Source organism: Pseudomonas sp. MPB23, assembly GCF_046605395.1.
Taxonomy (GTDB): Bacteria; Pseudomonadota; Gammaproteobacteria; order Pseudomonadales; family Pseudomonadaceae; genus Aquipseudomonas.
In genome coordinates this window covers 5,084,879-5,142,206 of the sequence record NZ_CP176771.1, presented here as the reverse complement: position 1 = coordinate 5,142,206, position 57,328 = coordinate 5,084,879, and the positions used below count along the sequence as shown (strand labels likewise).

Here is a 57,328-nt window from a genome sequence, read left to right as displayed (position 1 = left end):
GCCACGCTGCGTGTTTTGGCGTGTGTGCCCCTGGCCAGATGAAACCGGCGGCTGTTCCTGGCCGCCGGTTCGCTTGCCTGCCCAAGAACAAAAAACCTGAGAGGCTTCATGCTGAATCTTAGAAAATGGCGCATCACTACCCGTATTGGCGCGCTGGTGGTGGGCTTGGGCGTGTTGATCATTTGCCTGGCCGCCTGGCTGGGCCTGCTCCTGCAGCGCTCATTGCTCGAAGAAAAAATGGCCGGCGTCGACACCGCGCTGAACACCGCCAACTCGATCCTTGCCTACTACGCCGGGCAAGTGGACAGCGGGCACATGAGCCTGGAATTGGCCCAGCGCCAAGCCGCCGAGGTGGTCGGGACCCTGCGCTATCTGGGCGATAACTACCTGCTGATCCTCGACCTGGACTATCGGATGATCATGCATCCGACGGCGCCGGCGTTGGTGGGCAAGGTGCTGGGCGACTTCAAGGACCAGAACGGCAAGCCGTTTTCCCGCCAGTTCGTGGACGGCGCGCGCCAGCAGGGGCGGGTGTTGGTGGACTACTACTTCCCCCGTGCCAATGGCGCGCCGGCCGAATACAAACTGTCCGAGGCGCGCCTGTTCAAGCCCTGGGGCTGGGTGGTGGCGAGCGGCATCTACCCCAGCGATGTGCAGCGGGTCGTCAACCGCGTACTGGTGGCGCCGGCCTGGATCAGTGGCGTGGTGCTGCTCGGGTTGATGCTGTTTGCCTGGATGATCATCCGCAGCATTACCCGACCGCTGCGTGAGACGGTCGATGCCCTGGGCGCAGCCGTCAGCGGGCAGACCGATCTCACCCTGCGGCTGCCTGCGGTTGGCAATGACGAGCTCACGCAACTGTCACGCAGTGTCAACAGCTTGATTCACGCCGCCCATGACGTCAGTCAAGGCACGGCCGTGGCCAGCGGGCAAGTGCTGCGCCTCAGTGATGACCTCGGCGAAGTCACGGCAGCGACCCAGAGCAGCCTCGACCACCAACTGTTGGAAACCGACAGTCTGGTCACCGCCATGAATGAAATGGTCGCGACCGTGCAGGATGTCGCGCGCAACGCTGCCGTGGCGGCGGATGCCACGCGCCTGGCCGAAGAGCAGGCCAGCGATGGGCAGCACATCGTCCAGTCCACCATCGACGCGATCCAGCAATTGGTCGAAGCGCTGTTTGTCACCCATGCCATGGTCAAGCAACTGGAGGCCGACGCCAGCCGCGTGGGCAGTGTGCTCGATGTGATCAGCGCGATTGCCGAACAGACCAACCTGCTGGCGCTCAATGCGGCGATCGAAGCCGCGCGGGCGGGCGAGTATGGGCGCGGGTTCGCGGTGGTCGCCGACGAGGTGCGGACCTTGGCTCAGCGTACCCAGACCTCCACCGTCGAGATCAAGCAGATCATCGAGCAGGTGCAGTCAGGTGCCAGTGGCGCGCTGGAACGTATCGTCGCCAACGTCGAAACCGCACGCGTGCCGGTCGAGATCTCGGCGAAGGCGGGCGATGCCTTGAAGCGCATCACCCAGTCGGCCGCGACCGTCAGCGACATGACCTTGCAGATCGCCAGTGCCGCCGAGGAGCAGGCGGTGACGGCGGATGAAATCAGCCGCACCCTGGCGCGCATCCACACGCTGGTGACGGTCAGCGGCGCGTCCAGCGTCAGCACGCGTGATTCCAGCGAGGCGCTGCGGCGGTTGGCGCGGGTGCTGGAAGGGCAGGTTGAGCAACTGAGGCTTTGAATCCGTGAGGTGACATTGGTCGAGCTTCAACCGAGCGGCGATTCGGTGTTAGAGTCGCCGCCATGAAACTGACCCGCCCAGACCGCTCGCTCATTGCCTGGATGCTGTATTTTTGCGTCCTGTTCAATGTGTTCGCCTGCGGTTTGGCTCACGGACAGGTGACGGGCCTGGCGCTCAATGGCGTCGGCGGGCAGTTCTGCTCGACCCAGGGCAGTTCCGCACCGACCTCGAAAACGGACCTCGCCGATCTGGCCGCCAGTGACTGGGCCGGAAGTTTTGCCTGTCCGATCTGCTCATCCGTGACCTTGAGCATCGCCTTGCTGTTCTGCCTGGGCTGGTTGTTGCGGATCGGGCCGGTACGCCGGCCTGACCGCGAACAGCGCTGCAAGGCCCCCCCTCGCTATTCCTGGCCCTCGGCCAACCCCAGAGCCTCCCCCGCACTGTGCGCATGACCGCGTTTGTATAAGCCCCCTTGTCCCTGTTGACCCCGGTCAGCCAGGCGGCGCGGGGGTTCCACGGTTAAAGGTGACACGGGAAGGAGCACACAATGGCTCATGTATTTACACGCCTCAATCGCCGGCTACGGCCAGGATTGTCTGCGGCCGGTTACGCAAGAACACACGCAAAGTCCGCAACCGCACCGATCGGTCGGAGGTCGCCATGCGCGCACTAGCCGTGCCCTCGGGGGCGTCGCGATTGGTCAGCAAAGCCTCGCGCCTGCGTAATCAAGGCGATTTCCTGCTGCCGTTTCCGGACTACCCCGGTAATGCACGCAGCTTCGTGCATCTGGATGCCCGGCTGCTGCCTTACTGGCACACCTTGTTCGATGTGTGCCCGGGGTTGCTCAAACTCGATCCGCCCGATGGCCTGAATATCTTTCGCGGCTTCATGACCTGGGCCTATCGCAATCATCCGCCGTTGAACTGGACCTATTACCTGAGCGTCTGCCGCTGGCTGCTGGGCTCCAAGTATCAGGCGCGGATCAACGAAGAGCACATCGAGTCCTTTATGTGCGCGGCGGCCGCCCGCTGGATCAACACGGACGACAGCCAGGCCCGCGGGCTGGTGCTGGCCTGGCAGGGCGCGGCGCAAATGGTGTTCGATTGGAAGCAGGCGCCTCGGCTTGTGCCTGGGCTTGAAGCGGACCTGGAGGAGTTCCCGCCCGTGCCCTGGGACTTTGCCTGGTGCCCGCTGACCGGCAAGGGCGGAGTGGGCTTTCGCCGCTGGTTGCCGATTCCCTGAGCGGGATTTGCCCCTGTGTGGCGTCAGTGACCTGCGACAGAACGCCACGCTTGATCGGCGTTCGTCACTGGCGCCGCCCGGCCCGTGGACCGGACCGAACAGAGCACACGCTGTGGCCGATTGTCGCAGTTGTTACCCTGGGACGGCGCTCATACAGTGGGCAGGCTTCGAGCGGAGGCAGACACTTCCACGGTTGCTCGGGGTGCGGCATTTGAACCCGTGCACATGCGGGCGCCAGGCCCTCTTCCCAGAGGGCTTTTTTTTGGTTTTACGGCGTTCAGACCCAGCGCGGCACACAATGCCCTGCGGGCAAGTCGAGGTAAGCGGGCATTATTTAAGCAAACCAGATTTTCCGATCAGGGCAAGCAACGTCATAGCGCTTAACAAGCCGATTACACTCCATTGTATTAATGCCAGCTTTCGCTTAAGTGGCGCCGGAAAATTGTTTAAGTCCTCAGCACTCAACCCACCTCTTTTGAGATAGAAACCGGGAAATGTCACGATCCCGGAGATACCACCAATCAATAAGAGTTTTCCCCAAGGGCCGCCATGCCTGAGTGGAGCCCGATTCATGATGGCCGAGCAGTTTTTAAAATGCTCCAGCATTAAGTCCATCTTGGTATAGGCCATATGCAGTGCAATGCCAATCCAGACAAACATGCAGACGATCACCAGGGCGCTTAGATAGCCAACGACAAACTCAGCGGTGTTCATTTCGTATTCTCGTAGATCACATCACCCGCCATTTCTCCGATCAATCCTCCGACAGCACCGCCTGCAAAAGATCCAGCCCCGACGGCCACAACACCACACGCCAAAGTCAATAAACCACCTGTCGGCACCCCCAACCCGATACATAGCCCAGTGACCATAGAGCCGGTCAACAATGCGCCCGCCGTTGCACCCCCTGCGACACCCCCGGCAAAGCTACCCACTTCTGTAAATTTGACTTTCTTGCAAGCCTCGGCGTTACCCGCCGTGCAAACGTCCTGGACCTTTAAGTACGAAGCGCCACCGCCAAGGGCGATTCCAATCCAGCCGCCGTATCGAACAGCTTTGGCAGCCTGGGACACACCTTCGATGTGCGTGGCATATCCGGGGATTTGCCCCGCAGCACCGGCCTTCGTCCAACGGTGAACCACGCTGCGACTGGAAATTCCCAGCGCACTTTTCAAGTTCGGATGATCAGGGAAGCCAATGCCTTTTCGGGTCATTGCAGTCAGGTTCGTATTGAGCTGCGCGAGCAGACGCTTACGTTCAGCAAAAAACGCTGGCGAGCGTAGATGTCCATCGGCTTGGAATGTGCGTTTGTGCAGTGCTTCGATTTCAGTCAACACGGTTTTCACGCTCTCAAGATTCCTGGAAAACATCGCTTCACCGATGCCGATACCCGCCGAGCCCGCAGACAAAAAGGTTTCAATTTCGTCGCGGTGCCGAACCATGAAATCGGCCTCTTCCGGGCTGAGCGGTTTGAGGGCCTCATTCGCCGTGGCCGCTGCTTCCATCAACAGCGCTTCTTCGTGGGTGCATTGCAGGTTATCTGGATCGCCGAGCACGATCATCGTGCCCGCTTTAACGTCGTTCAGATTGGGGTTTAACGACTTGAATTTTTGGATCACGGCGGGGTTCTTCGAAGAGAACAGCGTCGACTCCAGTTTTTCGGCTGTCGTGCTTTTCGGTACGACGTAAAAGCCTGGCTCTTGTGGTTGCGGTTTGACTACCGGTTCAGCGTCAGGCAGCGATGGTTTCTCTTGAACGGCAGGTTTACGAAAACCACCGGCTGTCCAGCCCTTGCCGGTGATGTGCGAATACTTGCCGAACGTGTCATTGCTTAACGGGCTGAAGGGGTTGCTCGACACCAACAACAGCTCCCCCTTTTCAACCGCTTCGAGAATTTCTTCCTGGCTCCAAGCACGACCATACGAACGGACGTCCAGCCCCTCGATCCGTGAGAATGCACCGCCATAAAAAGCTTCCTGAACTTTGGATCTAGCAAAAAAAGGCGACTCGATTTTGCTGATGCTGATACCTCGACGCTCACGATCTTGCCAATGAATAAGGCGCATAACGTAGTGTCCTGAATTGAGAGAGCCGATCAGGCAGCAGTCTGCGCAGCTCAATTGATGGCTGGCGAAGCGTAACCGGCGTTAGGCAGCACTAAAATACCGGCTTATTGCCATTAAGCTGGAGGGGAGGCGTTGAGCGCGCCGTGTTGCGAGGGAAGAAAAAACTTCGCGTAAGGGACGTCATGGATAAATGCTCGCGGCCGAGTGCGACGAGGCGTGGAGGCCCCTCGTGCGACAGCCCGCCACACTCAGGCAGGGAGAGCGCTCAGGTGTGGATCTTGATGGTGCAATGAGGTTCCGCCTGTGGTGGTTTGTCGCAGGTCAGGTGGTGTGCACGGGCATGTTAGATTCTGCGTCGACACGGCATTTTCCCTTGGCAGGGTTTTGGTCGCGTTACTGAGCGCCAGGAATCGCAAGGTTCCTGGCGCTCCTTTGATGTGTGTTCGAGCCTCAACCGACGGTTGCGGGCGCTGCAGATTTACGGTTGAAGCACGGAACATGTCCTGTCCAGGACATTGCTGACGACATCACAATGGCAGGGATTCTTGCATGCTCTCCAACAGGCACCCGCGGCACGCTCGGCTCCCCCTCGGCCTTCTGGTCTGCCTGTTTGCGTGCCTGCTCCAAGCCCTGGCCTGGGCGAGCATGCCTCTGCCAATCCCCGCCTCAACGGGCGAGCGGGTGGTCATTTGCACGGCCAATGGCATGCAGAGCCTGTCCCTTGCCGACTTCAAGGCCCGTGCCGGCCAGCGTCAGGATGACCAGGACGCCCCGGACGCCTCGCCCGGCTGCGCGCTGTGTCCCTTTGTCGGCGCACTGGCCCTGACGCCTGCGGTTCCCGTTCTGCCGGCGCTCGTTCTCGGGCATTACCCTTATGCCGCGATCGCGAACACCAACCCCGTTGTTGTCCCCACCTTCGAGATCTCGCAGGCCAGGGCCCCTCCCGGCATCGCGTGATGTGCATTCTCCACGCCGACTCTGAATGTTCGGGGGCTCGGCGCTTTTCCTGATTAGCTTTGGAAGTCCTGTCATGCCTGCTATGACCCAGGTCGCGGCCGCCTTGTGCGTTGCCGAACCTTATACTGCGCGCCGTTTTCCTCAGACTCTGCCTGGCCTCAAGGGCACGGCGGACGTCGACCGCTTCACCCTGTCGCTATTGGCCGCTGCGTGCGCGTTGTCTGTCACCGGGGCCTATGCGCAGCCCGTCACCGATGATGACGCGCCGTTGTCCTACGAGCTGGAAAGCACGACGATCACCGCGACCCGCACCCCCAACAACCGCTTTGCTTTACCGGCGTCTGTATCCACCGTCGATCGCCAGCAACTGGAGGATGCCCAAGCCAATACGCTGTCCACGGTGTTGCGAACCCTGCCCAACGTGAATTACGGCGGTGGTCCCCGGGCTGCGTCGCAAAGCCCGGCGATCCGTGGCCTGCAGGGGCCAAGGATCATCCTCACGGTCGATGGCGCACGGCGTAACAATGATGGCGGCGTGAATACGCCCTTGCTGATCGACCCGGACTTGATCAAGCAGATCGACGTGGTGCGCGGCCCGATGTCTGCCGCCTACGGCAGTGGCGGGCTGGGCGGGGTGATGGCAATCCAGACGCTGGACGTCGAGGACATTCTGGACCCGGGCAAAACCCTGGGCGGCCGGATCAAGGCTGGCTATCACAGTGCCAACGAAGAACTGTCCAGTAACCTGACCGTGGCCGCCCGCGGCGAGCGCGCCGATGTGCTCGCCAGTGTCACGTACCGCGACTACGGGACGATTCATACCGGGGCGAGCGGCGATGACGCGAAGTATCCCAACGACGGGCAACTCAAGAGCGGCCTGTTCAAAACCAGCTTTTCGCCGAATGAGTTGAACCGTTTCGAACTGGGCTACCAGCGCTTTTCGGACGAGATGGTCGGCCCCACCAACCCAGGTGGCAACCTGCTGTTTCCGTTTTCGCAGAAGCTCCAGCGCGAGCAGGAGCAGTACAACGCCAGTTGGGCGTTCCAGGACGCCGAGCAGCAACTGCTGGACGGCAAACTGGCGCTCTACCAGACCCGCTTCACCCTCGATGGCGACAGCCGTTCGGTGCCACGTCAACCCACCACTTCGACCCAGACCAAGACCCTGGGGGCGAGCCTGCAGAACAGCAGCCGTTTTGACGCCGGGACCTGGTCGTCCCATCGTTTGACCTACGGGGTGGACGGCTACCGCGACACCAACGAGAACGCCTCCGACGGTCAGTCCAACAGTGTCCTGCCCAATGGGCAGATGCGCGCCCTGGGCGGCTTTGTGCAGGACGAAATGGCGTTTCTGGACGACTGGACCCTGATCGCGGCGCTGCGCCACGACGACTACCGCCTGACATCTCCCGGCCAGGAAGACTCCAGCCACAACCGGCTCTCGCCCAAAGTCGCCTTGAAGTACCAGCCCTGGGCGTTCCTCGGGGTATTTGTCAGTTATGGCGAGGCCTTCCGGGCGCCGACCATGACCGAGATGTTCGGCAACCTGAACACCCGCCGGGCGCTGTTCAACTTCCGCCCGAACCCCGCGCTCAAGCCGGAAACCAGTAAGACGAAGGAAGTGGGCGCGACGTTGGCCTTCGACGACCTCGTGGCCGGTGGCGATAGCCTGCGGGCGAAGGTCACCTACTTTACCGAGGACGTCGACGACCTGATCGACCAGCAAGTGGTGGGCGTCTACAGCCGTCAGGCGCCGTTCGCCGGAACCGGCATGGTCTTTCAGCGAGTCAACGTGGCCCGGGCCGAGCGCCATGGCGGTGAGCTCGAATTGACCTATCGCTGGCAGCGCCTGTCGTTGGCCGCCGGCTACTCGCGGTTGCGCTCCCGGAACGCCGAGACCGGTGCCCAGCTGTATGCGCCGCCGGATAAGTTCGTGTTGGGCAGCCAGTACCGGTTGGATGACAACTGGTCGCTGAGCTACCAGGGGCAATACGTGTGGGCCCAGGACTACGACGCCACCGAACTGCGGCGGCGCCAGGGCTATGTGATCCACGACATCGGCGCGGCCTATGAGTACAAGCAATACCGCGTCGATCTGGGGGTGAGCAACCTGTTCGACAAGGTCTACAGCACCTACCAGCAGTCCCTGGCCACGACCTTCACCTATGAAGAAGGCCGCAGCGTGAACCTCGCCTTGAGTGCACGTTTCTGATCCCCTGGAGCCCCATCATGCGTTCATTATCCGTAAGCCTGACCCTGACCGCCGTGGCGTGCCTGGCGGGCTGTGTGACTCAATCGCCCGCGGAACAACCGGTGAGCCTGAGCTTTGCGCTGGTGGCCGGTGAGCAGCCGGTGCGCTGTGGCAGCGCCTTTGGGCCTTTGGGGCGCGACCCTAAACGCGTGTCGCTGCGCGATGCGCGGTTCTATGTGCAGGACGTCGCCTTGATCGACGACAGCGGCAAGCCCGTGCCCGTGCGTTTGCAGGTCAACGACTGGCAGGACGCCAAGGTCGCGTTGCTCGACTTCGAGGACGGCAGCGGCCATTGCGTCGGCGGTACGCCAGCGACCAACACCCAGGTCATCGGCAGCGTACCGGCCGGACACTACCGCGGCGTGAGCTTGACCCTGGGCGTACCGGAGTCCTTGAATCACACCAGCCCCGAACTGCAAGCAGCGCCGCTGGACCTGGCGGCCATGGGCTGGAGCTGGCAGGCCGGGCGCAAGTTCATCAAGCTTGAAGTCGACCCCGAAGGCGGCGTCAGCAAAGCCGATGGCTCAAGGGCCAACACCTGGTACCTGCACCTGGGCTCGACCGGCTGTAGCGGCAACCCGGTGACCGGCGAGACGGTGGCGTGTCAGCGGGCCAACCGTATCCCTTTGCGCTTCGACGGGTTTGACCCGGCGACGCAAGCGGTGGTGCTGAATGTGGCCGCATTGTTGCGCGACAGCCGCCTGGCGGTGGACGAGGGCGCCGCAGTGGGTTGCATGAGCGGGCCGACCGACCCTGAGTGCGTCGCGGTGTTCAAGCGCCTGGGTGTGTCGTTGAACAGCGGCTTACCCCTTGAACCCGGCTATTCCCCGGCGTTTTCGGCGCGTCAAAAGCCATGAATCGAGACTGCTTGCGGTTGGCCGGCGGGCTGCTTTTGGGCCTGGCGCTGGCCTGGCCCGTGTCGGCCCAGGACTGGACATGGGAACTGCCGTCCCATGTACCGGCGCCCCGGGTGCCTGCGGATAACCCCATGTCGGCCGTTAAAGTCGAACTGGGCCGGCGCTTGTTTTATGACCCGCGCTTGTCCGCCGGCGGCAACCGTTCCTGCGCCTCCTGTCACCAGCAGGCGCGGGCCTTCACCGACGCCAAAGCGCTGTCCGAGGGCGGTACCGGGCAGTTGACCCACCGCAATGCGCCCGGTCTGGCCAACAGCGCCTGGAATGCGACCTACAACTGGGCAGCGCCGGCAGTCGTGACGCTGGAGCGCCAGATGGAGATCCCGCTGTTCGGTGATGACCCGATCGAAATGGGTGTTAACGATGGCAATCGCCAACAGATCCTCGAACGCTTGCGGGCCGAGCCGTTGTACCCGCCGCTGTTCCAGGAAGCTTTCGCGGATCAGGCGCAGCCGCTGAACATGGCCTCGGTGATCAAGGCCATCGCGGCCTTCCAGCGTTCCATCGTGTCGGTGGACAGTCGTTATGACCGCTACTTGCAGGGCAAGGTCGCGTTGAATGCCGCCGAGCAACGCGGCATGAGCCTGTTCTTTGGCGAGCGGGCCGAGTGTCATCACTGTCACGGCAGTTTCAACTTCAACGACCAGGTGGTGCATGCCAGGAGCCGGGTGGTGCAAACCCCGTTTCACAACACCGGGCTCTACAACATCGACGGGGCCGGCGGTTTTCCCTTCCCCAATCGCGGGCTCTACGAGAGCACCGGCACGCCCGAGGACATGGGCGCGTTTCGCGCGCCCAGCCTGCGCAATGTGGCGGTCACCGGGCCTTATATGCACGACGGCAGCATCGCCACCCTGGAACAGGTGATCGACGTGTACGCCGACGGTGGTCGCGTCATTGAGAACGGCCCGAACCGGGGGGATGGGCGACTGAACCCGTACAAGAGCGGGCTGATTGCCCGGATCGAGCTCAGCCCGCAGGAAAAGCAGGACTTGCTGGCTTTCCTCAAATCCTTGACCGATGAATCGCTGCTCAACGACCCGCGTTTCAGCGATCCCTGGAAGCACAAACACTGACCTGACCCCAACCATGACCGTTCCCGTCGGGAGCAAGGAGGCTGCCAGCCGTCAAACCGTCGTTGTCTGCTGCACCTACACGGCGAATTCGCCAAACCGCGGACATCCGTGCCTGGCACCGATGCCGCTCACTGAAAAAGGAGTGACACCCGATGAGCATCAAAATCGCGAAGAAATACACCCTGCAAATCGCCGGTCGTGCCGGTGCCTGTTGCGCGTCGTGCTGCGCCCCGCTGGGCGTGAACTGAAGCATACCCTCCACGGCGGCTAACGCGCCCGTGGAGGGTCTAGACCAAGGAGGTGCAGGACCATGCTGATCGGCTTCAACTACACCCTGGGCGACACCGCACCGTTGGTGCGCAAACTCTTGGCCGGCCGGCACATCGACTATGTCGAGCTGCTGATCGACAATTTTCTGGCCGTCCCCCTCGAAGAACTCATGGACGGTTTTGCCGCCCCCGTGGGCTTTCACATCATGTTTTCCAAGTTCATCGAAAACGACACGCCCGCGCTTGAGCGCCTGGCCTATCGCTTGCGTGAACTGATCGACCGACTACGGCCGTTGTACGTCTCCGACCATGTGGCGCGCTTCAGCCACGAGGGGCGCCAGCTCTACCACCTGGCAGAGATCGACTACCTCAACGATTACGCGCGGGTGCGCGAACGGGTCGACTGGTGGCAACAGGCACTGGGGTGCCAGCTGTTGTTGGAGAACTACCCCTCGATCATGGACGGTGGCCACGATGCGCCGGCCTTTCATGAACGGCTTTACCGCGATACCGGTGCCGGGGTGCTGTTCGATGCGTCCAACGCGGTCTGCGCACACCTCAACTGCGGGGTACCGCTGGAGGCCTGGGAGGGCATCATCGAATCGTCATCGCATTTCCATACGGCAGGCTACAACCTGTCGATTCTGCAACCCCATCTGATCCTCGACACCCACGATCAGGCCCTGTCCGATGCCACCCTGGACTTTCTCCAGCGTTACCGCACGCAGTTCGACACGCCGCACGCGACCATGACCTACGAGCGGGACGACCGCTTCGACGAGCACGAGATCGTCGCCGATCTGCAACGCTTGCGCGGCGTCTTTATGCCGCCGTCACAGGCGCTTCAGTCATGAGCGTACGGGGGTTATCCCCTCGAACCGACGCTGACCTGCTGGATGCGTTGAGCGTGCCCGAGCGCCAGGGCGACTACCCTCGCGACTCGCGGGCGTTCGTGCGTATCGACAGCAGCCTGCGGGTCTATTGGCACACGTTGTTCGACATTTGTCCGGGGCTATTGACGCTGTCGGGGCCGGATGGGCTGGCGATATTCCGGCCGTTCATGGGCTGGGCCGCCGAGCATCGCTTGTCGCTCAACTGGACGTATTACCTGTGGGTCGATGTCTGGCTGCAACAGTCGCAGTTCCGGCAGCAATTGACCCCGGCATTGCGCTACAGCCTGATGGGCGCCTCGGCCGCGCGTTGGGCCACCGGTGATCGCTCCGAGTCGAACGGCATCATTGTGTCTGCTGCGGATCTGCCCGACCTGGTCTGCGCCTGGAAAACCCAGTCCCTGGAAGGTGCCCGGGAGGTCGAGCAGATTGAATTGTCCGAACCGCTGCCGACGCCGGCGGCGGCTTTCGGGTTTTTCACGGTGGCCAGTCGGAACCTGGAAGAGGGATTTCCCGGCTGGACCGATGTGCCTCGTTGAAGAGGGGCGCGCTTCGCCGGTCTGAGTGATTGGGCTCAGGGCCCAACCGCGAGGCGCGATCAGTTGCCGACCGTGAAACCGTAGGCACCGTCGCTTTTATGGGTATCGACCGAGACCGCATGCCATTCAACTTTGTACGTGCCGGCGGTCAACGGTTTTTCAGGTGTGACGATCAGGGTTTTCTTGTCGCCCGGTGCTGTCACGATGCTTTTGATCGCCACGGCTGCCGTGCCGTTGCTGACCTTGACCTGGGTGAACTGGGCTTCGACGCCTTCGGAGAATACCAGGCGCAGTTCCTTGGGGGCGCTGACGGTGGCGTCTGCCGCCGGCAGTTCGCTTTTCAAATGGGCGTGGGCGAACGCCGAGCTGGCGGTGGCGAAGGATGCAAGCAACGCCACGGTCGTCAGGACTTTCTTCGCAAAATGAGCAGACATCGGTAGTACCTCGAGTGGGTGATGGTGTTGCGGTATGAGCCTGATCGCCGGGGCTCTTTGAGCCCCAGCGGTGTTTTCAATCAGAAATCCAGGGTGACGCCGGTATACAAGGCACGCCCGTCGCCGGGTGAGTGCAGCGAGGCCTGGGCGCCGTCCGGGTCGTACCAGACGTATTCATAGTAGCGGTTGGTGAGGTTTTTCAATTGCACGTCGACACTCACCGATTCAGTCACCTGGTAGGTGGCACCGAGGTTCATCAGGACGTAGCCGCCGTAGGTGCCCTTGGTGTTTTCGCGCTCCAGGTAGTAGTTGGTCTGGCCGTTCATCCAGGCCGTCAATTGCAGGTCGCGGGTGGCCTTGTAGCTGACGCCGGCGTTGTACAGGTGATGGGGGATGTGGTCGATTTCCTGGCCTTTACTGTTGGGCAGGGTCGCGCTCGGCTGGAGGATTTTCGAATACTGCCAGGAGTAGGCCATCCAGATGTCGGTGCGTTCGTTCGGGTGCAGGTTGACCTGCGCATCGTAACCCCAGCGTCGGGTTTCGCCGACGTTATCCGACTCGCCGCTCGGGTCGTTGAGCCGGCGGCTGACTTCGCCGCTGGCCTCCTGTTGCCAATAGGCCACGCGCCCGTCGATCCAGTCTGCCGGGGTGAACTTGACCCCGGTTTCCCAGCCTTCGTTGATCGACGGCGCCAGGTCCGTGTCCCGTGGCGGAATCTTGTAGGCCGCCGCGCCGGTGCCGACCTGGAAGGTGCGCCCCCAGTTGGCGTAGATGCTGGCGACCTTCCAGGGTGAATACACCACGCTGAGCTTGGGTTGTTTGATCAGCCCATAGTCGTTGATGTCGTAGTCCATGCCGGTCATTTCGTTGGTGAAGTCGCCCTGGATCTTGTCGACGCGATAGGCCGGAACGATCTTCAGCGATTCGAACGGTTTGATCTCGGCCTGCACATAGGCGCCGTAGGTATCGAAGTCGAATTGCTGGTCGCGGGTCTGGGCCAGGCGCACGCGGTCCTGGGTGCGGTAGCGCTCGCTCTTGTTCTGTTGTTGCTGCATGTCCGCGCCGCCTTCCAGGGCAAAGTCATACAGCCAGCTGACTTCCGGGCGCCAGGTCAGGGAGGTGAGGGCGCCGTACTGGGTTTCGTAGGCGTCGCGCTCCTGCTGGGAACTGGTGCGCCAGTATTGCGTCCAGCGTCGGTCGTCGAAGGTGTTGACGTAGGTTTTCGCTGACCAGGCCAGGGTGTCGGCCAGGTCGGTGTCGAAGTGCACGCTGACCTGGTTCATCCGCCGCGTGCCCTTGTCGGTGGCGTTGTAGCTGTTGGTCATGCTCGGGTGCCGGTGGGCATCCTCTTCACTCAAGTAACCGGGTTCCTGTGCCTCGGTTTCGTAGTGACGGGCGATCAGGCCGATGCGGTAGCTGTTGTCGTCCGGGGTGTAGAACCATTTGCCGGACAGGGAAAACTTGTCCGCCTCGGCGTGATTGCGGTAACCGTCGGACTTCTGGTACGCGAAGAAGTAGTTCTGCGTCCAGTTGCTGCCTTCGATGCCCTTGGCCAGTTGGGTTTCCTGGGTGTTGTAGCTGCCGTAGCGAATCCGCGCCTTGGTGTAGTCGCCGCCGGTGCGGGTCAGCATATTGACGTTGCCGGCGATGTTGTTCAGGCCGTAGCGCGCATCGCTGGTGCCGCGCACCACTTCGATGCTGTCCAGCTCCATGGGGAAAATCATGTCCATGAACGGCATGTTGCCGTCGTTGCTGTTGCTCGGGATGCCGTCGATCAGCAACTTCACCGCGTTGACTTCACCTTCGCCGTTGAAGCCGCGAAAGGAGATCTTGCCGGACGTGGTGCCCTGGTTGAATTCGGTGAGTATCACCCCCGGCGCACGGCTGAACAGTTCCCAACTGTAGTTGACCGGCATTTTTTCCAGGATGTCGGCGCCGAGGATGTCCACCGAACTGAGCACGCTGCTGGTGCTCAGTGGGCCGCTGCTGGCGCTGGCGCCCTGGACCGTGACGGTGCCCAGGGTCAGGGTCGAGTCTTCGACCTTGGCGGTTTCCGCGAGGGCGCAAGGCAATGGCGTCAAGGCGAACAGACCGCACGTCAACAGCGACCATTTGGACGGGGACACGGGCAGAGCCTTTGCGCGAGGCAAAGTCGTAAAAGCAGGCATAACACAGGCTTCCTGATGACCAATAGCTTTCCGGGGGGCGCACATCGGTGCGCACAACCCCCAGGCAATAGAAACCACGCCGAGCAGAGGCCGGCGGGCCACGGGTGGGGCATCAGGCGGTGGGTGAGGCGCGGGGGGTCAGGCTTGGCCAGCGTACCCTGGGATGCAGGGCGGGCAGTCGCGGGTTATCGAAGGCGATATCGGCGGTGTAGCGCGGTAAATGATGGCGGTAGTAATCGCCTGGCAGGGCCGCAAGACCGGCATGCCCACAGCAGCAATCGCCATGTTGCATGGCGCTTTTTTCCGGGGTCGTCGGCAGTGTGTCCAGGCGTTGGCTGAGCGACGCCGGCAGGATCCGGGAACTGCCGCCCGAGCAAAAACCACCCCAGAGCATCAATTGCATGTCTGGCGTTTGCATCGCGCGGCTCAAGGGCATGGCCAGCATGTTCAGGAGCAGGGCCAGGCAGGCGATCCAGGGGCTCAGGCGCTTGAATGTGAGCATCGGCGAGTCCGGCGGGCAGTGTTCGATGGGGCGCTATCTTGCCTGATTTTTTCGCGCATCGGGACCGTAAATTGCAGCCGTCCACAGGCCAGGCATGGGACAGGTTGACGCAGTTTGTCGAGGCGTGGGGCATTTCTCTGAAAGGAGGGGGGGCGGGTGTGACACGCTGTCGCAGTTTCGGACGTGGAGCCCGGGGAGTCACTGGGTCAGCTCTGCGACTTTCCGAGCAGGCGCCGCTTGTGTTTTTCCAGGAAAAACATCACCTCAAGCTTCAAACCATCGGGATCGAGGAAATAGACCGCGTAGTAGCCCTCGCCGTAGTCCGGATAATCGGCGGGGGCGTCGACAATCGTAACCCCCTGATCCAGCAGGAACGCGTAGAGCGCGTCGACGTCCTCACGCGCGCCCAGCTCGAACGCATAGTGGTGAAAGCCGACATCGCCGGTCCGGTGCTTGTGTTTGCGCCCCTGGGCATCGGCTTCGGTGATCCAGAACATGGTTTCGCCGTTGGTCCAGCCAATCACCCGGTCGAACGCCCACTCAAGGGTGAATCCCAGGAAACCGAGAACCTGATCGTAGAACGCCTTGGAGCGTTCCAGATCACTGACACGAATGGCCAAGTGATCGATGCCGATGACGTTCACCATGCCAGGTCTCCTCGATTTCGGTTGCGGTTTCCAGGGACAAAGGGCTGCGTTTGAACTCAGAAGGGGGCGTCGATATCGACCACGACAATCAGCTTGTGGTTGACGAACTCCTTGAGCCCCAGCCCTATCAGCTCGCGGCCATACCCCGAGCGGCGTACGCCACCGAAAGGCAGGTCGGCTTCGACCTTGGTGGGATGGTTGACGAACACCATGCCCGTGGAGATTTTCTTCGCGACTTCTGCGCCATGGACCGTATCCGAGGTGAACACCGAACCGCCGAGGCCGAACGGCGAGTCGTTGGCGATGCGCACTGCATCGTCTTCATCCTTGGCGCGGAACACCAGGGACACCGGGCCAAAGAACTCCCAGTAGCGAGCAGGGTTGTCCTCGGCGACATCGGTCAGGATCGTCGGCTGCACGAATGCCCCTTCGACCGGCACGGGCGGCCCGACCTCTTCGGCCTTGGCGCCGAGCTTCACGGCGTCGAGGATCTTTTGCTTGACCTCATTGGCGGCGCTTTGCGAGGACAGCGGCGCCAGGGTGGTCTTCGCATCGAAGGGATCGCCGGCCACCAGCTCCGCGACGCCCTTGCGATAGCGCGCGAGGAAGTCGTCATAGACTGCATCGACCACGATCATGCGCTTGGAGGACACGCAGACCTGCCCGGCATTCCAATGCCGGCCGAACACCGCCCATTGGCTGGTTTTCGCCAGGTCGGCGTCAGCCAGCACGACGAAGGCGTCGGCGCCGCCGAGTTCCAGGGTGGACTTTTTCAGGGCTTTGCCCGCTTGCGACGCCACCACCGCACCGGCGCCTTCGGAGCCGGTCAAGGCCACGCCCTGCACCCGTGCATCGTTGATGATCAGTTCGATCTGCGAGCGCGTGGCGTACAGGTTACGGAAGGCACCGTCCGGCAGACCGGCATCCTTCATCAACTGTTGAAAGCGCGCCGCGCTCTGCGGCACATTCGCTGCGTGTTTGAGCAGCACCGTATTACCGGCCGAAAGCTGCGGCGCCAGAATGCGGGCGATCTGGTAATAGGGGAAATTCCACGGCTCGATGGCCAGCAGCACGCCGAGCGGCTCGCACACGAGCATCGCCTCGCCCTCGGCCGGATCGAGCACCGGGAGTTTCTCCGGCTTGAGCAAGGTTTCGGCGTTGCGCACGTAGTATTCAAAGATTTTTGCCGACAACTCGACCTCGGCTTTCGCCTCGGCAAACAGCTTGCCCATCTCCAGCGTCAGCAGCTTGGCAAAGGCATCGCTGTCTTTGCGCAGCAGATCGGCCGCATTTTGCAGGATGCGTGCACGCTCGGCGAACGGCGTGTCCTTCCAGGCCAGAAACGCCTCATGGGCCTTGCCGATGGCCGCAGTGACCTCGGCATCGGTGGCATCGGGGAAGGTTTGCAGTGTCTCGCCCGTATAGGGATTGATCGTTGCGTACGCCATGTAAACGCTACTCCAGAACCGTTTCGACTAATGGGCCAACCCGCCGCCGAGTGCAGGCGCCGGGGTTGACGAAGGTACAGCAGTGACAGGTTTCACACGTGAAGCGAAAGGTCGCACGTCCGCGCGCGCGCGGCATGCCGGGTACATCACTTGGTCTAAAGGACCGTGGCGATAGTCACTCAAAGAGGTCACGATGCTCTGTCGATCAGCGTCGCCAATTGATCTTCGTCATAGAAAGGCAAAGAAGGGGCGTCCTGGCGCGGCTTACCTGATGAGTAGGCATGCCTCTTTGCAGCGACTTGTGCCATAAGAGCGATAGCGTCGGCGACCCGATGGCGCAGCATTGCACCGGGCCTCGGACCGCTTGAAAGGTTGTGCGCTCCTGTTTTGGCACTTGTCGGACCTGCTGTAACCCAAGCTCACTCACGGATACAAGGAGATAAGCATGAAAGCTGCAGTTGTTGCCCAAGGGCAACGCGTGAATGTGATCGAAAAAACCTTACGGCCTCTGAAGCACGGTGAGGCGCTCCTCAAAATGCAGTGCTGCGGCGTTTGCCACACGGACCTGCACGTCAAGAACGGTGATTTCGGTGATAAAACCGGGGTGATCCTGGGTCATGAAGGCATCGGTGTCGTGCAGGCGGTAGGGCCAGGCGTCACCTCGCTGAAACCCGGCGATCGGGCCAGCGTCGCGTGGTTCTTCCAGGGCTGCGGGCATTGCGAATACTGCAACAGCGGCAACGAGACCCTCTGCCGCGACGTCAAGAACTCCGGGTATACCGTGGATGGTGCCATGGCCGAAGAGTGCATTGTCGTCGCCGATTACTCGGTGAAAGTGCCTGACGGTCTCGATTCTGCTGCCGCAAGCAGTGTGACCTGCGCCGGCGTGACGACTTACAAAGCCGTGAAGGTCTCCAATATCCGCCCTGGGCAATGGATCGCGATCTACGGGTTGGGCGGCCTGGGCAACCTGGCGTTGCAGTACGCAAAAAACGTGTTCAATGCCCGAGTGATTGCCGTGGACATCAACGACGATCAACTGCAATTCGCCAAGGAAATGGGCGCCGATCTGGTCATCAACTCGCGCAGTGAAGACGCCGCAAAAGTCATTCAGGAGAAGGTCGGCGGCGCTCACGCGGCGGTCGTGACGGCCGTCGCCAAGGTCGCCTTCAACTCCGCAGTCGGCGCCCTGCGTGCCGGCGGACGCCTGGTCGCCGTCGGACTGCCGCCGGAAGCCATGAGCCTCGATATTCCGCGTTTGGTGCTTGATGGGATCGAGGTGGTGGGCTCACTGGTCGGCACCCGCCAAGACCTCGTCGAAGCCTTCGAGTTTGCCGCACAAGGCAAGGTCGTGCCGAAGGTCACGCTGCGCCCGATCGAAGATATCAATGACATCTTCGACGAAATGCAGCAGGGCAAAATCAAAGGCCGCATGGTGATTGATTTGAGTCATTGATTGACCATTGGCAGCCGCTTGGGCGGCTGCCAATGCTGTTGGTTCCTCACACTATTACCTTCGCATTCTCAGCGGCGAGTATGTCGCCAAGGTGATGAGCCGCGCCCATGTCAGTGCGGCCGACCTGGCCGATGGAATCGTGCTCGCCTGCCGGGTTTTACCCGGCAGCGACTTGTCGGTAGCGGTCACCGGCAAGATGAAAAAGAGCGTTTGCAAGCCGCTTTAACGCGAGAGGGACACCGCGATTGTTGTCCGAATGCATAACAGTCTTTATCAGATTCGAGGCTGTTTCTCGGGGGCGCGCAGGCATAAAGTTCTTCCTGCCAGCACAGCAAAAGGCTTACAGCCCGCAGTCACTTGTAATCGTCGGCAGACAACTTGTTTGGTTTACAGCGACTGATCGTTCTGTGCATTTCATCGATAAAGTTTCCGATTTGAATCATCGAAACTTAATTAAAGGAAAGCCCCATGAAAGTTTCAGTCGCTATGTTCGCCCTGTTTGGTTTCAGCAGTTTGGTTATGGCGCAAGAAGGCGCAGCTCCGGTTGACGATCAACAAGTGCAGGTTGAGCAATACACTTACGCCACACATCTTGACGTTGCCAAAGTGATCTCTCAAACCCAAGCCTCCGATGAGTGCGCTGTAGTACCGATGCGCATGACCTATGAAGACTCCCAGGGCAAACGTCATATCCTGGCATACGAAGCAATGGGCAACGGTTGCAGTAACGGTTGATTGATCAACCGCTAAAATACTTGCGCCTCAGGGTAGTTACACTGAGGCGCGAAGAGAGATCGAACACGTTTAAAGTTGCTATTCGCTTCTGCCAAGTGCTTTAGGCCTGGCATCATTCAAGGCTCGCTGAGCCTGCCGCGTTAGTTCCCCCGCCGAATTTAATCTGCTTGCTTCAGGCAATCAGTTCCTGAGCTGTCATCATCAACTGAGAACCGATCCGGGTTTTTAACAAAACCATCAAATTCAGCGCATTCGGCGCGCCAGACGTACTTGAGCTGGCAGAGGTTGTCGATCCTGAAGTGCGTCCCGCCGACTTGCTGGTACGCCGCTGTCACGGGCGGCCGATGCCCATCGCCGGATGGAGTCGTCCGAAAACGTGGGGAAAATCATCCTGACGCTGCAACCTGCGGACTTGCTTTAACGCCGGACCGGCTCTGCAAGGTCGTATTTCTGCCGGCCTCCCATGGGGCCGGCGCATTTAAAGCTGGCGTCCCAGGCACATGATTGATAATAATTAGCATTACCAAATATGTGTTCTGGGGCCTCCACTTGAAACCTTCCAAATCCCGTGCGCGCATCGCCGTTGCGCTGTGCACCACTTTTCCGTGTCTGGCATTCGCCGATTCAGCGTCGTTGGAGCTTCCTGCCAGCGTTATTCAAGGTCAGGAGCAGACGCAGGAGGCGGGCAGCTACACCCAGGCCAAGGCCAGCACTGCCAGCAAGACCGAGACACTCATCAAGGACGAAGCCCAGAGCGTCAACGTGGTCACCCAGCAAACCCTGGACGATTTCCAGGTGAAGTCACTGGACGATGCGATGAAGTTCGTCAGTGGCGTCTCGCAAACCAACACCTTGGGCAACACCAAGGATGCCTTGGTCAAACGCGGCTTTGGGGCCAATGACGATGGTTCGATCCTGCGCGACGGGATTCGCTCGGTGGTCGGCCACAACCTCAACGCCACCACCGATCATGTGGAAGTCCTCAAAGGGCCGGCGTCACTGCTTTACGGGGCGATGGACCCGGGCGGCATCATCAATGTCATCAGCAAGCAGCCGCAATTTACCCGCCAGACCACGATTACCGGTTCGGCCTTCAGTGAAGGCGGCGGTACCACTGGCGTGGACACCACCGGTGGCGTGGGTGACACCGGGTTTGCCTACCGGCTGATCGCCGAGCGCAGCCACGAAGACTACTGGCGCAACTACGGCACCAATGAACACACCCTGGTCGCTCCATCGCTGAGCTGGACCGGCGAGCGCGCGAGCGTGAGCCTGGCGTATGTGAACAACGACTACTCGAGCCCGTTCGACCGCGGCACGGTGTTCGTGAACGGTAAACCCGCGAACATCAGCTACAAGGACCGACTCGACGAACGCTGGGCCAAAACCGTTGGCATCAGCGAAACCGCCACCGCGAAATTCGAGTACCAGTTGAGCGATAGCTGGAAGACACGCCTGGTCTATGGCTGGAACAACGATCGCTACAGCCTGGCGATTGCCCAGCCGGTCGCCGCAGGCAGCAACCTTGCCGCCGGCACATTGCGGCGCCAGGCCAATGGCGGCCATTACGACTATGAAACCCGCTATACCGCCCTGGATTTCATCGGTGACCAGATGCTTTTCGGCCAGCGTCACGAACTGCTGATCGGCGTCGATAACGAAGCGCAGGATCGCTATCGCGGCAAGACTTACCGCAATACCAGTACGGCTGCAGGCAATATCAACATCAACAACCCGGTCTACGGCAACCTGGCCGAACCCAGCACCGTCAGCACCACGCAAAGCAATGCTAAAAACCAACTGACCTCGACCTCGCTGTACCTCAAGGACAACTGGCACCTCAACGACCAGTGGATTCTGGTGTTCGGCGGGCGCCAGCAGCATTACGACCAGTACGCCACTCAGGGCCTTGGCAGCGACTATAAGTTATTGCGCGACAGCAATGGCGATCAGTTCATTCCCTTCGCTGGCGTGGTGTATCAACCCACCGAGGCCTGGTCGCTGTACGCCAACTACAGTCGCTCCTTCGTGCCGAACACCGACACCGATGACCAAGGCAATACCTTCGATCCGGAAGAGGGCGTCAGCCGTGAAATCGGCGCCAAGTTCACGCCATCGGACGCGCTCAACGTCAACCTGGCCGTGTTCGATATCGTCAAAAAGAACGTGGTGACCACCACCACCCTGGCCAACGGCGACACCTCGTCCGAAGCCGCGGGCAAGGTCGGCTCGCGCGGTATCGAGCTGGATGTCACCGGGCGTCTGGCGCCGAATTGGGACATGATCGGCACGTACGCCTACACCCACACCGAAATCCTCGACGACCCCAAGAACGAGGGCAACCGCCTCAACAACGCGCCGATGCACACCGCCAGCCTGTATGTGAGCCACCACCTTACGGTATTCCCCGAAGCGACCGGGCAATGGCATGTCGGTGGCGGCGGGCGCTATGTCGGCAAGCGCGCTGGCGACAATGAAAACAGTTTCTGGATGGACAGCTACACTGTGGCCGATGCGTTTCTGCGTTGGGACTTGCCGGTGTCGGACTACAAGACCCGGCTGCAGCTCAACGTGGACAACCTGTTCGACAAGCACTACTACCCGTCCAATACCGCCAGCGGTCAACTGCAGGTCAACGAGGGCGAACCGCGCACCGCGCGATTGACGGCGAGTGTGACGTTCTGATTTGCCTCGCCGGCTGATCTCGCCATCACCGGCGCGGCGCTCAGGGTCGATGGTGGGGGCGTCGACGATATTGTCTGATCAGCGGCCCGCCTGCCGGGCCTGTTGCACCTGATCGACGATGTACTCGGCATCGCGGGCGACGCCGCTGAAGCGGCCCGATCCCCAGGTGTGCAGCCACGGCAAACCGAGGAAGTACAGGCCGGCGTGAGCGGTGACGCCGCGGCTGTGGCCGGGGTAGTGGCGGCCGTTGAACACCGGCACATCGACCCAGGAGAAATCCGGCTGGAAACCGATGCACCAGATGACGCTGGTGATCCCCGAATCTTGCAGCTCCAGTTGGGTGATGGCTTCCCCAGGTGTCCACAAGGGTTCGTAGACACTCCCCGGCGGTGCTTGCAGGTGGTTCTCGGCGATGTGCTTGTCGATGCTGGCATTGATCCGGTTGTACACCGCATCGGCGGCATCGAGTTTCGCACTCAAGTCCCCGGCGAAATTGAGCTGTGTGCCGTGCAGGCTTTCCAGCCGGCCGAACAGTTGCATGCCATCGAGGGCAAAGCGGCGCAGGTCGATATCGCGGCCACCGTCGCGACCGGTGACGTAGTGGTTGGTGTTGTCGCGCACCCCTTCGCGTAATGGATGAATATCCACGCCGATGTCGTAGTAGCCCATCTCGGCCAGCCAGTCGACGACATCTTTGCCGCGGTAAAAACGCGCGCACCGCGGCGCATCGCCCACGGCGAGAAACACCTTGCGCCCGGCCAGGTGCAGGTCTTCCGCGATCTGCGCGCCCGACTGACCGGACCCCACCACCAGCACCGCACCTTCGGGCAGTGCCTGCGGGTTGCGGTACTGTTCGGAGTGTAGCTGGGTGATCTGCACCGGCAGCCGCTCGGCGAGGCGCGGGATGATCGGGGTGTGGTAGCCGCCGCTCGCGACAATCACTTGATCGGCACTGAACGTCCCGGCGCTGGTTTCGAGGCAGTAGCCGCCTTCGGCACGGGGGCTGAGCCGTTGTACGGCGACCCCTTCGCGCACCGGTGCGTTCACCGAGGCGATAAAACCGTCGAGGTAGCGAATGATTTCATCTTTCTTCATGAACCCGTGGGGATCGTCCCCGACATACGGATAGCCGGGCAACGCGCATTGCCAGTTGGGCGTGACCAGGCAGAACGCATCCCAGCGTTGGGTGCGCCAGGTGTGGGTCACGCTGTGTTTTTCCAGCACCAGGTGATCAATATCGTGCTGTTGCAAGTGATAACTGGCCGAGAGTCCGGCCTGGCCGCCGCCGACGATGATTGCGCTGTAATGGGTCATGCTGATTCCTCGTTGGATGTGCGGTTCACAGGTCGCCGAACGCGGCATAGCTGACGTGGCCTGCCGTTTGATGCTTGATGCTCAACACGTCCACCACAGGGTCGCCATCGGTGAAGGCCGCGGCCCGCAGGCGCAGGCTTTCAAGGCTGTCCATGGCGGAGCTGCAATAGAACCCCTTGATCTGTTTGACGCGCTCCGAGGCGGCGTTGAAGCCGGTTTCGGCGCGCTGCAGAAACTCGCTCAAGGGGTAGCTCTTTCCGGCGTCGAAATACTCATAGATGCGGGTGGAGGGCGAATAGGTGTTGGTTTCCTGGCCGTCGGGCCAGCGTAAACGGATCGTCACAGCGGGCATGTCAATGCTCCTTGGGGTAGCTGAAGCCGGTGAAGGGATGGTGGTGCAGGTCCCAGAATTGCAGGTGTTGCTGCTCAAGGCTGACGTGCAGGCGTGCACTGGCATCGACCTGGCCAATGGCGGCGCAGTGCAGGCCTTCAACGCTGAAGGCGGCTTGCACCGTGGCCAGGTCTTCATGGCGCAGGGTCAGCAAAAAGCCATAGCTGGGGAAGGCTTGCAGCCAGCGCTCGAGTGGGGCGTCGGCGGGGCGGGGCAGGCGCGCCAGGTCCACCTGGGCGCCGCAACCGGTGGGCTCGAGCAGCATCAGCAATGTGCCCAGCACGCCGGCATTGCTGATGTCCTTGGCGGCCAGCAGCAGCCCGGCTTCCGCCAGACGTGGAATCACTTCGAGCTTGGCGCGCAGGCGTTCGCCCGGCACGCCTTCAAAGGCCTTCCAGTAAGGGGCGTCGCCGTGCCATTGACCGTCCAGGTCGACCACCATGGCCAGGCACTGGCCCGGTTCGACATGCAGCGTCGACAACAGGCTGCGTGCCCACCCGGTAATCGCGACCGCCAGGGCTGTCGGGTTGCCGGGCGCCTGGCTGGTGTGCCCGCCGACCAGGCGCACACCGTAGGCCTGGCAGGCATCGCGAATGCCTGCCAGTAGGCTGTCGGCTGCCTGCAGGTCGTGGTGCCAATAGGCGTTGACCACCGCCGTTGCGCGTCCGCCCATGGCGGTGATGTCGCTGACATTGGCCATTACTGACGACCATCCCGCGAACCACGGCGCCTGGGCGACGAAGCCTGGGAGCATGCCTTCGATGGCCAGCAACTGATAATGGTCGCCGCATCGAATCGCCGCCGTGTCATCCCCCGGCAACGCATACAATGCCTCGCGCTCCCGGCAAGGCGCAGAGCCTGCCAGGGCTTGCGCCGGATGTTGGATCGCCTGTTTGGAGCGCATGGCCGGCGAAGCCTTCAGCGCCGCCAGCAAGCCGTGCAGATCAACGTGCATGGCCGCTACTCCGACGCGCTGGCAACGCCGCCTGCCGGGGAATGAACGGGTACTGATCCAACTGCGCCTGCATCAGCACATGGGGCTGGCCCAGCAGTTCAAGGCCATGCAGGCTCTGCCAATGCAGGCTGTGGAAGTACTCTTCGTTGGCCTGTTGCACGGTCGCCAGAAAGGTCGTGCAGCCTAGGTCGATGGCGCGTGAGACCGCTTCATTGACCAGGGCTTTACCGATCATGCCGTGGCGACGATAGTCCTGGTCCACACACAAGCGGCCGCCGTACCAGATGCCCGGCTCGGTGCTGTAGATGCGCACCGCGCCGATCACCTGATCCGGCATGCCGCAATGCCGGGCCACGGCCACGATTGGGATCGCCTGGAAATCGTGGCTGTCCTTGTCCTGTTCCAGTAGACCTTGTTCAGTCGAGAACACCGCGTGGCGCAAGGCGTAATAACCGGCGCGTTCCCAGGCTTCGACGGCGGACTTGACCAGCATGTCGCCGGCGAGGAAGTCGACGAAAGTGTCGTGGGTGAGGGCGAAGGCATGGAGGGCCATGGTCAGGCTCCTGTCACTCGTGATGTTTGAGGGCCGAGCACGCACCACATTTGGCGCAGCCGGCGTTGATGGTGTCCGAATGCAGGCCGTGACGGCGCAGGCTGGCGCCGATACGGGGGTAGAGGCGCTGCATGAAGGCACTGTCCGGCTTGGGGTGGTTGGCCAGCGGGGTGCCGTCGATCGGCACAAACGGCACGACAAACGGGTACACACCGAGGCCGGCCAGGCGTTCGCTCATCTGTGCAATGGCGTCTTCGCTGTCGCCCAGGCCGGCGAGGATGTAGGTGCTGACCTGGCCGTGACCGAACACCTTGACCGCCGCCTCGAACGCGCTGAAGTAGCGGTGCAGCGGCACATCGGCCTTGCCCGGCATGATGCGTTGGCGCACCTCGTCGGTGACGGCTTCCAGGTGCATCCCCAGCGAAACCACGCCGCTGTCTTTCAGGCGCTCGAACCAGATGTCGTCATCCGGCGGCTCGCATTGAGCCTGGATCGGCAGGTCGACTGCGGCGGTGACGGCGGCTGCCGATTCACACAAAATCGCCGCGCCGCGGTCGGGTGATTGCGGGGTGCCGGTGGTCATCACCATGTGTTTGACGCCGTCGAGCGCAACCGCTGCCTTGGCCACGGCGGCCAATTGGGCCGGGCGCTTGCGGGCGATGGTCTGGCCTGCTGTGAGCGATTGGGTGATCGCGCAGAACTGGCAGGAGGTGGCGGCTTCGTTCATCCGAATGCAGTGTTGAAGCACGGTGGTCGCCAGCACGTCCTTGCTGTGCAGGGTGGCAATTTTCCAATAGGGAATGCCGTCCTCCGTGGTCAAGGCATAGAAGTTCGGCACGCCGGGCAGTTGAACCTGACCCACTTGCAGGCCTTCACGAAAGATCAAGGCCTGCGCGCCGATGGCATCCGGCACGGCGCTGTACGGCGAATCCTGTGAGGCGCGGTTGAGCATCGGCACCATGGCCGTGTGGCTGCCCAGGCTCAGGGCTTTATGGTCCGAGGGGCCGGCGCCGCCTTTGCGACTCAAACCATCGGCACCTTGCCAGCGCACGCCATGGCATTGCAGTTCGGCCAGCAGGTGGGTGCTGATTAACGGGCTATTCATGGGGGGCGACCTCACTGCGTTCGTGCACGTGGAGGGCAGGGCGACGGTCCACCAGCAGGCTGAGTAACTCCGGACGGCTGTAGTGGCCGACCGAATCCATCATGCGTTTGCGCTTGTCGATCAGGGCGAAATCGAGGTCGGCGATAATCACGCCTTCACCTTCGGTCAACTGCGCCAGGACTTTGCCTTCAGGCGAGACGATGGCGCTGAAGCAACCGCCGGAAATCGGTTCGACGCTGCAACCGGTGTCGGCCATGATCTGCGCCTGTTGCTCGGGGTTCAGCCAGGCAGTGGCGTTGACCACGAAACAGCCACTCTCCAGGGCATGGTGGCGAATGGTCGCTTCCATCTGCTCGGCGAAAATCGGCCCGACCAGCGAGCCGGGAAACATCGCCGCGTGGATTTGTTCACCGTCCGCCATCAGGGCATACCGGGCCAGGGGGTTGTAATGTTCCCAGCAGGCCAGGGCGCCGATGCGGCCGACGGCGCTGTCGGTGGCGCGCAAGCCCGAGCCGTCACCCTGACCCCAGACCATGCGCTCGTGGTAGGTCGGGGTGATTTTGCGACGGTGCTGGATCAGGCTGCCATCGGCGTCGAAGAGCAATTGCGCGTTATAGAGGGTGCCACCGTCGCGCTCGTTCACACCGACGCAGGCCACCAGTTGGGCTTCGCGACAGGCTTCACCGATCTGGCGGGTCACGTCACTGGGCACGACGACCGACTCTTCGAGCAGGAGCAGGTGCTGTTTGCCCATGGCGAACGGCGGCTGCACAAAAGAGAAATAGGGGTAGTAAGGCACCACGGTTTCCGGGAAAACCGCGAACTGCACGCCTTCGCGGCCCAACGCCAGAATCTGCTGGCAGAGTTTGTCGACGGTGGCCTGGCGTGAATAAAGCACAGGGCTGAACTGCACGGCAGCGGCGCGGATAACAGGCATGGCGAGGTCCTTGAACAGAGAGTGTGGAAGTGAGCCCCATCACCAGGGATGGGGCCGTCGCATCAAGCTGTCCAGGTGTCGATGATCATCGCGCCTTCACGGCGCATCAGCAGGCGCAGGTCCATCACGTCCAGCGGATTGATCGGGCGGATGCCTTCGATCAGGGCTTTTTCGGTCTGGCCATACAGGGCCTGCAGGGCAAACCGGCAGGCATAGACTTCGCCACCTTCCGACATGAACGCCTTGAGTTGATTGTTCACGGCCAGATGGCCGGGGAAGGCTTCGGCGCCCAGCGTTGGAAAGCCCCGTTGCACACCCAGTTGCACGCCTGGGCCGTAGAGCAGGATTTTGGTTTCAAAGCCTTTGCGCAGCAGGCGCTTGGCTTGCAGCATGTTGACCAGGCCGATGGAGCCTTCGAACGCGATCGTGTGGAAGGTGATCAGGACTTTTTCGCCAGGTTCGGCCTTGACGTCTTCAAAGACTTTTTCTTCGTAATTGACCAGAAAGTCGCCGTCTTTGTATTGGGCTATATCCACGTTAGGCATGTCGTCTTCTCCAGTGATCGTAGGGTCATCGATGGCCGGTGCGGCTTCTCGGTTGCCAGGGGACTAGAGCGAACGGCGTGCCAGAAAATGCCCATTGTTTGAAAGGCTGGCTAAGTCATTGAAATAGAAGGGCAGTGAATTCTGATACGGTTTTAATCGACCTTTCTGATCCTGTTTTGAAACTACGAAACGCCGTATAAGTACGAACGTTCGTAGGGTTCACAACGAGATTTCGTAGCATGAGCGATGACGATTACCTCAGCGGTTGGGCGGATCTGGCCTACTCCTCGCGGCACATGGTGTTTGAACACTGCGCCGAAGCCATCGCGCTGCTCGATCCCTATGCCGATCACATCGGCGACCTGAACATCGCCACATGCCGGTTGTTGGGCTACAGGCGTCAGGAGTTGCTGGAAGTGCCGGTGAGCAAACTGTTCGGCCATCAATTGGCTGACCTGATCGTGTTTACCCAGGGCGTGCTGGAAAAGGGCAAGGGCTGGACCGACGAATTGAGCTGCAATTGCAAAAGCGGCGAACGCATGGCCTTGGAGATCAGCGCCACCACGCTCAGCGTCAGAGGCCAATTGCAGATCATTCTGGTGCTGCGCGAGCAGCGTCAGCAGCGCTATCAGCGCGACCAGTCGCAGACCGAACGCACCATGCGCGCTGGTTTGATCGAGTGGCGCACTATCCTCAACCTGTTCCAGGAAACCGAGCGCGATAACCAACTGTTGCTCAGCGCTGTCGGCGATGGCATCTACAGCATCGATGATCAAGGCCTGGCCACCTTCGTCAACCCGGCCGGTGCGCGCATGCTCGGCTGGGAACCCAAGGAAATGATCGGCAAGAATATCCACCGCATCCATCACCACAGCCACGCCGACGGCAGCCATTACCCGGTGGAAGACTGTCCGATCTATCGCGCCGTACACGACGGCATCGTGCATGAGGGGCGCCAGGAGGTGTTCTGGCGCCGTGACGGCAGCTCGTTCCCGGTGGAATTCACCAGTACGCCGGTGATTTCCGACGGCCGTCTGGTCGGTGCCGTGGTGGTGTTTCGCGATATCACCGAGCGGCGAACCACCGAACTGCAACTGCACAACGCCCTGGAAGAGTTGCAACTCCTGAAGGTGCGGCTTGAAGAGCAGAACGCTTACCTGCAGGAAGAGATTCAGATCGAGCACAACTACCGGGAAATCGTCGGCCAGAGCGAGCCCATCCTCAAGATCATCAAGCAGATCGACGTGGTCGCGCCGACCGATGCCAGCGTGTTGATTCACGGCGAATCGGGCACCGGCAAAGAACTGATCGCCCGGGCCATCCACCAAGCCAGCAAACGGGCTGCGCACCCGTTGATTCGGGTGAACTGCGCGGCGATTCCCGCCGAGCTGTTCGAGAGTGAGTTTTTCGGGCACATGCGCGGTGCGTTCACCGGCGCCATTCGCGACCGGGTCGGGCGTTTTGAACTGGCCGATGGCGGCACGCTGTTTCTCGACGAGATTGGCGAGATCCCCCTCGACCTGCAAAGCAAGCTGTTGCGGGTGCTGCAGGAAGGGCAGTTCGAACGGGTCGGGGAGGAGCGTACGCGCAAAGTGGATGTGCGCATCGTCGCCGCGACCAATCGCAACCTGCGTGAAGAAGTGCAGGCCAAGCGCTTTCGTGAAGATCTCTACTTTCGCCTCAACGTATTCCCGCTGCAGTCGCCGGCGTTGCGCGAGCGGCCGATGGACATTGCGCCGCTGGCGATGCACTTCATCAAGGAAATCGGCAAACGCCTGAACCTGCCGGGCAAGCGCCTGCGGGCATCGGACATGGAGCGGCTGCAACGCTATTCGTGGCCAGGCAACATCCGCGAGCTGCAGAACGTGATCGAGCGCGCCCTCATCACGTCCCCCGAGCCGCACCTGAACCTCGACCTGCCGGACGACAGCGCCCAGGCGCTACCCGCCCGTCCAGACGTGACGCCGACGATCCTGACCGATGAGCAGATTCGTCTGTTGGAGCGCAACAACACCCTCGCGGCGCTGCACGCCTGCCAAGGCCGTTTATTCGGCAAGGATGGCGCTGCGCAATTGCTCGGACTCAAGCCCACGACCCTGGCATCACGCCTGAAACGGTTGGGGATCGAGAGCTGAGCGCGTGCCCCTAACGCAGCGGCGCGGCGCTCAGGGTCGAAGGCTCCCCCGGTCAGCCTGAGTATTCAGGCAATAAACACTCAGGCTGCAAGGGTGCGGGGGTCAGATCGGTTGTTCGTAGAGCTTTTTAAAGCGCGTCTTGTTAATGCTGAACAGATCCTGCCAGGCATCGTCGACGTCGGATATCTTGAATTCGAGCTTTCTGATATCGGTGCCGACCGAACGGTACTCTTTTTTCAGGTGTTTGTGGTTGAAGAGTTTGTCCAGTCCACGCTCCATGTCCCGGAGCGATGAAAACTCGACGACGCCGAGGTTAGGGTCGTAGAAATAGTAAGTTTTAGTCGTACCTTTGACACTCACGCCGGCTGTCATTGCATGGTTTGGCATTTCAATCATGACTGACTTTGAACCCGTCGCTTCGCCGAGCTCTTTTATCATGTTCTGGTACGTGACTTGTCGGACAGGTTGACGCGCGTGAAACACACTTGCGCCACTTACCGTGTCTTGAAGTTCTTTCAGTGTGCGCATGAACTCTATGGATTTTGGGTCCTTTGGCATGGCAGCGGCGCGCCGTAAGTTTCGAATAAACGTGGTGCTTTTGCCTTCAGCCACGGCGGTCGCCATGGTCCGTGAGAGGGCTGCGCATTGGCCATTGGAGAACTGTGAGGTCAAACTCAGGTAGGCCGTTTGCGGTACCCCTCGCACGATCCCTATGCCATGTTGGCTCTCATGAAAATGAGTGACGGAGGCCTTGCCTTTGGAATAAAGCAGGTTGTCGTATTGTTTGACCAGTGAGCCGACTTGTTCAGCCGTCAGGTTGGGGTTTTTTTCTACCAGCGCCATCAGATCCAGAGGTTTCATGTTTTCGGAAAACCCCGAGACATTGACCGGCTTTTCAAGTGCGTAACCCGCCTCAAAGGCTGCTTTATTCGCAACTGATTTTTTGTCTTTGACGGTTTCTTCCCATTTATTGATGGTGTGGCTGACTTTTTTACTACGCACTTTAGGCCCCGTGGCCCAATCGCCAAGTTCGTCTACGTTTTTTTGCAGAGAGGGCACAAAGTCATCAAGCGCTTTGCCGAACGGCGTGCCGGAAACGGCGTCGTAAGCGTGCCATTTGCCGCCGGTCAGTACGGCGGGGCCCTCTGCAATGGTGCCTTGAAGTTTGAAAGTGCCCAGGCTGGAGGCGTCAAAGCGTTTAGCAGCCGAAGCGAGGTCATAACTGCCGGTGTTGGCAAAATAATTGAAGCCTTTGTGGGTCAATTTGGTACCGCCCTTCACCAGGTCAGCGAGGCCATCCACGGGATTCAGGGCTCCAATGGCCGTTCGGCCGACAATCTTACTGACGCGCAGCACTTTGCCGAATACTGAAGTTGCAGTCGAGATGGCCTTGGCGCTCTTGGTCGCTGCTGAACTGCCAGGGATTAAAAAGCCCATGGCGTCCAATCCCAGTTCGGCAAATCCTTCGGCAATTTTACCCTCCATGAAGTTGACAATGGCCGATCGTCCGGGAATTAGATTAAGCAGGACTTCGGACACGACCTCGGAGATTTTTATTTGACGGTCAAACGTCGTGGCGCCCCGGGCCTGCGCTTCAAATTTGGGGATATTAACGTGATGGACATAGGCATCCGCCAGGTATGAAGTTTTTTCGCTGGCAAAGCTGTTGGGGAGCGCTGTAGGCGGTGTTTTTTCATGGGTGATATCAGCGGGGTATTTTTCGCGCGAGCGAGGCGTCAATGCAACGTATTCAGTGTCATACCGCGTGCTGCCGCGCGGGTATGTTCCGGGGGTTATAGTGTTCAGGTCGTCGCGCTCTTTGAGTGCTCCATTTTTTAAATCAATTTCATAAACCTTCGTCCTGCCGTTATATTTGACTTTTAGCAGAGGGTTATTGTTTTCGCTGTTTTTAACGTGAGGTTTAATAACGCTGGACGTGCCCTCTCTGACCGGACCCCAACCTATCTTATCCTCTCGAAGTAGCGTGATTTCACCGTTTTCTATCGCTTTCCTGACGCCCAATGGTTGTTGCGAAATCATGTATTTCAGTTGCGCGGAGATACCTTTTTCCGCTTTTTCGCAGTATTCGGAAAACGTGCGCTTGAACAATTCTGGAATAGCAGGAAGCCGTTTGGAGGCATACTTTACTAGGAACTCATTAATATTGACGTCTTTGGAAGAGGATACCCAGCGGCTGTTTTCTTCGACACCGAGCAATACATCAATGACCCCCGGGGTGGGAGGGTTGAGGATGAGTTTATCTTGCAGATACAGGTCGAGGATTGAATAAGGTCCTTTGTAATCGACGTTGGCCGGGTACAACGTGATGCATTTTTTTTCAAACAGGGCCGGGTCCATATCCGGCATGGCTTCTTTCAAGTATTTCAATGCCAAGTCTTTACCCGTCGGCATCGGAGTGCCGAACGCCTCTGAGGCGGCTTTCAACTCACCGATTTGCGCATTGAACGCCTCGCGGATGGTGTTCATTTGTGCCGCCGTCTGCGGGTAGGGCATGCCATTGGCAGCCCCCCAATCCTTGAGTGCTTCATGCTGGGCGAGGTATTCAGCCTGGCGGTCTGCCACGGTAATGGGAGCAATGGAGGCCTGGCTCATGACCTCGGAGTAGGTCATTGTCGACGTCGAGCCGGGGGCTTTGGCTTCAAGGCGGCCTACCGCCGTGACGAAGCTGACCCAACTGTGGGTGCCGAAGGCCACCTTGTCTGGAATGTCCTTGACCAGATACTCGGGCGCACGGGTTGATAGCAACAGATGTGCTTTGACCCAACCCTGATTAAGGTTCGATGCTTTGCCTTGGATAACCTGGGCTTCAGCCAGGCGACCGACGAAAGATGATGCGCTGCGGCCAGCCTCTTCAGGTACAGCGAACATCGCCCCGCCCATGCGGGCTTTCGGCGAAACACCGGGAGCGGGCGCCTTATCGTCTGGATCAATGCTCAGCGCTGCCAATAGCCAGTCATTGACACTGCCCTTGACTGATCGAGCCTCGAACTCGGCTTGCAGCGCCTTGCCCAGTGCCTGGCCCTTGGGCGATTGGATCAATCGATCGATCAGTTGTCGTGGTTGGCGCGCCTCGGCGTAGGTGAGCTTCAGGTCACCCATCAAATACTCCGCCACATTCTTGAAGGGGCTCAGGTTAATGTCGCCGACTTGTTTCTGACTCAAAAGGGTCTTGAGATGCACCTCGCTGTCGTCGTCAAGCGGGATCGGCCATGCCAACGCCCCGCCATAATTGGCATGGGGCGGACTCTGGGGGGGCGGGTTGAGCAGCCCGGCCGCAAGGTTTTCAAATTCACGCTGGTTAGTCGGTATTGCCAGCCCGTTGTGTTCCAGATACTGCAAGAGATTGGTCCGGCCCGACTTGATTTGCCTGTCTTCAGGATAGGAACTGTCGGGGTGAACATTGAACTCCTGCCCTCTCAAGTATTCTTCAATCAACGCATCGGGAGCGTTGTCTCTGCGCATCTCATCGGATAGGAACGTGAGGTTCCGTTTTGCCTCATGCGCGTTGATATGGTCGCCGAGTTGAGAGCGTTGCTTGTCGAGCGCTTCTTCGCTGCGTGTCGCTTTGGCGGCCGCTGGTTCGTCGGGGAATACCTGGTCCCGTTGCAGAACACTGGCGTATTCGCGCGCCTGCTCCGGCGAAAACCTTTGTGGCATGCCATAAAAGCTGCTCACCAACGATAACGGTGCTTTGGATTGAGACGGGTAGATGGGCGGATGAAAGCGGGTGACACCGCTGCCTTCGGCGACGACTTTCGCGGCCGCCAGGATCGAACCGCTGATGGCTGACCACTGCTTGTCGCCTGGCCCGAAGGTCTTTATCAAGCCTTTGGGTGCGGTCTTGAAGGAAATCTCGCCTTTCTCGGGAGCAATCATCAGTGTGCGAGCATCGCTTATACCCTGTTCGATCGCCCATTCGCGAATAGCCGGATGGGCCATGGCACGCCCCAGTTGCGCCCACCATTGGCCGAATGTCGAGTTTTCGGTAACGTAAACCGTGGCCGTGGGGTCCGGTCGAGCCGCATTCTCCACGATCGCTTCGGCGACATGCTTCGCCAGAGAGCGGTCGTTCCTCGTCAGGGTCTCGGCAGCCGGCTCGACTGATATTTCGGTCTCCCGCTTGTGTCGCGTGATCTTCAGCGGATCAATGGGGGATTGCGCGGGTGGCATATTGATGGGGCGTTGAACGTTCGTATTGCCGGAAATAAGCATGGGCTGTCAGTCTCGTCGGGTCATTCGAAGGCTCACCGGCGATACGTCTTATCCGTCGGTTTACGTCTTCGTACCCGATGCACCGCCGACGATTCCAGTTGGCGATCACGAACACGTTTCAGGTTCTTGCACACATTCACGGCGCATTTGAGTGCCGATGCGAGCTAGCACAATGCGGCCGTGGGCCACACAACATCCTCCTCAACGCATCTGCAAGATAATCGGACTGGCACTGGCCGGGTCCGTATGCCCGCGCAATGTGCCGACGGCCTTCGCGTCGATCGCGCCAGCGCGGTTGCCCCAGGTGCTGCGCACGTAGGTCAGCACCTGGGCGATTTCTGCGTCGGACAGTTGCTCGCGAAATGCCGGCATGCGATAGGCGTCGGGCACGCCGGCGGCGACGATGCGTTGCGAGCCGTTGAGGGTGATGTTGATCGCCGAGGCGCTTGCCTCTACCGCAGGGCCGCCGCTGCATAGCGGCCTCAAACAGAGCGCTATGCCTCGACGCCAATGAACAGTTTCAACTGTGTTGGGAGTGCCTGACCTATCAATTCTGAAATCTGTGCTACTTGCTCGCTAGTTAACAACCATTCGCCTTCTGCCATTGCATCAAGGCTTTTATGGCCGAGCACTTGGACGATTTGATCGTTAAAAGAACTATCAACATCAAGCTCAAATTTAAGCGAATCATCCTCTGGATCGTTTGGTAAAAAACCACTGATACACAGGTACATAGGGACTCCTATTTTTCTACTGTTCGACCCGGTTTTGCTGGTTTTGTCTGCTCGCCCGTTTCAGCGTCAAACTCTCCTAAATGTTTGCCTTGCTTATCGTAAATTTCAACGGCTCCATGCTGACTGTCCCATTCATAAATACGACCTTTACGATCCTTCCAACGCTTACGAATGGCTCCACCGCCTTGCACTCTGGTTTTAGCTTCTGCTTTTACAGCATCAGGGAACGCAGTAAGCCGTTTAGGGGGTGGGTGATAGCTATGATCCCCCATCACGCTCAGCGAGATATAAATCGGCTGAATTCCGGTGTTTGGAAACCAGATGATCGCGTCTTGGTAGTCTGGCGGATACACCGGATTGACCAATATCGCATCGGCTTGTTCGGTGGGCGGGTATACCCATGTGCCAGGTTTCAGCGATGCACCTTCTAGCGCTGGAATGCCCAGCACCGTATTCGGTGCTGCTGCTGGGGTCCAGATGATCTCAATTCCGTCCCCTATGTTCGCAATCAGTTGTTCACCACGCGCTTGCGCCTTGATCACTGGAACCCGCTGCCATTGCGTCTTCCTTCCGGTATAGAACCCGTACAGATTCACAGAACCGTCCGGCAGGTGCTTCACGTTCACCCTTACTCGCGTGTTGCCTTGGCTTAACTGGGCGTACTGCTCAGATGTGTAGAACGCGCTGTCGGGTGAGGTCGTGTTTGGCAGCACCATGCCAATGACGATCTTCATGTTCGGCGGGGCCAGCGTCGACAAGCTGCCCCCCAAGCGCTTGGCCAGCTCCATTGTGCTGCCAGAGCCGCCAATCCACTCCAGCGTTGTACCCTCCGAAGATACAGCCTTCCCCATGCCCAGCACCGCATACGCGCCGTATTGGCTGAGCGACTCCAGCGGCACAAACCCGTTCGGGTTGTTGTGGTCGATAATTCCATCTGGCAGCGCACGTGACTTGGCGAAAACGTAGCCCCTTGGTGGCGGGAGCGACGGAGCCTTTTTTGTTTGAGGAGGAGGCTCCGGTCGCGGCGGCGGCTCGATCAATTGACGGTTCCGTTTTGCGCGTAATAGCGCGTCCAGACGTACTCTTTCTTTCATCGCCTGCTCGTAACACACCTTGCAGTGGTGTCCTGTCCAATTTTCTTCCGCCATACCATGTTCATCCTGACTATTCAGGTAATAAGGCTACTGTTTATGGCGTAAGTAAGGCCAGTTCAAGTTACTTGGCTGCTCGTAGTTAATCCGAGCTGAAAACCGTGCATTGCGCTGATTGCGAGCAAGGTCACTTTCGATGACAAGCGATGAGAACTAAGGCTTAAATTGGCTTTTTGGTTCCATTGCTCCCCAAACATCTTCTCCAAAACAACACAGTCGGCTTTAGAAAATGACAATTGTCACAATTTGTTATTCTGGTCGATGTCCGGCGCACCCTTATCGCACTGAGGCTCTGAAGTATCGACACGAGGGCCATCCACTTGACGGTGTCACCCGCCCAGTGACAGTTTTAATTCTTTAAACGCGCACTATGAGATAGATTGCCCGAGCCTCCATTGCTGGTGCTCGCTCACGCATCGCCGCTTACTACGCCGATGCTCGCTGCGCAGGTGCGCGCCAATATCTACGCCCACGACCCGTACACCGAGATCAAGATCCTCTACACCATTCCACGCAAACGGCGAGGGCAGCGCCTGCGCTGAAACGTGTCCAGGCAGGCTGACAAGCAAATGACGTAGAAACGCCCCGGTTGGCCTGGCCAAACCGGGGCGCTTTCGGCTTATCGACAAGGCTGCCGTGGCGTCAACGCATCTGCAAGATAATCGGACTGGCACTGGCCGGGTCCGTATGCCCGCGCAATGTGCCGACGGCCTTCGCGTCGATCGCGCCAGCGTGGTTGCCCCAGGTGCTGCGCACGTAGGTCAGCACCTGGGCGATTTCTGCGTCGGACAGTTGCTCGCGAAATGCCGGCATGCGATAGGCGTCGGGCACGCCGGCGGCGACGATGCGTTGCGAGCCGTTGAGGGTGAGGTTGATCGCCGAGGCGCTTTCCGTGGCCAGGGCCGAGGTGGCGCCGGCCAGCGGGGGCATCCAGTCGGGTTGGCCCTTGCCGTCGAGGCCGTGGCACGAGGCGCAGCGGGTTGCGTAGGTGTGGGCGCCGGGGATGTCCGCGCGGGTGTCGGCGGTTGCGTACTGCCAGGGTGTGCCGTCGCGCTGCGGGTCGCCCGGTAGTGACTTGAGGTAGCGGGCGATGGCGGCCAGGTCGTCGTCGCCCATGAACTGCGTGGAGTTGTTGAAAGCTTCGGTCATCGAGCCGTAGACCACCGCGTGCCGGTTGCGCCCGGTCTTGAGGAACTGCACGATCTCTGGCTCGCTCCAGCGGCCCAGCCCGGTGTTGTGGTCCTGGCGCAGGCTCGGTGCGTACCAGCCGTCGAGCAGGGCGCCGGCGAGGAAGGGCGCGCCGGACTCGTCCAGGGCCTTCTCGTTGAAGGCCAGGCCGCGTGGGGTGTGGCAACTGCCGCAATGGCCCGGACCCTGGACGATGTAGGCGCCGCGGTTCCACAGTGCGTCCTGGTTGGGCTTGGCCGCGTAAGTCGCGGTGGGGGCGAACACGCCGTTCCACAGGGCGATGGGCCAGCGCAGGTTGAGCGGGAAGGGTATCGCGCTGGGGATATTGGGCTGCCTGGCCGGTTGCACGCCGTGCATGAAAAACGCGTACAGCGCGCGGATGTCGTCGTCGCTGAACTTGGCATAGGACGGATAGGGCATCGCCGGGTACAGGCGGCGACCACCCGGTGCCACGCCGTGACGCACCGCGCGGTCGAAGTCGGCCAGGCTGTAGGCGCCGATCCCGGTATCGCGGTCGGGGGTGATGTTGGTGGCGTGGATGGACCCCAGCGGCGTGGCCATCTCCAGGCCGCCGGCAAACGGTGCCTTGCCGGCCAGGCTGTGGCAGGCCACGCAGTCGCTGAGGCGGGCGACGTACTCGCCACGGCTGACCAGCGCCGGCTCGACGCTGGCGGCCGGTTCCTGTGTGAACGGTGAAGCGGGCTGGCGCGTGACATACCAGGCCAGCAGCGCGGCGACGACCAGGCCGGCCAGCGCGAGCCAGCCTACGGTTCTTGCGAATCGGCGGTTGTTCATGGGCATTCCTTGTCGGTTAGCTGAAGGTGTAGCGGCTCAGGGGCAGGCTGCGGATGCGCTGGCCGGTCAACTGCGCGACCGCATTGGCCACCGCGGGCGCCACGGCTGGCAACGGCGGCTCGCCGATGCCGCCCATCTTTTCGCCGCTCTCGACGATCTTCACGTGCACTTGGGCCATGCGCGACGCCGGCAGGATCGGGTACAGATCGTAGTTGCGCGCCCGTGGCTGGCCGTTTACGTACACCGCTTCCTCCAGCAAGGTTTGCGACAGGCCCAACGCCACGGCGCCATTGACCTGGGCTTCAACGATCGCCGGGTTGACGATGCTGCCCGGATCGATGGCTTCCCAGATGTGATGCACCTTGACCTGGCCATTGTCGATCGACACTTCGGCGATCACCGCCGCGTGGGAACCGAACGGCGACGCCATGGCCACGCCACGCGCGCGGCGGGTGCCATCGTCGGCCGTGTAGGGGCCGCGCTTCCAGCCCCCGGACAGCTCGCCTACGGCGTTGAGCAAGGTGGTCAACCGTGGGTTGTCGCGCAGCAGGTGCAGGCGCAGCTCGAAGGGGTCGCGGCCGCCTTTGTCCGCCAGCTCATCGAGGAACGCTTCGTAGAAGAAATCGTTGAGTGAATTGCCCACCGACCGCCAGTAACCGAGCATGGCCGGGCCTTTGACGTAGATCTGCGCGATGCGCTTATTGGGGATCGCATAGCTCTTGCCCGACAGCCCTTCAAGGGCGGTGGGGTCGATTTTGTCGCCCTGTTTGCCGGCGATGGCTTCACTGGGGCCTTCGGTGGCGCTGACCGCTTCGATCGCCACCGGCAAGCCGTCGGCATCCAGCGCGGCGCGGAACTTGACCACCGCGACCGGGCGCAGCACATCGCGCAGGAACTCTTCCTCGCGGCTCCAGATCAGCTTGATCGGACGGCCCACCGCCTTGGCCAGGGCGACGGCCTGCGGGTAGGGACTGGCCGAGTCATACAGGAAGTGCCGGCCGAAAAAGCCGCCCAGCAGTGGCGAGTGCAGGTTGACCCTGGATGGGTCGAGGCCGGCACGCTTGGCGATGTCGGCGCGGAACATGTCGGGCGCCTGGTTGGGCAGCCAGACGTCCAGCGAGCCGTCGGGGTTGAAGCGCGCCAGGGCCGACGGCGGCTCCAGTTGGGCGTGATTGACGTATTGGTTGTGGTAGGTGGCTTCGATTTTGGTTTTGGCAGCGGCCAGGGCGGCGGCCACGTCGCCTTGGTTTTCGTCGTCGCGGGCCGGGCCTTGCTGGGTGGCCAGAAAATCGCGGTACTTGTCGCTGGAGAAATCCGCCGGCATCACGCGCACGCTTGAATCGGCCGGCGCTTCCTGCCACTCGACCTGGATCGCCTCGACCGCACGCTTGGCGTGCCACCAACGTTCGGCCACCACGGCCACCGCGCCCGGCAGTTGATGCACCGAGTGCACGCCTTTCATGGCTTCGACCTGGGCCTGGTTGCGCAGGCTGGCGACGGTCATGCCCAGGCGCGGCGCGTGCTGCACGGCGGCGTGGAGCATGCCGTCGACTTTCATGTCGATGCTGTACAGCGCCTTGCCGGTGGATTTGTCATAGGCATCCAGGCGCTTGACCGGCTTGCCGATCCAGCGGAACTGGCTCGGGTCGCGCAGGGTGATGCTGGCCGGGTCGGGCACCGGCATGTCCAGGGCGCGACCGGCCAACTCACCGTAGCCCAGCGAGCGGCCGGACGCGGCATGCACCACGCGGCCCGGTTGGGTGGTCAACTCGGCCACCGGCACGCCCAACTGCTCGGCGCCGGCCTGCAGCAGCATGGCGCGGGCGAGGGCGCCCAAGCGCCGCATGACCGGGTAGCTCATGCGCACCGACATGCTGCCGCCGGTGATGCGCATACCGTTTTCCATCACCACATAGGCTTCACCCGGCGGCGCGGCTTCGACGATGAACGTAGCGGGGTCGGCATCCAGCTCTTCGCCGACGATCTGCGCCATGGCCGTGTGAGTGCCTTGCCCGCCTTCCATGAAGGGGCTGAGCAGGCGCACGCTGCCGTCCGGGCGGATTTCCAGGAACGCCGGCACCTGGGTGCCGCGCTCGGCGGTGGCGGCGGCCTGTACCCGGGCCGACCCCAGGGGCAAGCCGAAACCGATGACCAACGCGCCTACCGCCGTACTCGCCAGAAAGCGCCGGCGCGACAGGTTGATGGGTTCGCCCAAGGGCAGGTCGGGGCGTTCGTGGGGCGTGTTCATGCGGTGCGCTCCTGCTTGGCCAAGTCATGCACCGCCGTGCGAATGGCGTTGTAAGTGCCGCAGCGGCACAGGTTGACCATCGCCGCTTCGATCTGCGCATCGCTGGGCGCGGGGGTGTGTTTGAGCAGCGCAGTGGCCGCCATCACCTGCCCGGACTGGCAGTACCCGCATTGCGCCACTTGGTGTTCGACCCAGGCGGCGACCACCCGTTGGCCCACCGGATCGGCTTCGACCGCCTCAATGGTGGTGATCTCCCGACCCACCACCCCCGACACCGGCGTGACGCAGGAACGCACCACGTTGCCGTCCACCAGCACCGAGCAGGCGCCGCATTGGGCCAGGCCGCAGCCGTACTTGGTACCGGTCAGTCCGAGGTCATCGCGGATCACCCACAGCAGTGGCGTGTCGGCGTCGGCATCGACCTGGTAGGACTTTTGGTTGATTCGTAGCTCCATGGTCTGTCGCTCCGTGGCTCATCGGCTGATCTTCGGTTGGGTGAGGCTTTTTTCTTATGCGAGCGATGGGCGCTCATTGTCGAACTCTAGACCAGGGTGCAAGGGCTATCTATGAAAAAGCCGATATCTCGGAGGATCAGGCAAGGATTCAAGAGGATTGAGCGAGGGCGAGGCGCAATGTACGCATCTGTACCTTTTCTGTGCGCCTTGCCGCTTGGCGTGTAGAGTGGCCGCTCATGCTCAACGAGAGGTAAACCCCGGATGTCTGCACCGGAAAAATCGCGAGGCAAGGCCCAGGACACAGGTTGGAGAGGCTCGGTCGATGTATGGCTGGATGCCGCTTACGACGCGTTGAAAGAGTCGGGCATCGATGCGGTGCGCGTGATGCCGCTGGCCAAGCAGTTGGGGCTGTCGCGCACCAGTTTCTATTGGTTCTTCGAGGACCGCGAGCAACTGCTCGACGCGTTGCTGAGCCGCTGGCGCGAGAAAAATACCGGCAGCCTGGTGCAGCAATGCGAGAACTACGCCGAAAGCATCAGCGAAGCGATTCTCAACGTCTTCGAGTGCTGGTTGAACCCGCAGTTGTTCGACTCCCAGTTCGAGTTTGCCGTGCGCAGCTGGGCCATGCAGTCAGCCGAGGTCAGCGCAGAAATCGCGCGGGCGGACGACACCCGCATCAACGCCTTGACCGGGATGTTTCGGCGCTTTGGCTACGATGAAGAGGCGGCGGACGTGCGCGCCAGGACCCTCTACCTGACGCAGATCGGCTATATCTCGATGAAAACCACCGAGGACGTGGTCGTGCGATTCCGGCGCATTCCCCACTATGTGGGCGTGTTCACCGGCAAAGCGTTGAAGCGCCGCGAGCTGGATCGCTTCTACGGCAAGTTCGGCTACGCCGAAACCTCGCCCGGGGTGTTCGTGCCATTGGCCGACACGTTCGAGGCATCCTGACGGCGAGCTTGCCCGCGCAAGCTCGCGTCGCACGTGAGGGCTACAGGTCCTTGACCAGCCGCAGCGCATCGTAGATCGCCGCGTGGGTATTGCGCGCCGCCACCGCGTCACCGATGCGGAACAGTTGGAAGCGGCCCTCGGGGTGGGTCACGATCGCTTGCGCATTGCCCGCAATCAGGTCGTGCTGCTCGACAGCACCGCCGTTGCTTGAGTGCGGGCGCAGGTCGAAATACAGGTCATCCAGGGGCAGCGTGCCGTGGTTGACCACCACCTGGTCGACCACCCGCTGCTTGTGTACCTGGCCATAGTCACTGCCGAAGGTGACCAGCAGCCGACCGTCATGGCGTTGCACTTTGTCGACCCGATACGTCACGGTAAAGGTCACCTCCAGGTCCTGCAGGCTGCGCATATAGGGCACCAGGTTCATGGCCATGACTTCGGGGGCGAACGCACGATCCGGGGTGACAATCTCCAGCGTGGCCCCGCTTCGGGCAATCACTTCAGCCGCTTGCAGGGCCGCATGGTCGCCCGCGTCGTCGAACACCAGCACATGGCGCCCCGGTTTGACGTCCCCGGAAATAATGTCCCAGGTCGACACCACCAGCTCATTGCCCGCGGTCAGCACCTCGGTGTGCGGCAGGCCACCGGTGGCGACGATCACCACGTCCGGCTCATGGGCCAGCACCGTTTCGGCTTCGGCCCAGGTATTGAAGTGGAAGGTCACGCCCAGGCGTTCGCACTGGCTCATGCGCCAGTCGATGATGCCGATCATCTCGCGGCGTCGTTCGCTGAGGGCGGTCAGGCGGATCTGCCCGCCGGGCTGGGCCGCCGCTTCCATTACCGTCACCGCGTGCCCGCGCTCTGCGGCCACCCGCGCCGCTTCAAGCCCGGCGGGACCGCTGCCAATAACCAGCACCTTGCGCTTGACCGTCGCCTTGGCAATCTCATGGGGCATGCTGGTTTCCCGGCCGGTCGCCGGGTTGTGGATGCAATAGGCCGCGCCGCCCTGATAGATGCGGTCCAGGCAGTAATTGGCGCCGACACAGGGGCGAATGTCGTCTTCGCGCCGCTCGATGATCTTGCGCACGATGTGCGGGTCGGTCATATGGGCGCGGGTCATGCCGACCATGTCCACCTTGCCCGAGGCGATGGCATAGCGGGCGGTGGCCACGTCGGGGATTTTCGCCGCGTGGAAGGTCGGGAAACCGGTAGCCGAGCGGATCTCGCCGACGAAATCCAAGTGGGGCGAGTTGCGCATGCCCTGGATCGGAATCACATCGGTCAGGCCCGCATCCGTGTCGATGTGCCCGCGCACCACGTTGAGGAAGTCCACCAGCCCGCTGTCCTTGAGCATGTGCGAGACCTGCAGGCCCTCGCGGGCGTCGAACCCGCCCGGCAGGGTCTCATCGCCGGTGTAGCGCACCCCCAGCAGGAAGTCTTCGCCGACGCGCTGGCGAATGCCGCGCAGGACGTCGAAGGTAAAGCGCATGCGGTTTTCCAGCGAGCCGCCATACGGGCCGTCGAGGTCATTGGTGAGCGGCGACCAGAACTGGTCCATCAGGTGGCCGTAGGCTTGCAGCTCCAGGCCGTCCATTCCGGCCGCTTGCATGCGTTCGGCGGCGTCCACGTAGTCCTTGATGATGCGCTCGATGTCCCAGTCTTCCATCTTCTTCGGGAAGGAGCGGTGCGACGCTTCGCGACGGTGCGAGGGCGAAACCACCGGCAGCCAGTCGGCCTTGTCCCAGCGCGTGCGCCGGCCCAGGTGCGTGAGCTGGATCATCACCGCCGCGCCGTGTTCATGGCATTCGTCGGTCAGGTCCTTCAACCAGCCGACCACTTCGTCCTTATACGCCAGCACGTTGTTGAACACCGGCGGGCTGTCCCGCGACACCGCGGCAGAACCGGCGGTCATGGTCAGGGCCACGCCGGCCCTGGCGCGTTCGACGTGATACGCGCGGTACAACGCCTGCGGCATGCCCTCCACCGGATAGGCCGGTTCGTGGGCGGTGGTCATGATCCGGTTACGCAAGGTCAGGTGCTTGATTTTATAAGGCTGCAGCAGGGGATCGCTGGACATCGTCGCGTACTCCGTAGTGGGCATCATCAGGCTCGGCGATGTGAAATTAGGGTAAATGTACATAGGTGTCAACAATGGTCGACATGCATGTACATTTTGATTGCGCAGCCCGTGCAGCGTCGATAAGATCGCGATCACCACCCCTAGGAGGACGCCTGATGAATGCCCAAGTGCTCTATCGGAAAAAAGCCTGTGCCTACCTGCTCGGCGTTGTACTGAGTGCCAGTGCACTGTTCAGTCACGCTGAGGAAAAACAGCCGGTGCGGATCGGTTGGGTGAACTGGTCAGACACGGAAATCACCGTGAAGCTCGCCAGTACTGCGTTGCAGGAACATCTCAAGCAGCCGGTCAAACTGGTGATGGCCGACATCGGCATCCAGTTCCAGGCGTTGGCCAATGGCAACATCGACCTGATCCCCATGGTCTGGCTGCCGGGCACCCATAAAGCGTTCTATGACAAGTACAAGGACCGGCTCGAAGACCTTGGCGTGCTGTACGAAGGGCGCATCGGCATGGCGGTGCCCACTTCCGTGCCCATCAGCGAGGTGGCCAGTGTCGAAGACTTGAACAAGCCGGGCATCCGCGAAAAATTCGACGGCAAGATCTACACCTCGGAGGTCGGCAACGGCCAGTACAAACTCACCGTCAAGGCCATCGACGACTACAAGCTGGCAGGCTACAAACTGGTGGGGTCGTCGGAAAGCGGCATGCTCAACGAGCTGGATCGCAACCTCAAGCGCGACAAATGGTCATTGGTCAACGCCTGGAGCCCCCATTGGATGTTCTCCAAATGGTCGTTGCGCTACCTGGATGATCCGAAGAAGATTTTTGGCGGTGCCGAGCAGATCCACGCGATGGCTCGCAAGGGGTTCAGCGCGCAGCATCCTGATGTGGCGTATTTCTTTGCGCATTTCTCCATCCCCCAGGCCGACCTTGAAAACCTGATGATGCAGGCGCGGCAAACCACCGCGGATCAGGCGGTGGCGGCGTATTACGCGGCCAACAAGCCACGGTTTGAGGGCATGTTCGAGCCGGCCAGCACGGCATCGCGCTGATAGGCGGGCGGGCCCGGCGGTGCCTTCACGGGCGCCGCCGGGGTTGTCTCAGGCGAAATCTTCCTCGAAGTGTTCGTGCTCGCCCCGGGTATCGCCCTGGCGTCGCACCACCTCCATCTGGCGCAATTCCACCCGGCGGATCTTGCCGGAAATGGTCTTGGGCAGCTCGACCACAAATTCGATCCGCCGCACCCGCTTGTACGGCGCCAGATGCTCACGGGCAAAGGCCAGGATATGGCGGGCCAGCTCGGCGCTGCCGGGGGCGTCGTGGGCCAGGATCAGGAACGCCTTGGGCACCGCCAGGCGCAACGGATCCGGGCTGGGCACCACGGCCACTTCCATCACCGCCGGATGTTCGATCAGCGCGCTCTCCAGCTCGAAGGGGCTGATGCGGTAGTCGGAGGCCTTGAACACGTCATCGGCGCGGCCCACGAAGGTGATGTAGCCCTCGGCGTCGACCTGCGCGGTGTCGCCGGTGCGGTAGTAACCGTCGCGCATCACTTCGGCGGTTTTTTCCGGGCTGTCTTCGTAGCCCAGCATCAGGCCGAGGGGGCGCACCGCCAGCGCCAGCGCGACTTCGCCTTCAGTGCCCGGCACGCCATCGGCGTCAAGCAGCACCACCTGGTAGCCCGGCAACGGACGGCCCATGGACCCCGGCTTGAGCACCTGGCCCGGCGTGTTGCCGACCAGTGCAGTGGTTTCCGACTGGCCGAAACCGTCCCGCAGCGGCAAGCCCCAGGCGTGCTGGATCTGCTCGATGATTTCCGGGTTCAGCGGCTCGCCAGCGCCCACCAGTTCGCGCAGGTTCAGGCGCGACCGGTAACTGGCCAGGTCTTCCTGGATCAGCATGCGCCACACGGTGGGCGGCGCGCACAGGCTGGTCACGCGGTAACGCTCCAGGGCGGCGAGCAAGGCCGGCGCACTGAAGCGTGCGACGTTATGAATGAAGATGCACGCGCCGGCATTCCACGGCGCGAACAGGCAGCTCCAGGCATGCTTGGCCCAGCCCGGCGACGAGATGTTCAGGTGCAAGTCGCCCGGTTGCAGGCCGATCCAGTACATGGTCGACAGGTGGCCGACCGGGTAGCTCTGGTGGCTGTGCAGCACCATCTTGGGTTTGGAGGTGGTGCCGGAGGTGAAATACAGCAGCATCGGGTCGGTGGCCAGGGTGCGGCCTTCGACCTCGAACTGCTCGGGGTACTCGAACGCGGCGCGGTGCGCGACCCAACCGGCAGGCGCGGTGCCCACGCAGACGCGGCTGCAGCCGTCGCCCAGCCCGTCGAACTTGCCCACATGCGCCTCGCCGACCACCAGATGCCGCACCTGCCCGCGCTCGATGCGGTCGCGCAGGTCGTCGGGGTTGAGCAGGGCGGTGGCGGGAATCACCACGGCGCCGAGCTTGAAGGCCGCGAGCATGGTTTCCCACAGCGCCACGTCGTTGCCGAGCATCAACAGCACACGTTCGCCCCGGCGCACGCCGAGGGCGCGCAGGTGGTTGGCGACCTGGTTGGAGCGAGCGGCCAGTTGCGCGAAGCTGTAGCGCTGCTCGCTGCCGTCCTCTTCGACGATCCACAGCGCATCGGCCGCATTGCCCTCGGCCATGGCATCGAAGTAGTCCAGCGCCCAGTTGAACTCACTCAACTGCGGCCAACGGAAATCCCGTACGGCAGTGGCGTAGTCGGTGCGATGGGCGAGCAGAAAATCCCGGGCAGCCAGGAAGGACTGGGTCATGGTCGGTGTCCTTAATTATTGTTGTGGGGACTGACCCCCCGGTTCCACCAGGAGGCTGGACCGAGTATAGGCACGCATAAATCAGAGCAAAACGCTCAAAAACACCGGTGCGTTGTGCAAAAAAGTCATGGGGGCGGTCTTGGGTTTTTCGCCCGCATGCCCGTTTGCGCACATGTGCGGCTCAGTGCTTCAGCCGTTGAAGCGAAATCCACCCGCCAGCGTGTCCTTCAAATAGCCGACCAGCGCCGTCACCGACTTTGGCACATGGGGCGAATACGGGCGGATCAGGTAGATCTCATCGGCAAACGCGCCCTTGAGCGTCCAGCCCGTGAGCACCTGCACCAACTGACCGCTGGCCAGTGCGGCCTGGGCGCTGAAGTCCGGGAGCAGGGCGATTCCCAGGTGATTGAGTGCGGCGTCGCGCAGGGCTTCGCTGTTGTTGGTGGCGAAGCTGCCGGCAATGGGCACGGTCAGGCGTTCGACCTGTTTGCTGCCGCGCTCGAAGGTCCATGCCGGCTGGTCGGCGCCGCGCGGGTAGAACAGGCAGTTGTGGGCGCTGAGGTCGCCCGGCTCGCGGGGTTCGCCGTGGCGTTGCAGGTAATCGCGGGTCGCGACCAGCACCGAGCCGGTGTCGCACAGCTTCCACGCCACATGGGTTTCCGGCACCTGGAAGCCATGGCGCACCGCCAGGTCGTAGCCCTCGGCGGCCAGGGAACTCAAGGCGTCCGACACGTCCAGTTGAATGCGCACCTGCGGGTACTGCTGCAGGAACGCGGACAAATGCGGCACCAACTGTTGCCGGGCGAATGCCACGGGAGCGGTCAGGCGCACCAGGCCGCGAATCTCCCCGGCCGAGTCGCGCACCGCCGAGAAACTGCGCGCGATGTGTTCGTAGGCGCTGCGCACTTCGCGGGTCAACGACAGGCCGGCGTCGGTGAGGCGCACGCTGCGGGTGGTGCGGGTGACGAGTCGCGTGCCGGTGGCTTTTTCCAGGTCGGAGATGCGCTGGCTGACCGCCGACTTGCTCACCCCCAGGCGCGCGGCGGCGGCGGTGTAGGTGCCGTGTTCTTCCAGCACCGAGAGCCAGTGAATGTGGGTCCACAGCCCTTCGATTTCAGATTTTTCCATGGGGGTATTGTTCGCATATAAGGACAATAAGTTCTGGATTCTGCTCTGGTTTGGAACAAAACCAAAGCCTATCGTGTGTCCCAACGCTACCCACCTGGGACCTATTGCCATGATCACCACCCTTGAGCACTACATCAACGACCAGCGCGTGAGCCGCGATGATCGCTATCAGGACGTGTACAACCCGGCCACCGGCGCAGTGACCGCCCGCGTCGCCCTGGCCAGCCGCCAGACCGTCGACGAAGCCGTCGCCGCCGCCCAGGCCGCGTTTGCCGACTGGGCCGACACGCCGCCGATCCGCCGCGCCCGCGTGCTGTTCCAGTACCTGCACCTGCTGCGCGAGCGCAAGGACGACCTGGCGCGCATCATCGTCGCCGAACACGGCAAGGTCTTCACCGATGCCCAGGGCGAAGTCGACCGTGGCATCGACATCCTCGAATTCGCCTGCGGCATTCCCAACCTGCTCAAGGGCGAACACTCCGACCAGGTCTCCCGTGGCATGGACAACTGGACGATGCGCCAGCCCCTGGGCGTGGTGGCCGGCGTCACGCCGTTCAACTTCCCGGTAATGGTACCGATGTGGATGTACCCGATTGCCATCGCGGCGGGTAACACCTTCATCCTCAAACCCAGCCCGACCGACCCGAGCGCGTCGCTGTTCATGGCCGAGCTTTTGCGTGAAGCCGGCTTGCCCACCGGCGTGTTCAACGTGGTGCAGGGCGACAAGGAAGCGGTGGACGCGCTGATCGAACACCCGGACGTCAAGGCCGTGAGTTTCGTCGGCTCTACCCCGATTGCCCAATACATCTACGAAACCGGCGCCCGGCACGGCAAGCGCGTCCAGGGCTTGGGCGGCGCGAAAAACCACATGGTGGTGATGCCCGACGCGGACATCGAAAAAACCGTCGACGCGCTGATGGGCGCCGCCTACGGCAGTGCCGGCGAACGCTGCATGGCCATCTCCGTGGCGGTGCTGGTGGGTGATGTGGGCGACAAAGTCATCGCCGCCCTGACCGAACGGGCCAAGCAACTGCGCATCACCGACGGCCGCGACCTCAAGGCCGAAATGGGCCCGATTGTGTCCCGCGCCGCCCTGGAACGCATCAGCGGCTATATCGAACAAGGCGTGCAAGCCGGCGCGCAGTTGCTGCTGGACGGGCGCGACTATGTGCCGACCGAGGCCGGTCTGGAAAACGGCTTCTGGCTCGGCGCGACGCTGTTCGACCACGTCACCCGGGAGATGAGCATCTACCGCGAAGAAATCTTCGGCCCGGTGCTGGCCTGCGTGCGCGTGAAGGACTTTGGCGAGGCGATAAAGCTGGTCAACGACCACGAATTTGGCAACGGCGTCAGTTGTTTCACCCGCGACGGCCACATCGCCCGCGAATTTGCGCGGCGCATCCAGGTAGGCATGGTCGGCATCAACGTGCCGATCCCGGTGCCGATGGCCTGGCACGGCTTTGGTGGCTGGAAGAAGAGCCTGTTCGGCGACATGCATGCCTATGGCACCGAGGGCGTGCGTTTCTACACCAAGCAGAAGTCGATCATGCAGCGCTGGTCGGAGAGCATCGAGCAAGGCGCGGAGTTTGCGATGCCCGTCTCCAAATGACAGCCTAAGGAACACAGAGAAACCCATGTGGGGGCTTGCTCCCGATGGCGGAGTGGCAGTCACTGCTTGAGTGCCTGAACCAACGCTATCGGGAGCAAGCCCCCACATTTTTTTGTCCGTGGTCAGGCAGTGGTCCTTGAAGGGGTCAATATTCTGCCATCGTGCAATGGAACAATTTCTTACCTCTGTGCCACACAAGGAGGACAAATCTACCGCTGTGTTTCCTTCCGCGGTTGAGAGAACATTCCACTAGCGTGATGATGAATAATGACCACCAATATTCTTACACTTCCTACCGATCGTCATTGGGCCAGAGACGTTGAAGGGGGCGCAGAAACAAGGGGCCGTCGCACCAAACGATCCGTTGGTTCTCACGCAGTGGACAACAGTGAGGCGCCCAAATCAGCATCAGGGCCCTCGGCAGCCAATCCGCTTCAGGTCACTGGCGGCTCATCGGCCCATGCGGGCAAAAATAATGCTCCCACAGAACTCAGCAAAAGCTCCGTGAGCTGGGTGAGTTTTCAGCACGGTGTCAACCTGGCCGAGGCCATCGAGCCGGGCTCTTCGAAGCGGATGACCCAGGATGAACTGATCGCCTTGCCCGGTAAAATGAGTGCTATGGCGGTTACACCCGAGCAAGAGCTTTTTGTTGCGTCGACACGCATTGGCCCCGCACTGGAATGGGCCGTTGCCAATGGCGTTCTTGAAGAGAAAACCGACTTTTCGCAAACGGACATTCAAAAAGCCCTTGCCGCATTGGATCAGCATCTTGAAAAGGTGGCGGGTGCAATCGGTAGCCTCTCTACCCCCATGCCAATGAGGAAGGATTATTTCACTGGGACACAACTCGTATCGCCCATCAAAGGCCATGACGACCCAGATAATAAAAAATATCCGGTGGCTATTTACGATGACCAAAAATTCGGGGAAGACTTCAAAGCTGATCTGGCGACCAAGAAAACCGCCTACGCAACGATAATCCAATACACCCTGTCAACGCTTTCCCCGGCGGATCAAATGGCCATAGCGCACGGTGAAGTCGGTGTGTATGCAATGAAGTCGCCGGGAGAGGGCGGCGAGCTTGAGCGCAGTACGTTCTTGATTAAAGCCGTTCACAAAGGAAAGACAACGGTATATGAAGTCAACCCCGAGCGGGGGACCGTGATTAAGCGGGATAACTATGTCGGCATATTCGAGGGCCACAGTGTCATCGGAAAACAACGTTTACCCGACGGCAGTTATTCGAACGCATTCACCGCGTGGCCAAAACCCAGCATTCAAGGGCAGCGGTATGAGACGAAAGTTGATCGGCAAGCGGGCGCTCGACCGGACAATACGCCTTTTTTCGCCCAACTTTATACGTTGGAACCATTGGCGATAATTCCGCCACCTGCGCAAGGCAGTGCCGCAGAGCCAAACCACCAGGCACAATTCGTGGAGCGTGCCGGCCAGATCGGCACGAAGGTGTCCGAAACACTGTTTTATATGAAGGATCTGGATTTGCTGTACAAGGCAGAGGAGGATCCGGAGCGCGTCACTGAAGCTGAGAAAGCGGATAGAGACAACTATCAAACATTTAAGGAAGACAGGGAGAAGCGTCGTGAAATCCTTAAAGGTTTCGTGCCTTTTTGGCGCGGTATTGAGGCAATAGTTGCGGGTCGCCCGCTCGAAGGAATAGGCCAAATATGGATTGATCTTCTTTCACTCATGCTACCTGTTGAACAAGTTGCTGCTGGCCTTACGAGGGGGGCTATCCGACTGGTTAAACCCATCATCCCGAAGTTCTTGAAACCGTCGGTAAATTTTGCGAGTTACAGCCTTAAGCCTGGCGTTGCCGGGGTTAAATGGGAAGGCGGCGTACAGGGTTTGACGTGGGCACCCAATGCTTCCAAAAAAGCCGCTCAGGGCATTGAACAGTTTAAGGTTACCGCCGGTCCGTTGCCCCGCAGTCAACCGGGTGTAAGGCAGATTGAGCTGAACGGTGTGAAATATTTCGTTTCCGGAAAGCCTGATGCCGGCGATGGTATGCACTATGTGTTACGCGTAGAAAAACCTGATGATCCAACAAAGTTAGTCAGCAGCGGGAAAATTGCCAAGCCTGATGACGCAGGTGTATGGAGGAGAAGAGGCGTAGAGGGCGGCGGGAAGATATCGCAGGCGTTTTCGCAAAAATATAGAGACGCACGCAAAGAACTGGCTGCCGTTGTGGAAAAACACAATCATTCAGGTGACGCGCTCACCGAGCAGCAGAAAGACGAATTCACACAGACACTCACTAAACTTATCGGAGAAAGTAATGCGGATAACTTTGAGCATGTGGGTACTTATATTCACGCTGACTCAGACTTCGTCAATCAGCCCCTGCGTGCGAATCGGCGTACGCCGGAACTTGAAGAGTTTTTGCGTGAGTTTGACCAATTAAAGCCTTATGAGGGCAAGGCGTATCGTTCGGCGTACGTCACCCCAGAGGGCGCAAGTAGGATTAAAAATGGCGTAGGCAAAGTCTTCAAGGATCCTGGCGTACAGTCCGCCTCGGCGACCGCACACAATTCAGTGGAGTGGGAAGGCTGGGCGAAAGGCGTTGCAAAAGGTCATGGGGATGCCACTCAGCAGGTCGTCTACGTATTTGATGAGTCCATACCGAAAAAGAACTTATCGACTAGTTTCTTGAAAGATCACGTCGCGATAGGCGCTGGCCAGCCCATGAAAGTAATGGCTGTCCAGGAGCAGGGTGGAAAGTTGTTCGTCTATTTTTCGGCTCCCTCTGAGGTCCCTGGACATATCTACAATATTTACGATGGCGCCAAGATTTATTGACGTCGTGTGCTTCCAGCATGGTCATGATCATCCCCACATCCAGTGAGAATGATCGTTGCTGCTTACCGCCGCCCGGCCCGCGTACTGACATCCACCCACACCGCCAGCACTAAAATGCTGCCCTTGACGATCATCTGCCAGTAACTGTCCACGTCCAGCATCGACATGCCGTTATCCAGGCTGGTAATCACCAGCGCCCCGAGCAGCGCGCCGTACACCGTGCCCGAGCCGCCGCGCATGGAGGTGCCGCCGATAAAGCACGCGGCGATGGCGTCGAGTTCGCCCATGTTGCCCGCTGACGGTGAACCGGCGGCGAGGCGGGCGGTGTTGACCAGGCCGGCGAGGGCGCACATCACGCCCATGATGCCGAAGATCCACAGTTTCACCGCCTGTACGTTGATGCCCGACAGGCGCGTGGCTTCCATGTTGCTGCCCACCGCATACACGCGGCGGCCGAACACGGTCTGGCTGGTGACGTAGCTGAACACCCCGAGCAGCACCAGCAACAGCAGCACCGGCACCGGGATGCCGTCGTAGCTGTTGAGGGTGGTGACGAACCCGGCGAGCACCGCGCCGATCACCACCACGCGCAGCACGTCGCGTATCAATGAGTGCGCGGCCAAGCCATGCAGCGCGCGGTTGCGCCGTTGTTTCCAGGTGAGGAACAGGGTCAGCGCGAACAGCAAAACACCGAGCCCCACCCCCACGTGATGCGGCAGATAGCCCTGGCCCACATACACCAGCGACGGCGACACCGGCGCAATCGTGGTGCCGCCGGTGATGCCCAGCAGAATCCCGCGAAACGCGAGCATGCCGCCCAAACCGACGATAAACGAGGGGATGCGCAGGTAGGCGGTCATGTAGCCATTGGCCAAACCGATCATCAAGCCGCACAGCGCCACCAGGCTCAGGTTGGCCAGCAGCGGCAGGTGATAGACCACGTCCAGAATCGCCGCAAGCCCACCCAATAACCCTAGCAACGAACCCACCGACAAATCGATCTCGCCGCTGATGATCACCAGCACCATGCCGCACGCCAGAATCCCGGTGATCGACATCTGCCTCAGCAGGTTGGACAGGTTGCGCGGGGTGAGGAAACCGCCCTCGGTCTGCCAACTGAAAAACAGCCAGATGAACGCCACGGCGATCACCAGGGCGAGCATTTTGTAGCGGGTGAATAGCTGTTTGAGCTGATTCATCTAAGCGGTCTTCCGATCATTATTATTTTGGCTGAGCGCGGCGGCGAGCACCTGTTCCTGGGTGAGCCCCTCGTTGATGAAATCGCCGCGCAACTGGCCGTCGCCGATCACCAGCACGCGGTTGGACACGCCGAGCACTTCGGCCAGTTCCGAGGAGACCATGATGATCGCCACGCCTTCGGCCGCCAGCGCGCCCATCAGCTTGTAGATCTCGTACTTGGCGCCCACGTCCACCCCGCGCGTGGGCTCGTCGAGGATCAGCACCTTGGGCTTGGCCATGAGCATTTTCGCCAGCACGGCCTTTTGCTGATTGCCCCCGGACAGGCTGGTGATCGGCAGGAACGGGCTGGCGGTCTTGAGGTGCATGCGCGCGATTTGCTGGTCGATGCTGCACAGTTCGGCTTCGGCGTCGATGCGCGTCAGGTGTGCGTAGGTGTCGAGCACCGCCAGGGTGATGTTCTGGCCCACGCCCAGGTCGGGAATGATGCCTTGGCGCTTGCGGTCCTCGGGCACCATGCACAGCCCGGCGCGGATCGATTTGAGTGGCGTGCGCGTGTCGATCAGTTGGCCATCGAGCCAGACTTCGGCGCTGTAGCGACCGGGGTAGGCGCCGAACAAGGCCGAGACCAACTCCGTGCGCCCGGCGCCGACCAGCCCGGCAATGCCGAGGATTTCCCCGCGCCTGAGCACGAAGGAGATGTCGTCCACGCGTTTGCGCCTGGGGTTGTCGACGTCGTAGCAGGTGACGTGGCGCGCTTCGAACATCACCTCGCCGATTTCATGGGGCTCGGTGGGGTAGAGGTTGCTCATTTCACGCCCGACCATCTGCGTGATGATCCGCGGGATATCCATGTCGGCCATGGCGGTGGTCGCGATGTGCTGGCCGTCGCGGATCACCGTGATGGTGTCGCATACCGCCGCCACTTCATCGAGCTTGTGGGAGATGTACACGCAGGCCACGCCCTTGGCCTTGAGGTCACGGATGATATCGAGCAACACCTCGATTTCCGAGCGGGTCAGGGCCGAGGAGGGCTCGTCGAGGATCAGCAGGCGCGCCTGTTTATTCAGGGCCTTGGCGATTTCCACCAGTTGCTGGTAGCCGCCGCCGTACTGCGACACCGGCAGCGCGACGTTCATGTCCGGCACTTTGAGCTCGCGCATCAGTGCTTCGGCGCGGTGGATCATCGCCGGGTAGTTCATGCGTCCGCCGGGCAGGGTCAGTTCGTGGCCCATGAAGATGTTTTCGGCCACCGACAGGTCGGGCACCAGGGTCAGTTCCTGGTGAATGATGACGATGCCGGCGGCCTCGGTTTCGCTGATCGACTGGGCCTTGAGTGGCTGCCCGTCCCAGAGAATTTCGCCGTCCCAGGTGCCATGGGGATAGACCGCCGACAGCACCTTCATCAAGGTGGATTTACCGGCACCGTTCTCGCCGCACAGGCCGACACATTCCCCCGGCCGCACCTTGATGTCGATGCCGTTGAGCGCGTTGACACCGCCGAAGCGTTTGACGATGCCGTTCATTTGCAGCAGGTAGTCGGCCATGGCGGTCATTGGCCGCCGATCTGCTCTTTGGTGTAGAACCCGTCTTTCTCCAACAGGTCGATATTCGCCTTGGTCAGCGGGGTCGGGGTGAGCAGGATGGTGTCGACTTTCTTGCTGCCGTTGTCGTATTGCGAGCTGTAGGTGGGCTTTTCATTGCGTGCAAGCTGCACCGAGAGCTTGGCGGCTTCGGTGGCGATCAGTTTGAGCGGTTTGTACACGGTCATGGTCTGGGTGCCGTCGATCACGCGCTTGACGGCGGCGAGGTCGGCGTCTTGCCCGGAGATCGGCACCTTGCCCGCCAGCTTCTGCGCGGCCAGGGCCTGGATCGCACCGCCGGCAGTGGCGTCGTTGGAGGCGACGATGGCGTCGATTTTGTTGTCGTTCCGGGTCAGGGCGTTTTCGACGATGCTCAGGGCTTCGGTGGGGTTCCATTCCTTGACCCATTGCTGGCCGACAATCTTGATATCGCCCTTGTCGATGGCCGGTTGCAGCACCTTCATCTGGCCTTCGCGCAGGACCTTGGCGTTGTTGTCGGTGGGCGCGCCGCCGAGCAGAAAGTAGTTGCCCTTGGGCGCCGCTTGCAGCACGCCGCTTGCCTGCATCTCGCCGACTTTTTCGTTATCGAAGGAGATATACGCGTCGATGTCGGCATTGAGGATCAGGCGGTCATAGGACACCACCTTGATCCCGGCCTTCTTGGCTTCGGCGACGGCGTTGGTCAATACGGTGGCGTTGAACGGCACGATGACGATCACATCGACGCCGCGGGAGATGAGGTTTTCGATCTGGGAAATCTGTTTCTGCTCGTTGGCATCGGCCGACTGCACGAAGACCTTGGCATCGAGTTTCTCCGCCGCTGCGACGAAGTAATCACGGTCGCGGGACCAGCGTTCCAGGCGCAGGTCGTCGATGGAAAAACCGATTTTCGGATGGGCGGGGTCGGCCATCACCGGCAGGGCGAGCAGGGCCAGGGCAGTGGCGAGGAGGGTGCGTTTAAATGACTTCATGGTGGTGCGTCCTTTTATTGTTGTTGGAAAGACACAGCGTGATGCGGATAGAACTGTAGAGCGTGCTTCGACGCCTTGTGCATAGATTTGTCGCGCAAATGTCACCGCCGCGATCCCTTGTAGGAGCGTAATCAGGTGTAGATAAACCGATTCACGATGCCCTCCAGCATCTCTTGCCGACCACTCACGGCCTGGGGGTTGAGCTCATGGGCAAACGCATGTTCGGCCAGGGATGCCAGGCTGAATTCGCCCGCCAGGACCGCCTGGCCCAACGGTTGCTGCCAGCCGGCATAGCGCTGGTCCTTGAACTGCTGCAACCGGTCGTTCTGCACCATCGCCGCGGCGCGTTCCAGGGCCAGGGCGAGTACATCCATGGCGGCGACATGCCCGTGGAACAGGTCGATTTCGTCCAGGCTCTGGCGGCGCACCTTGGAGTCAAAGTTATAGCCGCCATTCTTGAAACCGCCAGCCTTGAGGATTTCGTAGGTGGCCAGGGTCATTTCCTCGACGCTGTTGGGGAACTGGTCAGTGTCCCAGCCGTTCTGCGGGTCGCCGCGGTTGGCGTCGATGCTGCCGAAGATGCCCAGGGACACGGCGGTGGCGATTTCATGATGAAAACTGTGCCCGGCCAGGGTCGCGTGGTTGGCTTCGATGTTCACCTTGATCTCGTGTTCCAGGCCGTATTCATGCAGGAAGCCGAACACCGTGGCGCTGTCGTAATCGTATTGGTGCTTGGTCGGTTCCTGGGGCTTGGGTTCGATCAACAGGTCGCCCTTGAAGCCGATCTTGTATTTGTGTTCCACCACCATGCGCATAAAGCGCCCGAGCTGTTCGCGCTCGCGCTTGAGGTCGGTATTGAGCAGGGTTTCATAGCCCTCGCGACCGCCCCACAACACATAGTTGGCACCCTTGAGCCGCAGCGTGGCGTTCATTGCGCTGCACACTTGGGCGGCGGCGTAGGCGAATACTTCCGGGTCCGGGTTGCTCGCGGCGCCGGCGGCAAAGCGCGGGTTGCTGAAGCAATTGGCGGTGCCCCACAACAGCTTGACGCCGGTCTGTTCCTGGTGGCGCTCCAGGTGGTCGACCATCTGCGCGAAGTGGTTGCGGTATTCCTTCAGCGAGCTGCCTTCCGGCGCCACATCGGTGTCGTGAAAGCTGTAGTAATCAATGCCCAGCTTGGAGAAAAACTCAAAGGCCGCCTCCGCCTTGCCGATGGCCAGGTCCATCGGCTCGCCGCTGCGCTGCCACGGACGCTTGAAGGTGCCCACGCCAAACATGTCCGCGCCGGGCCACACGAAGGTGTGCCAATAACAGGCGGCCATGCGCAGGTGCTCGCGCATCGGTTTGCCGAGGATCAGTTTGTTGGCGTCGTAGTGGCGAAAGGCGAGCGGGGCGTCGCTGGCGGGGCCTTCGAAGCGAACCTTCTCGACACCGGGGAAGTACGT

At 61.1% G+C, this 57,328-nt stretch carries 47 protein-coding genes and 1 pseudogene (1 of these 48 only partly in view); 20 read left to right on the top strand and 28 right to left on the bottom strand.

Annotated elements, in window-relative coordinates; genetic code table 11:
* The first annotated feature begins 108 nt into the window (after nt 1-108).
* From ACLH0J_RS23115 to ACLH0J_RS23105, 3 genes are all read left to right on the top strand, one after another.
* Nucleotides 109-1,743 carry a methyl-accepting chemotaxis protein gene (locus ACLH0J_RS23115; protein WP_411389196.1) on the top strand — a complete coding sequence of 545 codons (1,635 nt, stop codon included), beginning with the start codon at nt 109-111 and terminating at the stop codon, nt 1,741-1,743.
* Between the two features lie 62 nt (nt 1,744-1,805).
* Nucleotides 1,806-2,195, top strand: coding sequence for a DUF2946 domain-containing protein (locus tag ACLH0J_RS23110; RefSeq protein WP_411389195.1), 390 nt, complete (start codon nt 1,806-1,808; stop codon nt 2,193-2,195).
* 208 nt (nt 2,196-2,403) lie between these two features.
* Complete coding sequence (locus tag ACLH0J_RS23105) at nt 2,404-2,985, top strand: putative natural product biosynthesis protein (protein WP_411389194.1); 582 nt, start codon at nt 2,404-2,406, stop codon at nt 2,983-2,985.
* Between the two features lie 330 nt (nt 2,986-3,315).
* Here ACLH0J_RS23105 and ACLH0J_RS23100 read toward each other — a convergent pair whose 3' ends face one another.
* Together ACLH0J_RS23100 and ACLH0J_RS23095 are read right to left on the bottom strand one after the other, a co-directional pair.
* Nucleotides 3,316-3,699, bottom strand: a complete 384-nt coding sequence (locus ACLH0J_RS23100) for a hypothetical protein (protein WP_411389193.1) — start codon at nt 3,697-3,699, stop codon at nt 3,316-3,318.
* Nucleotides 3,696-5,051 carry a hypothetical protein gene (locus ACLH0J_RS23095; RefSeq protein WP_411389192.1) on the bottom strand — a complete coding sequence of 452 codons (1,356 nt, stop codon included), beginning with the start codon at nt 5,049-5,051 and terminating at the stop codon, nt 3,696-3,698. The genes ACLH0J_RS23100 and ACLH0J_RS23095 overlap by 4 nt, the downstream gene beginning before the upstream one ends.
* 549 nt (nt 5,052-5,600) lie before the next feature.
* Between ACLH0J_RS23095 and ACLH0J_RS23090 the strand changes: the two genes are divergently transcribed.
* The 7 genes from ACLH0J_RS23090 to mbnC all read left to right on the top strand — a co-directional run bounded on the left by ACLH0J_RS23090 (nt 5,601) and on the right by mbnC (nt 11,947).
* Nucleotides 5,601-6,008 (top strand): DUF2946 family protein, encoded by a 408-nt coding sequence (locus tag ACLH0J_RS23090; protein WP_411389191.1) that lies wholly within the window; start codon nt 5,601-5,603, stop codon nt 6,006-6,008.
* A gap of 73 nt (nt 6,009-6,081) precedes the next feature.
* Nucleotides 6,082-8,220, top strand: coding sequence for a TonB-dependent hemoglobin/transferrin/lactoferrin family receptor (locus ACLH0J_RS23085; protein ID WP_411389190.1), 2,139 nt, complete (start codon nt 6,082-6,084; stop codon nt 8,218-8,220).
* A 17-nt stretch (nt 8,221-8,237) separates the two neighbouring features.
* Nucleotides 8,238-9,116 carry an MbnP family copper-binding protein gene (locus ACLH0J_RS23080; RefSeq protein WP_411389189.1) on the top strand — a complete coding sequence of 293 codons (879 nt, stop codon included), beginning with the start codon at nt 8,238-8,240 and terminating at the stop codon, nt 9,114-9,116.
* Entirely contained in the window at nt 9,113-10,249 is a 1,137-nt protein-coding gene (locus tag ACLH0J_RS23075) for an MbnH family di-heme enzyme (protein WP_411389188.1), read from the top strand. Before ACLH0J_RS23080 ends, ACLH0J_RS23075 begins: the two co-directional genes overlap by 4 nt.
* A 152-nt stretch (nt 10,250-10,401) precedes the next feature.
* On the top strand, nt 10,402-10,497 hold the full coding sequence (gene mbnA, locus ACLH0J_RS23070) for a methanobactin (RefSeq protein WP_411389187.1): 96 nt from the start codon (nt 10,402-10,404) through the stop codon (nt 10,495-10,497).
* A 62-nt stretch (nt 10,498-10,559) separates the two neighbouring features.
* The gene (mbnB, locus tag ACLH0J_RS23065; RefSeq protein ID WP_411389186.1) at nt 10,560-11,372 is read left to right on the top strand and encodes a methanobactin biosynthesis protein MbnB; all 813 of its coding nucleotides are present in this window, start codon (nt 10,560-10,562) and stop codon (nt 11,370-11,372) included.
* A complete protein-coding gene (gene mbnC, locus ACLH0J_RS23060; protein ID WP_411389185.1) occupies nt 11,369-11,947 on the top strand; it encodes a methanobactin biosynthesis protein MbnC in 579 nt (192 codons plus the stop codon). Before mbnB ends, mbnC begins: the two co-directional genes overlap by 4 nt.
* Nucleotides 11,948-12,006: 59 nt before the next feature.
* On the opposite strand, the gene copC is transcribed toward mbnC, so the two are convergent.
* From copC to ACLH0J_RS23035, 5 genes are all read right to left on the bottom strand, one after another.
* Nucleotides 12,007-12,381 (bottom strand): copper homeostasis periplasmic binding protein CopC, encoded by a 375-nt coding sequence (gene copC / locus ACLH0J_RS23055; RefSeq protein WP_411389184.1) that lies wholly within the window; start codon nt 12,379-12,381, stop codon nt 12,007-12,009.
* 80 nt (nt 12,382-12,461) lie between these two features.
* Nucleotides 12,462-14,549, bottom strand: coding sequence for a TonB-dependent receptor (locus ACLH0J_RS23050; protein ID WP_411389183.1), 2,088 nt, complete (start codon nt 14,547-14,549; stop codon nt 12,462-12,464).
* A 112-nt stretch (nt 14,550-14,661) separates the two neighbouring features.
* Entirely contained in the window at nt 14,662-15,051 is a 390-nt protein-coding gene (locus tag ACLH0J_RS23045; protein ID WP_411389182.1) for a DUF2946 family protein, read from the bottom strand.
* A gap of 206 nt (nt 15,052-15,257) precedes the next feature.
* Nucleotides 15,258-15,698: a VOC family protein gene (locus tag ACLH0J_RS23040; protein ID WP_411389181.1), complete on the bottom strand. Its 441-nt coding sequence runs from the start codon at nt 15,696-15,698 to the stop codon at nt 15,258-15,260.
* Nucleotides 15,699-15,754: 56 nt separating this feature from the next.
* Complete coding sequence (locus ACLH0J_RS23035; protein ID WP_411389180.1) at nt 15,755-17,146, bottom strand: NAD-dependent succinate-semialdehyde dehydrogenase; 1,392 nt, start codon at nt 17,144-17,146, stop codon at nt 15,755-15,757.
* Between the two features lie 445 nt (nt 17,147-17,591).
* Here ACLH0J_RS23035 and adhP point away from each other — a divergent pair, with 445 nt between their 5' ends.
* The 4 genes from adhP to ACLH0J_RS23015 all read left to right on the top strand — a co-directional run bounded on the left by adhP (nt 17,592) and on the right by ACLH0J_RS23015 (nt 22,022).
* The gene (adhP, locus tag ACLH0J_RS23030; protein ID WP_411389179.1) at nt 17,592-18,602 is read left to right on the top strand and encodes an alcohol dehydrogenase AdhP; all 1,011 of its coding nucleotides are present in this window, start codon (nt 17,592-17,594) and stop codon (nt 18,600-18,602) included.
* 7 nt (nt 18,603-18,609) lie between these two features.
* Nucleotides 18,610-18,828, top strand: a complete 219-nt coding sequence (locus ACLH0J_RS23025; RefSeq protein ID WP_411389178.1) for a hypothetical protein — start codon at nt 18,610-18,612, stop codon at nt 18,826-18,828.
* A 242-nt stretch (nt 18,829-19,070) separates the two neighbouring features.
* Entirely contained in the window at nt 19,071-19,337 is a 267-nt protein-coding gene (locus tag ACLH0J_RS23020; RefSeq protein WP_411389177.1) for a DUF2790 domain-containing protein, read from the top strand.
* Nucleotides 19,338-19,913: 576 nt separating this feature from the next.
* Nucleotides 19,914-22,022 carry a TonB-dependent siderophore receptor gene (locus ACLH0J_RS23015; protein WP_411392877.1) on the top strand — a complete coding sequence of 703 codons (2,109 nt, stop codon included), beginning with the start codon at nt 19,914-19,916 and terminating at the stop codon, nt 22,020-22,022.
* Between the two features lie 78 nt (nt 22,023-22,100).
* Here the strand turns inward: ACLH0J_RS23015 and ACLH0J_RS23010 are convergent, their stop codons facing one another.
* From ACLH0J_RS23010 to ACLH0J_RS22980, 7 genes are all read right to left on the bottom strand, one after another.
* Complete coding sequence (locus tag ACLH0J_RS23010) at nt 22,101-23,336, bottom strand: MSMEG_0569 family flavin-dependent oxidoreductase (RefSeq protein WP_411389176.1); 1,236 nt, start codon at nt 23,334-23,336, stop codon at nt 22,101-22,103.
* A 25-nt stretch (nt 23,337-23,361) separates the two neighbouring features.
* Complete coding sequence (locus tag ACLH0J_RS23005) at nt 23,362-23,688, bottom strand: MSMEG_0570 family nitrogen starvation response protein (RefSeq protein WP_411389175.1); 327 nt, start codon at nt 23,686-23,688, stop codon at nt 23,362-23,364.
* Nucleotide 23,689: 1 nt separating this feature from the next.
* Nucleotides 23,690-24,682: a sll0787 family AIR synthase-like protein gene (locus ACLH0J_RS23000; RefSeq protein WP_411389174.1), complete on the bottom strand. Its 993-nt coding sequence runs from the start codon at nt 24,680-24,682 to the stop codon at nt 23,690-23,692.
* A complete protein-coding gene (locus tag ACLH0J_RS22995; protein ID WP_411389173.1) occupies nt 24,672-25,235 on the bottom strand; it encodes an MSMEG_0567/Sll0786 family nitrogen starvation N-acetyltransferase in 564 nt (187 codons plus the stop codon). The genes ACLH0J_RS23000 and ACLH0J_RS22995 overlap by 11 nt, the downstream gene beginning before the upstream one ends.
* A gap of 13 nt (nt 25,236-25,248) precedes the next feature.
* Entirely contained in the window at nt 25,249-26,340 is a 1,092-nt protein-coding gene (locus tag ACLH0J_RS22990; RefSeq protein WP_411389172.1) for an MSMEG_0568 family radical SAM protein, read from the bottom strand.
* Entirely contained in the window at nt 26,333-27,277 is a 945-nt protein-coding gene (locus tag ACLH0J_RS22985; protein ID WP_411389171.1) for a Nit6803 family nitrilase, read from the bottom strand. The genes ACLH0J_RS22990 and ACLH0J_RS22985 overlap by 8 nt, the downstream gene beginning before the upstream one ends.
* Before the next feature lie 62 nt (nt 27,278-27,339).
* The gene (locus tag ACLH0J_RS22980) at nt 27,340-27,822 is read right to left on the bottom strand and encodes an MSMEG_0572/Sll0783 family nitrogen starvation response protein (RefSeq protein ID WP_411389170.1); all 483 of its coding nucleotides are present in this window, start codon (nt 27,820-27,822) and stop codon (nt 27,340-27,342) included.
* A gap of 239 nt (nt 27,823-28,061) precedes the next feature.
* Between ACLH0J_RS22980 and ACLH0J_RS22975 the strand changes: the two genes are divergently transcribed.
* Nucleotides 28,062-29,957, top strand: coding sequence for a sigma 54-interacting transcriptional regulator (locus tag ACLH0J_RS22975; protein ID WP_411389169.1), 1,896 nt, complete (start codon nt 28,062-28,064; stop codon nt 29,955-29,957).
* A gap of 102 nt (nt 29,958-30,059) precedes the next feature.
* On the opposite strand, the gene ACLH0J_RS22970 is transcribed toward ACLH0J_RS22975, so the two are convergent.
* The 4 genes and pseudogenes from ACLH0J_RS22970 to ACLH0J_RS22955 form a co-directional block, all read right to left on the bottom strand.
* On the bottom strand, nt 30,060-34,190 hold the full coding sequence (locus ACLH0J_RS22970; protein ID WP_411389168.1) for a hypothetical protein: 4,131 nt from the start codon (nt 34,188-34,190) through the stop codon (nt 30,060-30,062).
* A gap of 201 nt (nt 34,191-34,391) precedes the next feature.
* Nucleotides 34,392-34,643: pseudogene (locus tag ACLH0J_RS22965) on the bottom strand (c-type cytochrome); the annotation flags it as partial.
* Nucleotides 34,644-34,684: 41 nt separating this feature from the next.
* Nucleotides 34,685-34,924, bottom strand: coding sequence for a pyocin S6 family toxin immunity protein (locus ACLH0J_RS22960; protein WP_321143377.1), 240 nt, complete (start codon nt 34,922-34,924; stop codon nt 34,685-34,687).
* An 8-nt stretch (nt 34,925-34,932) separates the two neighbouring features.
* Nucleotides 34,933-36,072 carry a colicin E3/pyocin S6 family cytotoxin gene (locus ACLH0J_RS22955; protein ID WP_411389167.1) on the bottom strand — a complete coding sequence of 380 codons (1,140 nt, stop codon included), beginning with the start codon at nt 36,070-36,072 and terminating at the stop codon, nt 34,933-34,935.
* Nucleotides 36,073-36,455: 383 nt separating this feature from the next.
* On the opposite strand from ACLH0J_RS22955, the gene ACLH0J_RS22950 reads away from it, so the two are divergent.
* A complete protein-coding gene (locus ACLH0J_RS22950; RefSeq protein WP_411389166.1) occupies nt 36,456-36,617 on the top strand; it encodes a hypothetical protein in 162 nt (53 codons plus the stop codon).
* A 100-nt stretch (nt 36,618-36,717) separates the two neighbouring features.
* On the opposite strand, the gene ACLH0J_RS22945 is transcribed toward ACLH0J_RS22950, so the two are convergent.
* The 3 genes from ACLH0J_RS22945 to ACLH0J_RS22935 are packed head-to-tail and all read right to left on the bottom strand — an operon-like array spanning nt 36,718 to nt 40,761.
* Entirely contained in the window at nt 36,718-38,058 is a 1,341-nt protein-coding gene (locus ACLH0J_RS22945; RefSeq protein WP_411389165.1) for a c-type cytochrome, read from the bottom strand.
* Between the two features lie 16 nt (nt 38,059-38,074).
* Nucleotides 38,075-40,306, bottom strand: coding sequence for a molybdopterin cofactor-binding domain-containing protein (locus ACLH0J_RS22940; RefSeq protein ID WP_411389164.1), 2,232 nt, complete (start codon nt 40,304-40,306; stop codon nt 38,075-38,077).
* Nucleotides 40,303-40,761, bottom strand: a complete 459-nt coding sequence (locus tag ACLH0J_RS22935; protein WP_411389163.1) for a (2Fe-2S)-binding protein — start codon at nt 40,759-40,761, stop codon at nt 40,303-40,305. The genes ACLH0J_RS22940 and ACLH0J_RS22935 overlap by 4 nt, the downstream gene beginning before the upstream one ends.
* A 261-nt stretch (nt 40,762-41,022) precedes the next feature.
* Between ACLH0J_RS22935 and ACLH0J_RS22930 the strand changes: the two genes are divergently transcribed.
* Nucleotides 41,023-41,715, top strand: coding sequence for a TetR/AcrR family transcriptional regulator (locus tag ACLH0J_RS22930; protein ID WP_411389162.1), 693 nt, complete (start codon nt 41,023-41,025; stop codon nt 41,713-41,715).
* Between the two features lie 40 nt (nt 41,716-41,755).
* Here ACLH0J_RS22930 and ACLH0J_RS22925 read toward each other — a convergent pair whose 3' ends face one another.
* Nucleotides 41,756-43,792: an FAD-dependent oxidoreductase gene (locus ACLH0J_RS22925; protein ID WP_411389161.1), complete on the bottom strand. Its 2,037-nt coding sequence runs from the start codon at nt 43,790-43,792 to the stop codon at nt 41,756-41,758.
* A gap of 158 nt (nt 43,793-43,950) precedes the next feature.
* Between ACLH0J_RS22925 and ACLH0J_RS22920 the strand changes: the two genes are divergently transcribed.
* Entirely contained in the window at nt 43,951-44,847 is an 897-nt protein-coding gene (locus tag ACLH0J_RS22920) for a glycine betaine ABC transporter substrate-binding protein (RefSeq protein WP_411389160.1), read from the top strand.
* Nucleotides 44,848-44,895: 48 nt separating this feature from the next.
* On the opposite strand, the gene ACLH0J_RS22915 is transcribed toward ACLH0J_RS22920, so the two are convergent.
* Both ACLH0J_RS22915 and ACLH0J_RS22910 read right to left on the bottom strand, forming a co-directional pair.
* Entirely contained in the window at nt 44,896-46,578 is a 1,683-nt protein-coding gene (locus ACLH0J_RS22915; RefSeq protein WP_411389159.1) for an AMP-binding protein, read from the bottom strand.
* A gap of 189 nt (nt 46,579-46,767) precedes the next feature.
* Nucleotides 46,768-47,706, bottom strand: coding sequence for a LysR family transcriptional regulator (locus tag ACLH0J_RS22910; protein ID WP_411389158.1), 939 nt, complete (start codon nt 47,704-47,706; stop codon nt 46,768-46,770).
* Nucleotides 47,707-47,815: 109 nt separating this feature from the next.
* Here ACLH0J_RS22910 and ACLH0J_RS22905 point away from each other — a divergent pair, with 109 nt between their 5' ends.
* Both ACLH0J_RS22905 and ACLH0J_RS22900 read left to right on the top strand, forming a co-directional pair.
* The gene (locus tag ACLH0J_RS22905) at nt 47,816-49,315 is read left to right on the top strand and encodes a CoA-acylating methylmalonate-semialdehyde dehydrogenase (protein ID WP_411389157.1); all 1,500 of its coding nucleotides are present in this window, start codon (nt 47,816-47,818) and stop codon (nt 49,313-49,315) included.
* A gap of 267 nt (nt 49,316-49,582) precedes the next feature.
* A complete protein-coding gene (locus ACLH0J_RS22900) occupies nt 49,583-52,132 on the top strand; it encodes a hypothetical protein (RefSeq protein ID WP_411389156.1) in 2,550 nt (849 codons plus the stop codon).
* Between the two features lie 62 nt (nt 52,133-52,194).
* Here ACLH0J_RS22900 and ACLH0J_RS22895 read toward each other — a convergent pair whose 3' ends face one another.
* From ACLH0J_RS22895 to xylA, 4 genes are all read right to left on the bottom strand, one after another.
* Nucleotides 52,195-53,331 carry a sugar ABC transporter permease gene (locus ACLH0J_RS22895; RefSeq protein WP_411389155.1) on the bottom strand — a complete coding sequence of 379 codons (1,137 nt, stop codon included), beginning with the start codon at nt 53,329-53,331 and terminating at the stop codon, nt 52,195-52,197.
* Nucleotides 53,332-54,885, bottom strand: coding sequence for a D-xylose ABC transporter ATP-binding protein (xylG, locus tag ACLH0J_RS22890; protein WP_411389154.1), 1,554 nt, complete (start codon nt 54,883-54,885; stop codon nt 53,332-53,334).
* A complete protein-coding gene (xylF, locus tag ACLH0J_RS22885) occupies nt 54,882-55,883 on the bottom strand; it encodes a D-xylose ABC transporter substrate-binding protein (RefSeq protein WP_411389153.1) in 1,002 nt (333 codons plus the stop codon). Before xylF ends, xylG begins: the two co-directional genes overlap by 4 nt.
* 131 nt (nt 55,884-56,014) lie before the next feature.
* Nucleotides 56,015-57,328, bottom strand: partial view of a xylose isomerase gene (gene xylA, locus ACLH0J_RS22880; protein WP_411389152.1) — the 3' portion only. Its footprint extends 3 nt past the window's final position; 1,314 of the gene's 1,317 nt are visible here — the last part of the coding sequence; the start codon falls outside the window, past its right edge; its stop codon occupies nt 56,015-56,017.

What these genes read in the sequence shown, in the direction of transcription:
- ACLH0J_RS23110 (WP_411389195.1), top strand. Translation starts at nt 1,806, where the DNA reads ATGAAACTGACCCGCCCAGACCGCTCGCTCATTGCCTGGATGCTGTAT.
- ACLH0J_RS22990 (WP_411389172.1), bottom strand. Translation starts at nt 26,340, where the DNA reads ATGAATAGCCCGTTAATCAGCACCCACCTGCTGGCCGAACTGCAATGC.
- ACLH0J_RS23050 (WP_411389183.1), bottom strand. Translation starts at nt 14,549, where the DNA reads ATGCCTGCTTTTACGACTTTGCCTCGCGCAAAGGCTCTGCCCGTGTCC.
- ACLH0J_RS22920 (WP_411389160.1), top strand. Translation starts at nt 43,951, where the DNA reads ATGAATGCCCAAGTGCTCTATCGGAAAAAAGCCTGTGCCTACCTGCTC.
- ACLH0J_RS23100 (WP_411389193.1), bottom strand. Translation starts at nt 3,699, where the DNA reads ATGAACACCGCTGAGTTTGTCGTTGGCTATCTAAGCGCCCTGGTGATC.
- ACLH0J_RS23080 (WP_411389189.1), top strand. Translation starts at nt 8,238, where the DNA reads ATGCGTTCATTATCCGTAAGCCTGACCCTGACCGCCGTGGCGTGCCTG.
- ACLH0J_RS22925 (WP_411389161.1), bottom strand. Translation starts at nt 43,792, where the DNA reads ATGTCCAGCGATCCCCTGCTGCAGCCTTATAAAATCAAGCACCTGACC.
- ACLH0J_RS22930 (WP_411389162.1), top strand. Translation starts at nt 41,023, where the DNA reads ATGTCTGCACCGGAAAAATCGCGAGGCAAGGCCCAGGACACAGGTTGG.
- ACLH0J_RS23020 (WP_411389177.1), top strand. Translation starts at nt 19,071, where the DNA reads ATGAAAGTTTCAGTCGCTATGTTCGCCCTGTTTGGTTTCAGCAGTTTG.
- adhP (WP_411389179.1), top strand. Translation starts at nt 17,592, where the DNA reads ATGAAAGCTGCAGTTGTTGCCCAAGGGCAACGCGTGAATGTGATCGAA.
- ACLH0J_RS22940 (WP_411389164.1), bottom strand. Translation starts at nt 40,306, where the DNA reads ATGAACACGCCCCACGAACGCCCCGACCTGCCCTTGGGCGAACCCATC.
- mbnC (WP_411389185.1), top strand. Translation starts at nt 11,369, where the DNA reads ATGAGCGTACGGGGGTTATCCCCTCGAACCGACGCTGACCTGCTGGAT.
- ACLH0J_RS23075 (WP_411389188.1), top strand. Translation starts at nt 9,113, where the DNA reads ATGAATCGAGACTGCTTGCGGTTGGCCGGCGGGCTGCTTTTGGGCCTG.
- ACLH0J_RS22980 (WP_411389170.1), bottom strand. Translation starts at nt 27,822, where the DNA reads ATGCCTAACGTGGATATAGCCCAATACAAAGACGGCGACTTTCTGGTC.
- ACLH0J_RS23045 (WP_411389182.1), bottom strand. Translation starts at nt 15,051, where the DNA reads ATGCTCACATTCAAGCGCCTGAGCCCCTGGATCGCCTGCCTGGCCCTG.
- ACLH0J_RS22910 (WP_411389158.1), bottom strand. Translation starts at nt 47,706, where the DNA reads ATGGAAAAATCTGAAATCGAAGGGCTGTGGACCCACATTCACTGGCTC.
- ACLH0J_RS22945 (WP_411389165.1), bottom strand. Translation starts at nt 38,058, where the DNA reads ATGAACAACCGCCGATTCGCAAGAACCGTAGGCTGGCTCGCGCTGGCC.
- ACLH0J_RS23000 (WP_411389174.1), bottom strand. Translation starts at nt 24,682, where the DNA reads ATGCACGTTGATCTGCACGGCTTGCTGGCGGCGCTGAAGGCTTCGCCG.
- mbnB (WP_411389186.1), top strand. Translation starts at nt 10,560, where the DNA reads ATGCTGATCGGCTTCAACTACACCCTGGGCGACACCGCACCGTTGGTG.
- ACLH0J_RS23085 (WP_411389190.1), top strand. Translation starts at nt 6,082, where the DNA reads ATGCCTGCTATGACCCAGGTCGCGGCCGCCTTGTGCGTTGCCGAACCT.
- ACLH0J_RS22895 (WP_411389155.1), bottom strand. Translation starts at nt 53,331, where the DNA reads ATGAATCAGCTCAAACAGCTATTCACCCGCTACAAAATGCTCGCCCTG.
- ACLH0J_RS22995 (WP_411389173.1), bottom strand. Translation starts at nt 25,235, where the DNA reads ATGGCCCTCCATGCCTTCGCCCTCACCCACGACACTTTCGTCGACTTC.
- ACLH0J_RS22960 (WP_321143377.1), bottom strand. Translation starts at nt 34,924, where the DNA reads ATGTACCTGTGTATCAGTGGTTTTTTACCAAACGATCCAGAGGATGAT.
- ACLH0J_RS23005 (WP_411389175.1), bottom strand. Translation starts at nt 23,688, where the DNA reads ATGCCCGCTGTGACGATCCGTTTACGCTGGCCCGACGGCCAGGAAACC.
- ACLH0J_RS22970 (WP_411389168.1), bottom strand. Translation starts at nt 34,190, where the DNA reads ATGCTTATTTCCGGCAATACGAACGTTCAACGCCCCATCAATATGCCA.
- ACLH0J_RS22955 (WP_411389167.1), bottom strand. Translation starts at nt 36,072, where the DNA reads ATGGCGGAAGAAAATTGGACAGGACACCACTGCAAGGTGTGTTACGAG.
- ACLH0J_RS23035 (WP_411389180.1), bottom strand. Translation starts at nt 17,146, where the DNA reads ATGGCGTACGCAACGATCAATCCCTATACGGGCGAGACACTGCAAACC.
- ACLH0J_RS22985 (WP_411389171.1), bottom strand. Translation starts at nt 27,277, where the DNA reads ATGCCTGTTATCCGCGCCGCTGCCGTGCAGTTCAGCCCTGTGCTTTAT.
- ACLH0J_RS23040 (WP_411389181.1), bottom strand. Translation starts at nt 15,698, where the DNA reads ATGGTGAACGTCATCGGCATCGATCACTTGGCCATTCGTGTCAGTGAT.
- ACLH0J_RS22935 (WP_411389163.1), bottom strand. Translation starts at nt 40,761, where the DNA reads ATGGAGCTACGAATCAACCAAAAGTCCTACCAGGTCGATGCCGACGCC.
- xylF (WP_411389153.1), bottom strand. Translation starts at nt 55,883, where the DNA reads ATGAAGTCATTTAAACGCACCCTCCTCGCCACTGCCCTGGCCCTGCTC.
- ACLH0J_RS23105 (WP_411389194.1), top strand. Translation starts at nt 2,404, where the DNA reads ATGCGCGCACTAGCCGTGCCCTCGGGGGCGTCGCGATTGGTCAGCAAA.
- xylG (WP_411389154.1), bottom strand. Translation starts at nt 54,885, where the DNA reads ATGACCGCCATGGCCGACTACCTGCTGCAAATGAACGGCATCGTCAAA.
- ACLH0J_RS22905 (WP_411389157.1), top strand. Translation starts at nt 47,816, where the DNA reads ATGATCACCACCCTTGAGCACTACATCAACGACCAGCGCGTGAGCCGC.
- mbnA (WP_411389187.1), top strand. Translation starts at nt 10,402, where the DNA reads ATGAGCATCAAAATCGCGAAGAAATACACCCTGCAAATCGCCGGTCGT.
- copC (WP_411389184.1), bottom strand. Translation starts at nt 12,381, where the DNA reads ATGTCTGCTCATTTTGCGAAGAAAGTCCTGACGACCGTGGCGTTGCTT.
- ACLH0J_RS23090 (WP_411389191.1), top strand. Translation starts at nt 5,601, where the DNA reads ATGCTCTCCAACAGGCACCCGCGGCACGCTCGGCTCCCCCTCGGCCTT.
- ACLH0J_RS22915 (WP_411389159.1), bottom strand. Translation starts at nt 46,578, where the DNA reads ATGACCCAGTCCTTCCTGGCTGCCCGGGATTTTCTGCTCGCCCATCGC.
- ACLH0J_RS23095 (WP_411389192.1), bottom strand. Translation starts at nt 5,051, where the DNA reads ATGCGCCTTATTCATTGGCAAGATCGTGAGCGTCGAGGTATCAGCATC.
- ACLH0J_RS22975 (WP_411389169.1), top strand. Translation starts at nt 28,062, where the DNA reads ATGAGCGATGACGATTACCTCAGCGGTTGGGCGGATCTGGCCTACTCC.
- ACLH0J_RS22900 (WP_411389156.1), top strand. Translation starts at nt 49,583, where the DNA reads ATGACCACCAATATTCTTACACTTCCTACCGATCGTCATTGGGCCAGA.
- ACLH0J_RS23010 (WP_411389176.1), bottom strand. Translation starts at nt 23,336, where the DNA reads ATGACCCATTACAGCGCAATCATCGTCGGCGGCGGCCAGGCCGGACTC.
- ACLH0J_RS23115 (WP_411389196.1), top strand. Translation starts at nt 109, where the DNA reads ATGCTGAATCTTAGAAAATGGCGCATCACTACCCGTATTGGCGCGCTG.